The following is a 50,119-nucleotide window of genomic DNA, read 5'->3' on the forward strand; positions in this document are numbered from 1 at the left end:
GGCCACTGGATGTTCACCAGCGGCAAAGGTCTCACCGCAGAAGGGTTATATAAAACGGATATGCTCACCGCGATGGCTGAGCAAAAGATGCTGAATGTTGTCGGTAAACTCGCCGTGCTGGTTGATAGCAGCAAAATCGGCGAGCGTGCCGGCATGCTGTTCAGCCGCGCCGATGAAATCGATATGGTGATCACCGGCAAGCAGGCTGACCCGGATATTCTTAAAGCGCTGGAAGCACAAGGTGTGCAGGTTCTGCGCGTTTAGAGATGGCGCGTAAAGAAATCCACGGCGCTGGTTAAGGCTTCTGGCGTAATACGATGACGGACGCCAGCTTGCCAGACACAGGTCAGATTAGCGTCCAGTTGTTCACGCCTCAACGCCTGCTGCAGACGAAATGTTTCATCAGGCGGCACGACATCGTCAGCATCTCCGTGCCAGAGCAGCAGCGGCCTGTCTGCTACGCGGGCGAGCTGCTGGCTGACATCCCACTCGGCCAGCAGCGGCGCAAGGCCAGCACGCTGCGCTTCAGCGGGGGGGAATAGCGTCGTGGAAAGCGAACTGAAATAGCCCGACCCCATCAGACTGGCGACACATTTAAGCTCAGGATGATGCGTCATGATACCCAGCGCCGTCATTCCGCCCATTGACGCTCCTGCCACCGCCAGACGCCCCTCACTCACCAGTCGTTCACGGTATAGCGCTTCCTGCAATGCCGGAAACTCGTGAAAGTTTTGCAGCAGGATCTGCCAGAAGTGCTGTAACCGTTGGTTTTCGTCACCATTAAAGCGCGCCCCATGCTCTGCCGCACACGGCATCACCACGCGAAAACCAGCCTGCGCCAGCGCGACGGCAAAATAGCTGTAAACCATGTGTGAAGAGGTAAATCCATGATAAAACACAATACAGGGTAGCGGTTGTTCAGCGAACCCCTTCGGGAACGCATGCAGGATTTCACTCCCCGCGAGCAGACGCATTTCCAGTTCAATCATCGGTTGCCTCCTTCCGGCATACTGAATATCAGGCAAAGCAGTGGGGTTTTAGCAGATGATCCTTTGTCTGATTTTTAACATTGAGAACCAAGTTGCACTTTCGTGAGATTTTCATTCGAAAATAGCGCTTGAGATAACAAATCGGGAACATTCCCCTAATGGGAATTTCCTTATACCACTACACTGTGAATATCAGGAAACGGGATATGGTTATGCGTCGCTTTATACCTCTGTTACTGGCGTTATTGTTGAGCAGTTGCAACATTCTGGAAGGTAAGCCTGTGGCTCCTCCGGCGGCAACGGATACTCCACAAGAAATACGTCGTAATCAGACGGAAGGTTTACAGCGGATGGGCACCATCAGCGTCATGATATATGGCTCGCCAATGGATGTCGAAGCCGCGCTGAAAGCCAAAGCGACCGCGGCCAAAGCGGATTACTACGTCATCATTATGATTGATGACAGCACGGTGGTTCCGGGGCAGTGGTATTCGCAAGCCATCCTTTACCGTAAATAATGAACAACATTGTTGAATCAAATTTACGCAGGTTTGTACCTTATTCACGTTTCCCTGATGCAATATGGCGTCAACAACGATTCATTCGAAGGAGCGGATGAAAAAATGCCCTGACGTCTGCTATGGACTGCCCTACGGGGTTTTGTATATGGAGCTGACGATGAAACGATCTCTTACCTTATCTACCCTGCTCTTTTCTGGCGGTGCCAATACCAGTGCGGCGCAGTCGGCTGAATTTGCCAGCGCAGATTGTGTAACCGGGCTGAATGAAATCGGGTTGATTTCCGTAAATAATATTTCCGGTAGTCAGCAAGATGTCGAAGATGCCATTGCCCAGAAAGCGGATGAACAAGGTGCTTCCTGGTATCGCATTGTTCAGATGTACGAAGAGCAGCAACCGGACAACTGGCGAGCACAGGCGATTATCTATGCCTGAGACAATAAAACGCGTGGAAGAGTAACAGGCAGAAAGCCGCTCTTCCACGACATCATTTTTTCCTCACACGCCCCCTGTCGCCCTCAGCAGCACATCACTGATAACCTGTTCGTTAAGCAACACGCCGCCGCGAGTATCCAGCATCATTCGACACCAGGCCTGCGCCATCGGTGGTGACGCATATTTCAGCATCTGTGCGCCCGTACCCAGCAAATAGATTTGCATCGCAATTTCGCGCCCCTGCGCTTCCGACGGCTTGCGTAAACGCTGTTGTAACTGCCGCCACTGGCGATCGTAGTGGCGATCCTGGCCTTTCACCTCGCCGCACATCTCTGCCAGCAGTTCCAGCGCATCCGGCTGCCTGGTCAGCACGCGCAGCACATCCAGGCACATGATATTTCCAGAGCCTTCCCAGATACTGTTAACCGGCATTTCGCGATAAAGACGCGGAAGCTCGCTCTCTTCGCAGTACCCGGATCCACCCAGCACTTCCATTGCCTCAGCGACAAACGGCATGCCCGATTTGCAAATGGCGAACTTCGCTGTTGGCGTAAACAGCCGCGCCCATAGCCGTTCGGCTTCATGCGATTGCCGTCCCCATGCGCCAGCAAGGCGAAACAGAAACGCGGTTTGACCTTCAATCTGTAATGCCATCCGCCCCAACACCTGGCGCATTAGCGGTAAATCGACCAGATTCTTGCCGAATGCCTGTCGCTGGAACGCATGATAAAGCGCAACCGACAGCGACCGACGCATCATACTGTGGCTGCCCAGGGCGCAATCAAAACGCGTCAGGCCGCCCATGCGCAAAATCTGCCGCACGCCCTCGCCCTCTTCCCCCACCCGCCAGCCGATGGCATCCTGAAATTCAACTTCACTGCTGGCGTTAGAACGATTGCCGAGTTTGTCTTTCAGGCGTTCGATACGAATAGCGTTGCGTTGCCCATCGGGTAATAAGCGCGGCATAAAGAAGCAGGAAAGCCCGCCTTTTGCCTGCGCCAGCACCAGATGCGCATCACTTTGCGGCACCGAGAAAAACCATTTGTGCCCCACCAGCCGATAGCTGCCATCCGCCAGGCGCTCCGCGCGGGTGGTATTACTCAACACGTCTGAACCGCCCTGCTTCTCCGTCATTCCCATACCAATCAGCAAACCGCGTTTTTGATCGCCGGGCAACAAATGTGGATCGTAGCGATCGCTCAGCAGCGGCGTAAGCCACGCTTTAAACTCGCCTGGCAGCGCCTGTTGCAGCAAGGGAGTAGCAGCAAACGTCATGGTAATCGGGCACAGCGTTCCGGCTTCCACCTGCGCATGCAACATAAAACGCGCGGCGCGGGCAACGAACGAACCTGCACGCGCATCCTCTTCCCACGGCAGGTTGTGTACCCGGTTGGCGCACAACCCCTGCATCAGCAGATGCCAGGCGGGATGAAAGCGCACATCGTCAAGGCGTGTGCCGGTGGCGTCGTAACGCAGAAGTTCAGGGGGATTGGTGTTGGCGAGCCGCCCCAGCTCAAGCGATTCGGCGGTACCGAGTTGCTGGCCAATACTCGCCAGCAGGTCGCTATCCCAGCCTGCGCCTTCGCGTACCACTGCCTCGCGCAGGGCGCCATCGGATAAAAACAGATTGCTGTTATTTAACGGGCCAGGCTGATTAAAAACGGTGTGCGTTTGCCAGGACATATGTCTCCCTCCGTCAAGTGGCAGTGCCTTAAGTATGGACAGAGGTGAGCATTTGGCGCTGGATTGCGGTCACAAAAAAGCCATCCCGTGGGATGGCTTGATTTCAACGCACGACGCATTAACCGCGCTGGCGTACCGCTTCAAACAGGCAGATACCTGTCGCCACGGAGACGTTCAGCGAGGAGACGCTGCCCGCCATTGGGATGCTGATCAGTTCGTCGCAGTGTTCACGAGTCAGACGGCGCATACCTTCGCCTTCAGCCCCCATTACCAGCGCCATGCGACCGGTCATTTTGCTCTGATAAAGCGTATGATCGGCTTCGCCGGCGGTACCAACGATCCAGATGTTCTCTTCCTGCAACAGACGCATGGTGCGCGCCAGGTTGGTGACGCGGATCAGCGGCACGCTCTCTGCGGCACCGCAAGCCACTTTTTTCGCGGTCGCGTTAAGCTGCGCGGAGCGATCGCGCGGGACAATCACCGCGTGTACACCCGCCGCATCGGCGCTACGCAGGCAGGCGCCAAGGTTGTGCGGATCGGTAACGCCGTCGAGGATCAGCAGGAACGGATTTTCCAGCGAAGCGAGCAGATCCGGCAGATCGTTTTCCTGATACTGACGACCCGGTTTCACGCGCGCAATAATGCCCTGATGCACGGCACCTTCGCTTTTCTCATCCAGGTACTGGCGGTTCGCCAACTGGATAACCACGCCCTGCGCTTCCAGCGCGTGGATCAGCGGCAACAAACGTTTATCTTCGCGGCCTTTTAAAATAAAGACTTCCTGAAAACGTTCAGGAGCGCGCTCCAGCAGGGCCTGGACTGCGTGGATACCGTAAATCATTTCACTCATTGATGGACTCGTTGTTAACGTTGTTATCAGGTCACCCTCACCCCGCCCTCTCCCTAAGGGAGAGGGAGAAAACCGGTGCCGGACCAAACATCGGCTCGATCGGTTCCCTCTCCCTGCGGGGGAAGGTTAGGGTGAGGGGGCGGGTTTTACTCCGCCACTTTCTTCTTCGCCGCGCGTTTCGCTTTGGTTGCGGCAGCAATTTTCTGCGTTTTGGCAGACGGTTTTTTCGCTTTTCTCGCCTCTTTCTTTGCGGCTTTCGGCTTCTGTTTCTTCTCACCGCGGAAAGCGCTGTCTGGCTCGAAATTCACTTTCTTGCCAACCTGGCGACGACGACTACCGTTTTTATTTCCCGCGCCTTTCTTCGTTTTTTCGCGTTCAGTTTTACCGACGTTACGTGGCGCGCGTTCGCTGGAAATCAACGAGAAGTCAATTTTACGCTCGTCCATGTTGACGGCTTCCACACGAACCTCTACGCGGTCGCCCAGACGATAAGTTTGCCCGCCAGATTCACCAATTAAACGCTGACCAATCTGGTCGAAGCGGTAGTAATCGTTATCCAGCGATGAAACGTGGACTAGCCCATCGATGAACAGCTCATCAAGACGGACAAAGAAACCGAAGCCGGTCACGCTGGCAATCACGCCTTTAAAGACGTTGCCCACCTGATCCTGCATGAAGTCACACTTCAGCCAGTCAGCGACGTCACGGGTGGCTTCATCGGCGCGGCGCTCTGCCATAGAACAGTGCTGACCCAGTTGCAGCATCTCTTCCATTGAGTAGTGATAGCCGCCGGTTTCCGTGGTGTTGCCTTTATGGCCCTGCTCTTTTGCCAGCAGATACTTGATGGCGCGGTGCAACGACAGGTCAGGATAACGACGAATCGGCGAGGTAAAGTGCGCGTACGACTGCAACGCCAGGCCAAAGTGGCCCCGGTTTTCCGGGTCGTAAATCGCTTGTTTCATCGAACGCAGCAGCATGGTTTGCAGCATTTCCGCGTCAGGACGGTCGGCGACGGATTCCAGCAGCTCGGCGTAATCGCGCGGCTCCGGCTTATTGCCACCCGGCAGTTCCAGACCCAGCTCCGACAGAACGGAACGGAATGCGGTGATGGCTTCAGTCGTTGGCTTATCATGAATACGGAACAACGCCGGTTCTTTCGCTTTCTCAACGAAACGTGCCGCCGAGATGTTCGCCAGAATCATGCACTCTTCGATCAGTTTGTGCGCGTCATTACGCTGCGTCTGCTCAATACGTTCGATGCGACGTTCAGCATTGAAGATAAACTTCGCTTCTTCACTTTCAAATGAGATACCACCACGTTCAGCACGCGCCTGATCCAGCACTTTATAGAGGTTATGCAGCTCTTCAATATGCTTAACCAGCGGCGCATATTGTTCACGCAGATCCTGATCGCCCTGCAGCATGTGCCACACCTTGGTATAGGTCAGACGTGCATGTGAGCTCATCACCGCTTCATAGAATTTATAACCCGTTAAGCGGCCTTTCGATGAGACGGTCATTTCACAGACCATACACAGGCGGTCAACCTGCGGGTTCAGCGAGCACAGGCCGTTAGAGAGCACTTCCGGCAGCATAGGAACAACCTGCGAGGGGAAGTAAACGGACGTACCGCGATTACGTGCTTCTTTGTCCAGCGGAGTTGGCGGACGGACGTAATAGCTTACGTCAGCAATCGCGACCCACAGACGCCAGCCGCCACCGCGTTTTTTCTCGCAGTAAACCGCATCGTCGAAGTCACGCGCGTCTTCACCGTCGATGGTTACCAGCGGCAAATCACGCAGATCGACGCGGCCAATTTTCGCCTCTTCCGGTACCTGCTCTTTCAGCCCGGCAACCTGTGCTTCTACCGCTGGCGGCCAGACGTAAGGAATTTCATGGGTACGCAGCGCCATGTCAACGGCCATGCCTGTACCCATGTTATCGCCAAGCACCTCGACAATTTTACCGATAGCTTTAGTGCGGCGAGTCGGGCGCTGGGTCAGTTCGACCACCACCACAAAGCCCATACGCGCGCCCATCACCGCTTCTGGCGGGATGAGAATATCAAAGCTCAGACGACTGTCGTCCGGCACGACAAAACCGACGCCTGCATCGGTGAAGTAGCGTCCTACGATTTGCCCGGTTCTTGGCTCCAGCACACGCACAATGCGCGCTTCGCGGCGGCCTTTACGATCCGCGCCCAGCGGTTGTGCCAGCACCTGATCGCCGTGCATGCAGACTTTCATCTGCTCACTGGAAAGATACAGGTCGTCTTTACGGCCCTCTACACGCAGGAAGCCATAGCCATCGCGATGACCGATAACCATGCCCTTCAGCAGATCAAGACGTTCCGGCAGCGCATAGCACTGGCGACGAGTAAAGACGAGTTGCCCGTCACGCTCCATGGCGCGCAGGCGACGGCGAAGCGCTTCTATCTGCTCTTCGCCTTCAATGTTCAGTTCAACCGCCAGCTCTTCACGATTGGCAGGTTTTTCACGTTTTGTTAAATGATCGAGGATAAATTCCCGGCTCGGGATAGGATTGGCGTATTTTTCAGCTTCGCGGTCCAGGAAAGGGTCTTGTGACATATCGGTTCCTCCGTTGTCATCGTTGTCGGCGATAGTCTTTACTCCACCAACAATAATTTATAAAGCGGTTGATTCTCTTCAACCAAATCGGCCAGTGTGTAGTGATCCAGTTCCTTGAGAAAACTTTGCACGGCTTGAGAAAGCGCCTGTTTCAATCGACAGGCCGGCGTGATGTGGCAGAACTCACTGCTGCAATTCACCAGCGAGAGAGGTTCCAGTTCGCGGACAACGTCGCCTACGCGAATCGTCTCCGCCGGCTTGCCCAGCCGGATCCCGCCATTTTTCCCCCGCACTGCCGTCACGTAGCCCGCGCGGCTGAGCTGGTTGATAATTTTCACCATATGGTTACGTGACACACCATAGACCTCTGTCACTTCAGAGATACTGGTCATCTTGCCATCCGGCAACGACGCCATATAAATCAGGGCGCGTAATCCATAATCGGTAAAGCTTGTTAACTGCACATCAACCTCAGGGGAACAGGAACTCGGGAAGAATAATTTCGGATATTTATATTGATGATAAACCAGCCACCAGCCAGGTCGCTAATTTTTTCGGTGCGGGAAGGAAAAAAGCGCGGATCTTGCAAGATATTAAGCCGGATACAGCGTAATGCGCGTTATCCGGCCTACAGGCCCGGCGACTCTCGTTACCGGGCAGTTCCATCAATTATGCGTCGAACGGGTCGCGCAGAATCATGGTTTCGGTACGGTCCGGGCCGGTAGAGATAATATCAATCGGCACACCGGTTACTTCTTCGATACGCTTGATGTAGTTCAGCGCTGCCTGTGGCAGGCCGCTACGCTCTTTCACACCGAAAGTGGATTCAGACCAGCCAGGCATGGTTTCGTAAATCGGTTCGATGCCTTCCCAGTCGTCCGCTGCCAGCGGGGTGGTGGTCACTTCGCGGCCATCCGGCATACGGTAAGCCACGCAGAGTTTAACCTCTTTCAGGCCGTCCAGTACGTCCAGTTTGGTCAGGCAGAAGCCAGACAGGGAGTTGATCTGCACCGCACGGCGAACCGCGACGGTATCCAGCCAACCGGTACGACGACGACGACCGGTGGTTGCACCGTATTCGTTACCCTGTTTGCACAGGAACTCGCCGGTGTCATCAAACAGCTCAGTCGGGAACGGCCCCGCACCCACGCGAGTGGAGTAAGCTTTGATGATACCCAGTACGTAGTCAACATAACGCGGGCCCAGGCCGGAGCCGGTCGCCACGCCACCCGCAGTGGTGTTGGAAGAGGTTACGTACGGATAGGTACCATGGTCGATATCCAGCAGCGTACCCTGCGCGCCTTCGAACATGACGAAATCGCCACGTTTGCGCGCCTGATCCAGCAGGTCAGACACATCAACAACCATACCGGTCAGGATGTCGGCAACCGCCATCACATCATCCAGCACTTTCTGGTAGTCAACTGCGTCGACTTTGTAGTAATTCACCAGCTGGAAGTTGTGATATTCCATCACATCTTTCAGTTTTTCAGCGAAGGTTGCTTTGTCGAACAGATCGCCAACACGCAGACCACGACGCGCGACTTTATCTTCGTAAGCCGGGCCGATACCACGACCGGTGGTGCCGATGGCTTTCGCGCCACGCGCTTTCTCACGTGCGTTATCCAGCGCAACGTGATAATCGAGGATCAGCGGACATGCTTCGGAGAGCAGCAGACGTTCACGAACCGGGATACCACGGTCTTCCAGTTCTTTCATCTCTTTCATCAGCGCGGCAGGCGACAGCACTACGCCGTTACCGATGATGCTGGTGACGTTTTCGCGAAGAATACCTGATGGAATAAGATGGAGGACGGTTTTTTCACCGTTGATTACGAGAGTATGGCCTGCGTTGTGACCGCCCTGGTAGCGTACAACATATTTAGCCCGTTCTGTCAGGAGATCGACGATCTTCCCTTTACCTTCGTCACCCCATTGGGTGCCCAGTACGACGACGTTGTTACCCATTTTTCAAAATCACCGTTTGCTTAAAAATGGATTCTACCATCGCTTTTTCAGATATACAGCACTTTTTATATTCAAAATGATGCTGAAAAGGCCGCTTTTTGTTCAGCTAATCGTTTTCGTCAACATGTAGTAGATCACAATCCCTGCAACCACAAGACCGCCGCCAAATCGGCGCAACATCGAATCGGGTAATTGGGTCATCGTCGCGATCATTTTGCGCCAGGCCTTCGGATAAAGCATTGGGCCCAGCCCTTCCAGCACCAAAACTAACGCCAGCGCGAGCCAGATAGTCGAATTCATTTTTCGTCCTTATAAAAGAAAACCACCGGCATCCGAAGATGCGGTGGTTTTAAGCACTAACGCCTGGGGCGATTAACGCGCCGTTGCGTTCGGCGTTTTCATGTAGCGGAAGAAATCGCTGTCCGGGCTCAGAACCATCACGTCCTGATTGCTCTGGAAGCTGCTTTCATAGGCACGCAGGCTACGGATAAAGGCGTAGAAGTCCGGATCCTGACTGAATGCATCAGCAAACAGTTTAGCCGCTTCGGCATCGCCTTCACCGCGCAGGATACGCCCCTGACGCTCAGCTTCTGCCAGCGTTTTGGTGACTTCATAGTCAGCCGCTGCGCGCAGTTTTTCAGCCTCTTCCTGGCCTTGTGAACGGTGGCGACGCGCAACCGCTTCACGCTCGGCGCGCATACGGTTGTAAATCGCTTCGGACACTTCGGTCGGCAGGTTAATCTGCTTAATACGCACATCGACCACTTCGATACCCAATGCCGCCATACTGTTCGGGTTGATGACCGGCACTTTACCGTTGGTTTCAGCGGTAACGCGCTCAGCAGCTTCGGCAATCGCGTTATCCGCGGCTGGCGTTTCCACTTCGTCTTCAGTACCCGCAGAACCGGAGTTCAGCGCATCACGCACTTCCAGGGTCAGACGACCACGGGAATCAGTGACGATGTCTTTTACATCCAGACGACCAATTTCAGAACGCAGACGGTCAGAGAACTTACGTTTCAGCAGCACTTCTGCCTGAGAAACGTCACCACCGCCCGTTGCCAGGAAGTAGCGGCTGAAATCGCTGATGCGCCATTTGATATAGGAGTCAACGATCAGGTCTTTTTTCTCTTTGGTCACAAAGCGATCAGCCTGGTTGTCCATGGTCTGAATACGCGCGTCCAGCATTTTAACCGACTGAATAAACGGGACTTTAAAGTGCAGACCCGGTTCATAGATTAACGGTTTTTTGTCGCTGTCGCGCACGACGCTGCTAAACTGGAACTTGATCCCACGCTCACCTTCTTTAACGACGAAGATAGAGGTGTACAGCACTACCAGCACGATGATGATAATCGCGATAACTGACTTACGCATCGTTATTCCCCCTGACGCTGGTAGTCGTTACGCTGCGCGTTAGCGCGGCGTTGGTCCATAATGTCGCCCTGACTGGTGGACGATGTGTTGCTCGCTCCGCTGTTGCTGGAGGAAGACGCCGGCGGCAGACGCAGCAGGTTGTTGGCCCCGCTGTTATCGTTCTTTGCACCGGAGGCATTCCCGCCTTTCAGCATCTGGTCGAGCGGCAGAACCATCAGGTTGCCACCTTTATTATCGTTAACCAGCACTTTACGCGTATGGCTCAGCACTTTTTCCATGGTCTCGATGTAGAGACGCTCACGGGTGATCTGCGGAGCGGCTTTATACTCCGGCAGGATCTTGGCAAAACGAGCCACTTCACCCTGGGCTTCCAGAACGGTCTGCGTCTTATAGGCGCGGGCCTCTTCCAGAATACGTTGAGCCTGACCGTTCGCACGCGGCTGAACTTCGTTGGTGTAGGCTTCCGCTTCACGAATGTATTGCTGCTCGTTTTCACGCGCGGCAATCGCATCATCGAAGGAAGACTTCACTTCTTCCGGCGGACGAGCGGCCTGGAAGTTGACGTCCAGCAGGGTGATACCCATGTTGTACGGACGAATGGTTTCTTCCAACTCGCGCTGGGTATCGCTACGAATAACGGTACGACCTTCGGTCAGGATGCGGTCCATGGTGTATTTACCGATGACACCACGCAGGGCGCTGTCGGTCGCCTGACGCAGACTGTCGTCGGCGCTGGTGACGCTAAACAGATAGCGCTGCGGATCGGTCACGCGGTACTGCACGTTCATCTCAACGCGCACCACGTTTTCGTCAGAGGTCAGCATCACGCCGGAAGCGGCCAGTTCACGCACGGCCTCCACGTTCACCGGCGTGACTTCGTCGATAAACGTCGGTTTCCAGTTCAGGCCCGGCTCAACCAAATGGCTGAACTTACCAAAACGCGTGACCACGCCACGTTCGGCTTCTTTAATGGTATAGAATCCGCTGGCTGCCCAGATAATGACAACGGCTGCCGCTGCAATACCGACGATGCGCCCCCCCACTGGCGCACGAGGCCCCTGGGTTGTACCGCCGCCAGAACCGCTCTTACCGCCGCCGAGGCCACCGAGCTTTTTGCTCAGCTTACGGAAGATATCATCCAGATCGGGCGGCCCCTGTTCGCGACCACCTTTGTTTCCATTTCCCTCAGAGTTGCCGCCAGGTTTGCTGCTTCCCCACGGGTCGCGGTCTTGTCCGTTATTACCGGGCTGATTCCACGCCATGTATGTGCTCCATATTTGTTATGCGGTGATCCCCAATGTCTTGCGACGGCAGGGGACAGGCGAAATGACTCCATGCTCCAGGCAAACTGCCGGCTAGACCACGTAATCGGTCAACGCCGGTTCTTGTTTACAGAGGCGACGCCAGTCAACAATCGGCATGCGAACTTGCAGACTGACACTGCCGTCTTCCTCCATCCACTCTTTTTCTATCGCCTGAAGCTGATAAAACCGGCTTCTTAAACGCCCTTCCTCCGGCGGTAGACGCAGAGTATGCTGCGCTACTTCCCCGGAAAGCCGTTCGGTTAAAGCCTGGAAAAGCAGTGGTACACCCGCCCCGGTCTGCGCGGAAAGCCAGACCCGGACAGGTTTGTTTTCTTCATCACGATCGATGCGCGGTTCGAAATCGTCCAGCACGTCGATTTTATTCATGACCAACAGCGTCGGGATCTCAAGCGAGTCAATCTCCTCCAGCACTGTATTCACGGCCTCGATATTTTCCTGCACGCGAACATCGGCTGCGTCAATAACATGAAGCAGCAGCGTCGCCTGACGGGTTTCCTGCAATGTCGCTTTAAACGCCGCCACCAGATCGTGCGGCAGGTGGCGAATAAAGCCTACCGTATCCGCCAGCACCGTCTCGCCAACGTCAGCGACATCAATACGGCGCAGCGTTGGGTCCAGCGTTGCAAACAGTTGGTCTGCCGCGTAAACCTTCGCTTCGGTTATCTGGTTAAACAGCGTCGATTTCCCGGCGTTGGTGTAACCCACCAGCGATACCGTCGGGACATCAGCTTTAGTTCGGGAACGACGTCCCTGCTCACGCTGCTTTTCCACTTTTTCAAGCCGCGAGAGGATTTGCATAATACGGTTACGCAGTAAACGACGGTCGGTTTCAAGCTGGGTTTCACCCGGGCCGCGTAAACCAATCCCGCCTTTCTGCCGTTCAAGGTGGGTCCAGCCACGCACCAGGCGCGTCGCCAGATGGCGCAACTGCGCCAGCTCAACCTGCAACTTACCCTCATGAGTACGCGCACGTTGGGCGAAAATATCTAATATCAGACCGGTACGGTCGATCACCCTGCATTCACACAGCTGCTCCAGGTTACGTTCCTGGGCTGGGCTCAGTGCATGGTCAAAGAGTACGACAGAAGCCCCTGTCGCTTTTACGGCTTCCGCAATTTCGACAGCCTTACCTTCACCAACAAAATACTTTGGGTGCGGTGCTTTACGGCTACCAGTAATCACCTGCATTGCTTCGACACCGGCGGAAGAGACCAGAGATTCAAACTCCTGGAGATCTTCCATATCTTTGTCTTGCGAAAAATAGATGTGTACCAGCACCGCCTGCTCACCGGCATCATAACGGTCAAACAAGCGTAATTCCTCATAAAATACCAGCGGGGAACCGGGTAAACCAGGCTCCCCGACCGGGAAACAGCGATAACTTATTCTGTGTCGTCGCTGTCTTGCGGCGCAGTGGAAGAACCCTGCGCGTTGCTACCGTGATGGTAGTTACTGCTGGTGCCGCCGCCAGCGTTATTGCTGTGATGAGATACCGGACGGGACGGGACAACAGTAGAAATTGCGTGCTTATAAACCATCTGGCTGACCGTGTTTTTCAACAGGATCACGAACTGGTCGAAAGACTCAATTTGACCTTGCAGCTTAATACCATTCACCAAATAAATAGAAACCGGAACACGCTCCCGACGTAGTGCGTTCAGGAACGGGTCTTGTAAAGATTGCCCCTTAGCCATTCTCTCTTTTCCTTATATGCTTATTTGTACTTAGAACCCACAGGTCCTTAAAATTGCGCACGAATACGGTTCAATTGTACACATTCAGTCTACACAATCACCAAATACCTGTATTACTTCGTTGAACGCCTGTTCAGGTTGTTCGCTATCTAACCAGTGAACTCCATCCCAACCGCGCAACCAGGTCACCTGGCGCTTGGCTAACTGTCTCGTGGCGCAAACTCCTCGATAAACCATTTCATCGTACGAGATTTCGCCTTCAAGGTATGACCACATCTGGCGATATCCAACACAACGAACGGAAGGCATATCCGTATGCAAATCTCCACGGGCAAAAAGCGCCCGCACTTCTGCTTCAAAACCTGAAGCTAACATCTGATGAAAACGCTGCTCAATGCGCTGATGGAGCAGTTCACGGCTCGCCGGGGCGATGGCGAACTGATGCACCTTGTAGGGCAGAGCGTCTCCTGACGTTTGCGTCAGTTCCGTTAAAGTTTTACCCGAAATGAAAAAAACTTCCAGTGCCCGGGAAAGTCTTTGCGGATCATTTGGATGAATTCGTGCGGCGGCAACCGGGTCAATTGACTTCAGTTGCTCATGCAGCGCTGTCCACCCCAGCTCTGCGGCCTGTTGCTCAATTCGCGCTCTGACCTCGGGATCTGCCGACGGTAACGGCGACAATCCTTCCAGCAGCGCCTTGAAATACAACATCGTTCCGCCAACCAGAAGCGGAATTCGCCCTGCAGCGGTAATCTCAGCCATTTCGGCCAGCGCATCGCGGCGGAAATCCGCGGCAGAGTACGCCTGTGCCGGGTCGAGAATGTCTAACAATCGGTGCGGCGCGGCTAACAGTTCCTGCGCATCCGGCTTGGCCGTCCCGATATCCATCCCTCGATAAATGAGGGCAGAATCAACACTAATCAACTCTACAGGTAAAACTTTACGTAATTCGATAGCCAACGCCGTTTTACCGGAAGCGGTTGGCCCCATTAAAAAAATTGCCTTTGGCAGGCGAGCCTCGGTCACGTCACTCATTTCTCAGGGCGTACATCGCAGAATCTAAATCAACAGGTTGTAACAGACCACCTGGAGGTGCTTTGACCAGCTGTGGGCAGAGTCGTTCAACATCCGCCAGCATCGCGATAGCCTGAGACATGTTCCATTGAACATGCTCGCTCGCCAGGTTACGGGCCAGCCACTGGGCAATATCACCCGCCTCAACCTGACTTTGTTGCACCAGATAGCCTATCAGTTCAGGAATCAAGTTTTGTAAATTTTGTTGGCGTAAGGGTAAAGGCACGGCGCGAACGGTCACGTGCTGCCCTTCTGCCAGAATATCAATGCCTAACAAAGCAAGTTGCGCCTGTGCCGTTTGCAATGCCTTGCTCTCAACATCACTCGCTTTCAGGCGCAACGGAATCAACAGCGGCTGCGCGCAAATCGGCGTTTCATTGGGCGTGAGCTGCGCCAGACGCAGCCAGCGTTCCGCCACGGACAGCGCCAGCAGGCTGAGTTTTCCGCCACGCTCCAGCAGTGCATAGCACGGCGGCACGATGGTTAAGACACGGCCAAAGCTCTGGCTGTGTCCTGCCAGGGAATCTGACGTCGGCGGCTGTGATTTCTCCGGGGCTTTCGGCGTATCCAGCAACTGGCGATAGAGCGCGCCCTGCTGCTTTTGGTATCCCGGCTGCGCATTCGGCCAGCTTGCACCACCGCGTGTACTTACACCGGAAGACGGTGCGTTGAAGCGTGGGGGCTCAGGTTCACGCGCTGCCGCCGGTTCGGCAAATTGATTGCGCCCCGCCGCTGCACGGTTTTCAGCGATCGGACGCGGCGCGAGCTCGTCCTCATCTTCATCCAACGGTAACGGCGATTCCATTTGCTGCTGTAGTACGCTCAGCACGCCCTGATAGATAAAGTCATGTACCAGCCGCGACTGATGGAAACGTACTTCATGTTTCGCCGGATGCACGTTTACATCCACCTGATGCGGATCGATTTCCAGATAAAGCACAAACGCGGGCTGCTGATCGGCACCCAGTTTATCCTCGCAAGCCTGGCGAATCGCGTGATTAATCAGACGGTCGCGCATCATGCGGCCATTTACGTAGCAGTACTGAGTTTCGGCTAACGCCGGGGTTGTGTGGTTTGGATCCGCAACCCAGCCGTGCAGGGTTAAATCGCCATGCTGCCACTCAATTGCCAGCGCGTGCTCAAGAAACGCGGTACCGCAAATCGCGCCCAGCCGACGTTCGCGCGGTGCGCCCTGCGTCACCGCGCGATACTGACGGATCATCTTGCCGTTATGATTGAGGGTAATCGCCACATCAAAACGCGCCAGCGCGATGCGGCGAATGATTTCATCAATATGATTAAATTCGGTTTTTTCGGTGCGCATAAACTTGCGCCGTGCCGGAGTGTTGTAGAAAAGATCCAGCACTTCCAGCGTGGTGCCGACCGGATGCGCGGCGGGTTTCACCGTCACGTCCTGGTCGCGTCCTTCCGCGTAAGCCTGCCAGGCTTCCGGCTGTTCCGCCGTGCGGGAAGTAAGCGTTAAACGGGCGACGGAACTGATACTCGCCAGCGCTTCGCCGCGAAAGCCGAGGCTGATAATGGCTTCAAGATCGTCAAGCGAGGCAATTTTACTGGTGGCGTGACGAGCCAGCGCCAGCGCCAGCTCGTCCTTTTTGATGCCGCAGCCGTTATCGCGAATACGGATAAGTTTTGCACCGCCGCGTTCGATATCAATATCAATGCGGGTTGCACCCGCATCGAGACTGTTTTCCACCAGTTCTTTCACCACCGACGCAGGCCGCTCTACCACCTCGCCAGCGGCAATCTGGTTCGCAAGCTGCGGCGGCAGAACCTGAATCGGCATGAAGACTCCTTAGTTAATCAACGTTCCGGTTGAAGCATTAGCGCTGGCCGTCTGAGCCTGATCTTCTCGTGGGCCAGACTGGATCGGATGCGCCTGGAAATAGTTACGCAGCCCGTTGTAAATCGCTTCCGCCAGTTTCTGCTGGTAGTCGTCGCTGGCCAGCAGGCGTTCTTCCGATGTATTACTGATAAAGCCGGTCTCGACCAGAATCGACGGAATATCCGGCGAGCGCAGTACGCCAAGGCTGGCATGTTCCGGGCGACGTTTGTGGATATTGCCCACACGCTGTAGCTGGCTTATTACATTGGTCGCGACGTCATAGCCTACGCGTTGAGAATGGCCGAACTGTAAATCCAGCACCGCCTGGCTCAGATACGGGTCAGCCTGACTGTTTGCCAGCACATCGCCCGCGCCGCCCAGCAGCTCGGATTGTTTCTCGTGCTGCTCCAGCCAGCCGGCCATTTCGCTGTTGGCACGACGGTTAGAGAGCACCCAAACGGATGCACCGCTTGCTGAACGGCTCGGTGCGGCATCGGCGTGAATCGACACCAGGAAGTGGGCGTTTTGTTTACGCGCCACATCTGAACGGCCCATCACCGAAATAAAGTAATCGCCATCGCGAGTGAGGACACCTTTAAACATCGGGTCGTCGTTAAGCAATGCGCGCAGTTTACGGGCAATGGAAATCGTCACGTTCTTCTCACGAGTGCCACCAGGGCCGATAGCGCCGGGGTCCTGACCACCATGCCCCGCATCAATGGCAATAATCACTTTGTCGCCCGAAGCAACGCGCGTGCGGCTGGCCGGGCGTGAAATCGCCGTATCGGTATTGGTCACCGCGGTGATGCGATCGTTTTGCGTTTTAAACGGATTACGCGCTGGTTCTACCGGACGCGGCGCAGGTGCAGGCGTTACCACCGGCGCGTCAACTCGTTTAGCGATCACCGGTGCAGGAGGCGGTGGCGGCGGCGGCGGAACGTCCGCATTGATGGTGAAAACTACCGTATAGCTTGCCCCGTTCTGTTTTTTCACCGCCTGGGTTTTACCCTTTTGCGTCAGATCGACCACCAGACTTAACGACTGGTCATCTTTAGGCGTGCCGGAACGTATAGCTTTCACCAGGTTATCGCCGCTAAACCGCAGCGGCAGCCCCTGAATCACGCCCGTTTGTTTGATATCAAGCGCTACGCTGCGCGGGCCATCCTGGCTAAATGCGTATTCAGGATCGCCCATAAAACTGAAGGTAATGCGCGCCTGCTGATCGCCATTAGAAACCTGAATATCGGATAATGTTGCCGCCGATGCGCCAACGCTGAACACCATCAGCGCCGCAGCCAGCCAACCTTTTGCGCGTAAAATCATCCCGTGATCCCTAAAATTAACCGGCAAACCGCGCCAGCAGAGACTCACCCAATGAGGAGACAGCGGTTATGCGCGCCTCACGCCCTTGCGCCTGGTAATCTAAGTGTATTTCGATATCCGGTTCAGGCAGTACACCCGCACCCTGCTGCGGCCATTCCACCAGGCAGATGGAATCGTTAGAGAAATAATCGCGGATCCCCATAAATTCGAGCTCCTCGGGATCGGCAAGACGGTACAGATCGAAATGGTAAACCATCAGTTTATCGAGGGTATACGGCTCGACCAGGGTATAAGTTGGGCTTTTGACGTTGCCGCGGTGTCCCAGCGCTTGCAGGAAGCCACGGCTGAAGGTGGTTTTACCGGCGCCGAGATCGCCGTACAGATAGATAACCGTCGCGCCGTCGCAGGCTTTCGCCACGCGGTCGCCGAGGTCTAAGGTCGCCTGCTCGTCGGGTAAGGGAATCACTCGATTAATCATGGTCTACGTCAATCACATCCGGGTTAACAACACGCCGTAGCGTGGAAAAGAGATCGGTGGCCAGCATACCGCGGGTACCGAAGCGCGCCGCGAGTTCATCCGCCGCCGCACCGTGCGCGACACAGCCCGCGCAGGAAGCATCATAAAGCGAGAAGGCCTGCCCCAGCAATGCGCCAATGATACCGGAGAGCACATCGCCCATGCCGCCACTGGCCATCCCCGCATTTCCGGCGTCGATCAGCGTTATCGCCCCCGCTTCGCAGGCCACCACCGTGCCCGCGCCTTTCAGCACCACGACACCGCCATACCGTTTTACCAGACGCTGAGCAGAAAGTAAGCGATCGGCTTCAATTTCTGTAACGCGACAGTTCAGTAACCGCGCGGCTTCGCCGGGATGCGGGGTTAACACGCGATTGTGACGTTTATCGGGATTGATTGCCAGCAGGTTCAGCGCATCGGCGTCCCACAGCATCGGTTTATTGACGTTTTCTACTTTACGCAGCGCCTGTTTTCCCCACGCGCTTTGTCCGAGGCCGGGGCCAATGACCACCGCATCCGCCCATTGCAAACTTTCATCCAGAATATCGGGCGTCAGTTCATGCACCATCAGCTCCGGTCTGGCGGTAATTATCGGCGCAACGTTTTCAATGCGAGTAAGCACTCGTACTAGTCCAGCTCCCGCGCGCAGTGCGGCTTCTCCAGTCATGCGTATCGCGCCAGCGGTACCGTGATCGCCGCCGATAACCACCAGTTTGCCATGGTCACCTTTATGCGACGTCGGGCGACGCGGCGGGAACCACGCGGTGAGTTGTGACACGTCTGCACGGCTGATATTCGTCGTCTGTGCTTCCAGCCAGCGTTCCAGCCCCAGCGCATGATGATGCAAACGCCCGACCACATCTCGCGCCTTGCCGGTTAATAAGCCCGGCTTGAGGGCAATAAACGTGAGGGTATGCGCGGCGTGGATCACCGCACCGGGCGCGGTGCCGGTTTGCGCGTTCAGGCCAGAGGGAATATCGAGAGCGAAAATAGGTGCGGAATGCAGATTCGCCAGCTCAATCAGGCGGGCGATCTTCTCGCGCGGCGCGCTCTGTAAGCCCGTGCCGAGCAGCGCGTCGATGATAAGGTCAGTCTCTTCCGGCCACACGGTTTGCGGCGAGTGAATCACCCCGCCCGCATTCAGCCAGGCCTCGCGCGCAGCATGGGCCTCTTCCGGCAGCGGTTTATCGCTCTCTTGCGCCAGCAGCGTGACATTGATGCCCGCCGCCTGCGCCAGACGCGCCACCACGTAGCCATCACCGCCATTGTTGCCATGGCCGCAGAGAATCAACCAGTGTGAAGTTGTCGGGTATATTTCACGCGCCAACGTAAACGCAGCGTCACCCGCGCGCAGCATCAGTTCAAACAACGTCATACCAAGGCTGTCTGCCGCCTCTTTCTCTGCACGACGCAGGTCATCCGCAGCCCACACGGAGTGTGGTATACTTGCAGAGTTTCTCGTCAATGTATGGTCCGTCATGTCACAGCCCCTCGATCTCAATCAGTTAGCGCAACAAATCAAACAATGGGGCACTGAACTGGGCTTTCAGCAGGTAGGTATCACCGATACCGATCTCAGCGCCTCCGAGCCAAAATTACAGGCATGGCTGGACAAACAGTACCACGGCGAGATGGAGTGGATGGCCCGCCACGGCATGATGCGTGCCCGCCCTCATGAGCTTCTGCCCGGCACGTTGCGCGTGATCAGCGTACGAATGAACTATCTGCCCGCCAATGCGGCCTTTGCCAGCACCCTGAAAAATCCCGAACTCGGTTATATCAGCCGCTACGCGCTTGGACGCGATTATCATAAGCTGCTGCGTAATCGCCTCAAAAAGTTGGGCGAGTTGATTCAGGAACAGTGCGTCTCGCTGAATTTTAGACCTTTTGTCGATTCTGCGCCTATTCTGGAGCGACCGTTAGCCGAAAAAGCCGGGATTGGCTGGACAGGTAAGCACTCACTTATCCTTAGCCGTGACGCCGGATCGTTCTTTTTCCTCGGCGAGTTACTGATCGATCTGCCGCTGCCCATCGATAAACCGGTGGTCGAAGAGTGTGGGCGCTGCGTGGCCTGTATGACTATTTGTCCGACCGGCGCCATCGTGGAGCCTTACACCGTCGACGCACGTCGCTGTATCTCCTATCTCACTATCGAGCTGGAAGGCGCTATCCCGGAGGAATTTCGTCCACTGATGGGCAACCGTATCTACGGCTGCGACGATTGCCAGCTCATTTGTCCGTGGAATCGTTTTTCACAACTGACAGACGAAGCTGACTTCAGCCCGCGCAAGGCACTACATGCCCCAGAATTGATTGAACTCTTTGCCTGGGATGAAGCGAGGTTCCTGAAACTGACCGAAGGTTCGCCCATTCGTCGTATCGGCCATTTGCGCTGGCTGCGTAATATCGCCGTTGCCCTGGGCAATGCACCATGGAGTAAGGCCGTTATTGAGGCGCTTGAGACGCGCCGAGGTGAGCACCCACTTCTCGATGAACACATAGAATGGGCGATTGCGCAGCAAATTGAGAAGCGAAATGCCTGCGTGGTCGAGGTGCAGTTACCCAAGAAACAGCGGCTGGTGAGAGTGGTTGAGAAGGGATTACCGCGTGACGCGTAAAACATTCACAGGCTGTGAATAAAAATAAAAAAGCAAAGGGATTCAAAGCACACAGAGAGGTCAAGTGATCAAAATAACATTTTGAAATATTATTTTTCCCATAATGTTCAATGGGATACAAAGATACCGTTCACCGTTCGAAGAATTCTACCTTTCCGTAAAAGTGTCCTGGTCTGTGGATAACTCTGTTTACAAGAGTATTTCAGAAACGAAAAATCGCCTCAGCAAATCGACTTCACTGTGGTTTTAACGAATCAGAAAGAAAATTTGGAGCGGGAAACGAGACTCGAACTCGCGACCCCGACCTTGGCAAGGTCGTGCTCTACCAACTGAGCTATTCCCGCTTGGGTGGTGCGTGCTTAGAAAGCACTTTTCAAATTTTGGAGCGGGAAACGAGACTCGAACTCGCGACCCCGACCTTGGCAAGGTCGTGCTCTACCAACTGAGCTATTCCCGCTTGGGTGGTGCATGCTTAGAAAGCATCTTTCAAATTTTGGAGCGGGAAACGAGACTCGAACTCGCGACCCCGACCTTGGCAAGGTCGTGCTCTACCAACTGAGCTATTCCCGCAAATTTGTTGCTGTCGTAACAACGATTTCTCTGTCGTTACGGGAGGCGCATTATACGAGAAATCCTTTTTGCTGCAACCCCCTCTCAAGCGTTTTTTTTGAAATAGTGTTCAAGTGCCGAATAATTCATCATCCTGGTGCTTTTTACGCCGAATGGCAAGCGCCATCCGGCAAAGACGAGAATCAGAGCTTAATAAAGTTCTCACGGTAGTACGCCAGTTCAGCCACCGACTCACGAATATCATCCATCGCCTGGTGCGTACCCTGCTTCTTAAAACCGTCCAGAATTTCCGGCTTCCAGCGACGCGCCAACTCTTTGAGCGTGCTCACATCCAGATAACGATAATGGAAGTAGGATTCCAGTTCCGGCATATACTTAAACAGGAAACGGCGGTCCTGGCCGATGCTGTTACCGCAAATCGGCGATTTTCCTTCCGGAACCCACTGCTTGAGGAATTCAAGTGTAGCCAGCTCCGCCGCGCGGTCGTCAATGGTGCTGGCTTTCACGCGATCGACCAGCCCGCTGCCAGTATGCGTGCGCACGTTCCACTCATCCATCAGCGCCAGTTGTTCATCTGACTGATGCACCGCAATGGTCGGGCCTTCCGCCAGAATGTTCAGATTCGCGTCAGTCACCAGGGTTGCGATTTCAATGATGCGATCGCGCTCGGGATCGAGACCGGTCATCTCCAGATCGATCCAAATCAGGTTGTTTTCATCTGCACTCATGTTATTTTCCACCCTTATCGCGTGACTATATTCATCTAAAATAGCGTGTATCATAGATCTTTTGCCCATTATGGGCGACCAGGAGTCTGTACGATTGAGTAAAAATAAACTCTCCAAAGGTCAGCAGCGTCGCGTGTCGGCTAACCACCAGCGCCGTCTTAAAACGACTGCGGAGAAGCCCGACTACGATGACAATCTGTTTGGTGAAACCGCTGAAGGCACCGTAATCAGCCGTTTTGGCATGCATGCTGACGTTGAATCCGCCGACGGCGAGACGCACCGCTGCAACATTCGCCGCACCATTCGTTCGCTGGTTACCGGCGATCGCGTTGTCTGGCGTCCGGGTAAAGCGGCAGCCGAAGGCGTAAACGTCAAAGGGATCGTCGAAGCGGTACATGAGCGAACCTCAGTACTCACGCGCCCGGACTTTTACGATGGCGTCAAACCGATCGCCGCTAACATCGATCAAATCGTTATCGTCTCTGCCATTCTGCCGGAACTGTCGCTGAATATTATCGACCGTTATCTCGTCGCCTGCGAAACACTGGACGTCGAGCCGATCATCGTGCTGAATAAAATCGATCTGCTGGACGACGAAAGTATGGCTTTCGTGAATGAGCAGATGGATATCTACCGCAACATTGGCTATCGCGTGCTGATGGTTTCCAGCCATACACAGGATGGCTTGAAACCGCTGGAAGAAGCGCTGACCGACCGCATCAGTATTTTTGCCGGGCAGTCTGGCGTCGGGAAATCAAGTCTGCTGAATGCGTTGCTGGGGCTCAACGAAGAGCGGATCCTGACCAACGATGTTTCCGATAACTCCGGTTTAGGCCAGCACACCACGACCGCCGCACGTCTGTATCATTTCCCGCATGGCGGCGATGTGATTGATTCTCCGGGCGTTCGAGAATTTGGTCTGTGGCACCTTGAGCCGGAACAAATCACCAACGGCTTTGTCGAATTCCATGATTATTTGGGTTTGTGCAAATACCGCGACTGCAAGCATGACACCGATCCCGGTTGCGCCATCCGCGAAGCCGTTGAAGAAGGTAAAATTGCCGAGACGCGATTCGAAAATTATCACCGCATCCTGGAAAGTATGTCGCAGGTAAAAACGCGTAAAAACTTTTCTGATGGTGATAACTGAGAATTATGCTTTAGCGACTGACATTTATCGCGTGCGTCGTTAAAATCGCCACCTTTTCTTTTGGGGCCCGCGCATAATGCGGGTTCAGGAACGACACATCATGGCCTGGAGGCTACTTTGTTAAACGATCTTAAACTTTCACTGCAATACATTCTGCCTAAACTGTGGCTTACCCGCCTCGCAGGCTGGGGTGCGAGCAAGCGAGCAGGATGGCTGACCAAACTGGTTATCGATCTGTTTGTGAAATACTACAAGGTCGATATGCAAGAGGCGCAGAAACCAGATACCGCCAGCTATCGCACCTTCAACGATTTCTTTGTGCGTCCGTTGCGTGACGATGTGCGCCCGCTGAATACCGACCCGAACGTGCTGGTGATGCCTGCCGACGGTGTTATTAGCCAGTTAGGCCGTATCGAAGAAGACAAAATTTTGCAGGCCAAAGGTCACGACTATTCGCTGGAAGCACTGCTGGCAGGCAACTACCTGATGGCCGATCTTTTCCGCAACGGGACTTTCGCCACGACTTACCTATCGCCGCGTGACTATCACCGCGTCCATATGCCGTGCAACGGTATTCTCCGCGAGATGATCTACGTCCCGGGCGATCTCTTCTCAGTAAACCATTTAACCGCGCAGAACGTACCTAACCTGTTTGCCCGTAACGAGCGTGTTATCTGCCTGTTCGACACCGAATTTGGCCCGATGGCGCAGATTCTGGTCGGTGCGACCATCGTTGGCAGTATCGAAACCGTATGGGCTGGTACGATCACGCCGCCGCGTGAAGGCGTTATCAAACGCTGGACCTGGCCGGCGGGCGATAACGAAGGCTCCGTTGCCCTGCTGAAAGGCCAGGAGATGGGGCGCTTCAAACTGGGTTCCACCGTCATCAACCTCTTCGCGCCAGGCAAAGTCCAGCTGATTGAAGAGCTGAAAAGCCTTTCGGTGACCAAACTGGGCCAGCCGCTGGCAGTCTCAACCGAAGCCGTGGTGGTTCCAGAGCCGGAAGTCCTGCCGGAAGAAGAAGTGGCGGCTGAAATTGAAGCCAGCCCACTGGTCGACGATAAGAAAGACGAAAGCTAAATTCAAAAAAGGGTTCTGACGTGCGCCTGATTATCACTTTCCTGATGGCCTGGTGCCTCAGCCTGGGGGCGTACGCAGCGACGGCCCCCGACAGTAAACAAATAGCTCAGGAGCTGGAGCAGGCTAAATCCGCCAAACCTGCCCAGCCTGAAACCGTTGAAACCTTGCAGGGTGCGCTGAACGCGCTTGAGGAGCGCAAAGGCTCTCTTGAGCGCGCTACGCAGTATCAGCATGTGATCGACAATTTTCCTAAACTTTCCCAAACATTACGTTCCCAACTGAATAACCTGCGCGAAGAGCCGCGCGAGGTTCCAGAAGGCATGAGCGCTGATGCGTTAAGCCAGGAAATCCTTCAGGTCAGCAGCCAGTTACTGGAAAAAAGCCGCCTGGCGCAACAGGAACAGGAACGCGCGCGGGAAATCGCTGACTCTCTGAATCAGCTGCCGCAACAGCAAACCGATGCCCGTCGCCAGTTGAATGAAGTGGAACGTCGCGTCGGCGCGCAAACGGCCAACACACCACAGGCGCAGGCGCAAAACCTGGCGTTACAGGCCGATTCCGCACGCCTGAAGGCGCTGGTTGATGAACTGGAACTGGCGCAGCTTTCGGCGAATAATCGCCAGGAGCTGTCGCGTATGCGTTCAGAACTGGCGCAGAAACAGGGCGAACAGCTGGATGCGTATCTTCAGGCGCTGCGCAATCAGCTCAACAGCCAGCGCCAGCGCGAAGCCGAACGGGCGCTGGAAAGCACCGAACTGCTTGCCGAAAACAGCGCTAACCTCCCCGTCGGTATTGTTAATCAGTTCAAAGTTAACCGTGAGCTTTCTCAGGCGCTGAATCAGCAGGCGCAGCGTATGGATTTGGTCGCATCGCAGCAGCGTCAGGCCACCAGCCAAACGTTACAGGTTCGTCAGGCGCTGAACACACTGCGTGAACAGTCGCAATGGCTGGGTTCCTCTAATCTGTTGGGCGAAGCATTACGTGCACAGGTTGCTCGCCTGCCGGAAATGCCCAAACCCCAGCAGCTTGATACTGAAATGGCGCAGCTGCGCGTACATCGCCTGCGCTATGAAGATTTACTCAATAAGCAGCCGCAACTGCGCCAGATCCAGCAGGCCGATGGCAAGCCGCTAACCGCCGAGCAGAATCGCATTCTTGAAGCGCAGCTTCGTACCCAGCGTGAATTGCTGAACTCGCTGTTGCAAGGCGGCGACACGCTAATTCTGGAACTTACCAAGCTTAAAGTTTCCAATAGTCAGTTGGAAGACGCGTTAAAAGAAGTGAATGAAGCGACGCATCGCTATCTGTTCTGGACTTCTGACGTGCGGCCAATGGACTTCAGCTGGCCGCTGGAAGTGGTGCAGGATCTGCGCCGCTTAATCTCGCTGGATACCTTCAGCCAGTTAGGTAAAGCCACCGCGATGATGCTCACCAGCAAGCAGACGCTGCTACCGCTCTTTGCGGCGTTGATTCTGGTGGGCTTCAGTATCAGTTCGCGCAAACACTTTACCCGTTTTCTGGAGCGTTCCAGCGCACGTGTCGGTAAGGTCACCCAGGATCATTTCTGGCTGACCATGCGTACCGTTTTCTGGTCGATTCTGGTCGCTTCTCCCCTGCCCGTCCTGTGGGCGACGCTTGGCTATGGCCTTCAGGAGGCCTGGCCTTACCCGCTTGCCGTGGCGATTGGCGATGGCGTAACCGCCACCGTGCCGTTGCTGTGGGTGGTGATGATCTGCGCCGCCTTTGCCCGCCCGAATGGTCTGTTCATCGTGCACTTCGGCTGGCCCCGTAACCGCGTACTTCGGGCGATGCGCTACTATCTGATGAGTATCGGGCTTATTGTGCCGCTGATTATGGCGCTGATCATGTTCGATAATCTCAACGATCGCGAGTTTTCCGCCTCATTAGGCAGGCTGTGCTTCATCCTGATATGTGGCGCGCTGGCGGTGGTCACGCTCAGCCTGAAACGCGCCGGTATTCCCCTCTGGCTCGATAAAGAGGGCGACGGCGATAACATGGTTAACCGCCTGCTATGGAATCTGCTTTCCGGTGCGCCAATGGTTGCTATTTTAGCGGCAGCCGTCGGTTATCTGGCAACATCACAGGCCTTGCTGGCGCGTCTGGAAACCTCGGTCGCTATCTGGTTCCTGTTGCTGGTGATTTACCACGTTATTCGCCGCTGGATGCTGATTCAGCGTCGTCGTCTGGCGTTCGACCGTGCCAAACATCGACGCGCAGAGATGCTGGCAAACCGTGCCCGAGGCGAAGAAGAGACGCACCCGACCAGTCTTGAAGGCTCGGTGGAAGCCGAGGTGAGTGAAGTCGATCTCGACACCATCAGCGCACAGTCGCTGCGGCTGGTACGCTCAATTCTGATGCTCATCGCGCTGGTTTCGGTGATTGTGCTGTGGTCTGAAATTCACTCCGCTTTCGGCTTCCTGGAAAATATCTCGCTATGGGATGTCTCCTCGACCGTGCAGGGCGTGGAAAGTATTGAACCCATTACGCTCGGGGCGGTGTTGATTGCGATTCTGGTGTTTATCATCACTACGCAACTGGTGCGAAATCTGCCCGCACTGCTCGAGCTGGCGCTATTGCAGCACCTCAACCTGACGCCGGGCACCGGCTATGCGATCACCACCATCACCAAGTACCTGCTGATGCTGTTTGGCGGGCTGATTGGCTTCTCGATGATTGGTATTGAGTGGTCGAAATTACAGTGGCTGGTTGCCGCGCTCGGTGTCGGACTTGGTTTCGGGTTACAGGAAATTTTCGCCAACTTTATTTCCGGCCTGATCATCCTGTTTGAGAAACCCATTCGTATCGGCGATACGGTCACTATTCGTGATTTGACCGGAAGCGTCACCAAGATCAACACTCGCGCCACCACCATCAGCGACTGGGACCGCAAAGAGATTATCGTGCCGAACAAGGCCTTTATCACCGAGCAGTTCATCAACTGGTCGCTGTCGGATTCGGTTACCCGCGTGGTGTTGAGTATTCCTGCGCCGTCGGATGCCGACAGTGAAGAGGTGACGCAGATTCTGCTGACGGCGGCACAGCGCTGCTCGCTGGTAATTGATAACCCAGCCCCGGAAGCCTTCCTGGTCGACCTGCAGCAAGGGATTCAAATCTTTGAACTGCGTATTTACGCAGCGGAAATGGGTCACCGTATGCCGCTTCGCCACGAAATCCACCAGCTGATTCTGGCGGGCTTCCGCGAGCACGGCATCGATATGCCGTTCCCACCGTTCCAGATGCGTCTGGAAAGCCTGGGTGGCACGAAAACGCCGGCAGGAAGAACATTAACGTCCGCGGGGCGTGGACGTAAGGCCGGAAGTTTGTAGGTCGCTTAAGAGATCGGTAGGGCGGGCCAGCATCACGCTCCCCGCCATTGCCTGATGGCGCTTCGCTTATCAAGCCTACCGATCCTTTCGATTACTCCATCGCCAACTCAGGCGCATTCGCCGTCCGGCGACGATAGTTCTCGTAAATCCCCATCGCCATCAGCGAGAAGAAGATCGGCCCGCCAACCATCCACAGAGCGCTGCTCCAGTCATTCGCTTCAATCACCGGTTGGATAACAGTGAAGATGTTGGCAAACGACACGATCAACACCACGACTACGGTGGCGACCAGTGCAGAAGCACGCGTTTTAAAGATAACGAACGGTCTTTCCAGATCGGTTTTCGCTTTGAAGAACGGGAATGCCAGAGCAAGGAAGAGATACGGCAGGGTCATCGAGACGTTCGCCATCAGCGTCAGTTTGTTATAGAACGCGGAAGCCGTATCACCGCCAAACGATACCAGCAGGATAAACAGACAGACCAGACCACACTGCGCCCACATTGCGGTTTCCGGCATACCGCTCGCGTTCAGACGCGTGATGGAGGTCGGCCACAGGGCTTTTGGTGTGCCCTGCACGATGGCTTTCAGCGGCGAGTAGATCAGGGTGAAGAACGCACCGGTATACGCGAGAAACATCGACAGGCCAGTAATGCGCGCAAACCCTATTCCAAGTGAAGTAGTCGCCTCTGGGGTTAACCCCAGCGCATGCCCGAGCGTTTCGCCCAGGCTATGCATCAGCACATAGGTAATATTACCAAGGTTGGTGGCACGATTACTCAACACCGCCTGCCAGTTGGTGCTCACGCCCCACAGAACGATCGCCAGCGCGTAGCCGATAGAGATAACAATCGCCGCGAAGATAATGCCTTTTGCAAAGTTCTTCTCCGGGTTTTCGGTTTTATCCACCAGCCCACCGACGGCTTCGATACCGCCGTAGGCAAAGATGGCAAAGACCACAAAAGACAGCATCGCCAGACCAGACTGGTAGCCGGGGTTCGGCGAGGCGACGAAGTTAATCGGTTCGGCAAAGTTTCCGCCATTTAGCGCCAGAATGATGATACTCACGACCAACAGCACCAGGTTCAGGCACATCACTGAAATCCCACCAACGGCAGTTATTTTGGCGATTTTATTGATCCCGCGGGAGGCAACAAACGTCACCAGTAACATCCAGCATACCGCCAAAATGCCGACAGCTTGTGTAGGCGTCAGGCCAGCGAAAGCCCACACCTGAGTTTGATCCGAGCCGCACATGAAGGTGGAAAATGGCACCCACACTTTCGCCGCAGTACTGACCATCCAGACCACATAGGACGAGAACCACATAAAGGTACCGATAAAGGCGAAGCGTGGCCCTACGCTGTTATTCATCCACGAGTAAATACCGCCCTCTTCCTTGCGGTACGCCGAGCCCATTTCCGCCATCATGAGTGCAAAAGGAATAAAGAAGAAGAGTGCCGAGAGAATATAAAAAGGCGCGGCGCTGTAGCCCATTAAATAGAATGCCGACGGGCTATTGGCAAAGCCAAACACCGACGTAAAGATCATCAGAATAAGCCCGGTAAGGCTCATCTTTTTTAGAGACTGGTTCATCTTGCCGTTCCAAAAAGAGTCATAACGCAAATCACGTTATCCCACGCCGACTGGCAGGGAAGAAAGCGCGGATAGTAGCAAAAAACCAGATTATTATTGTGACAATATTGGCGGATAACGAAGGAAAGTCTGTAAAAAAGAGCAGCGTTAGTTACATTAACTAAACAGGATGAATACAACAAGCTGATTCAATAATGCGCGGCTATGTTTTACCGGGATAGCCGCGCAGAGATATCAGGCGCGATCGACCGTAAAGGCGATAACGTCGGCAATTTGCTCCGCGTCCAGCGCCAGCATCACCAGACGATCGACACCCAACGCTACGCCAGAACAATCAGGCAGACCAGCGGCTAACGCATCCAGCAGGTTCTGATCGATAGGCTGCTGCGGCAGACCGCGCGCGGCGCGCTTACGGTTATCCTGCTCGAAACGCTGCTGCTGTTCACGCGCGTCGGTCAGTTCATGGAAACCGTTCGCCAGCTCCATACCTTTGAAGTAGACCTCGAAACGTTCCGCCACACGGTGATCTTCAGCGCTGATTTGCGCCAGAGACGCCTGGCTTGCCGGGAAGTGGTAAACAAAAGTCGGACGATCTTTCCCGATGTGCGGCTCTACGCCGAAGGCAAACAGCAGCTGTAACAGGGTATCCCGGTCTTCTTCTGCATCGGCAACGTTGCTGAGATCCAATTTTGCAGCCACCTCACGCAGCAGCGTTTTATCGGCAGAAAGCGGGTCAATTTCCAGATGGCGCTGGAATGCCTGTTGATAAGAGAGGCTTTCCGCCGGCTGGCACTCCAGTACCTGTTGCAGCAAATCATCCACCTCGTTGATGAGTCGGTACATATCAAAATGCGGACGGTACCACTCCAGCATGGTGAATTCCGGGTTGTGGTGACGCCCCATTTCTTCATTACGGAAGCTTCTGCACAACTGGAAAACCGGGCCACAACCTGCCGCCAGCAGACGCTTCATGTGGTATTCCGGGCTGGTCATCAGATAGAGATTCACGCCCTGAGAATGCCCCGGGCCCACAAAGCGAGTCTCAAACGGCACCAGATGGACATCAGTTACCGTAGCCTGGCTCATACAGGGCGTTTCCACCTCAAGCACGCCGCGGTCAGCAAAGAAACGACGAATTTCCGTCATCACAGCCGCGCGTTTTAATAGGTTAGGGATGGATGCGCTCGGCTGCCAGGTTGCCGTCTCGCTCATGGTTTTTTCTCCAGATTCAAACAAGGGCACGAAGTCTACTCGTAACCTGTCAACGAGACAAATTTTGTGCGGAAATTATTAGCGTGGTCAGTCGGCGCAAGGGAGTAGTAAGGGGTAGTTTAGTAATTAAATTAATCATAATTAGTGATGATTCGGGGCTATCAGACTCAAAAATAATCGAACACATCAAATTTCCCTCAGATTTCTACGGGTATACTGCTTTACCCATAAAGGAGCAGTGGAAACGTTTCCGCCATAGCGAGTCGTAATCAGGTGAACTACCTTTTGCTTAGAGCGAGTGCGGAATAACAATAATCTGGAGGAATGTCGTGCAAACCTTTCAAGCCGATCTTGCCATTATAGGTGCTGGCGGAGCTGGTCTACGAGCAGCCATCGCCGCGGCGCAAGCTAATCCAAACGCCAAAATAGCTTTAATCTCAAAAGTTTATCCGATGCGCAGCCACACCGTTGCGGCTGAAGGCGGTTCCGCAGCCGTCGCACAGGATCACGATAGCTTTGAATACCATTTTCACGACACCGTCGCCGGCGGGGACTGGCTCTGTGAACAGGATGTCGTGGACTACTTCGTCCATCACTGCCCGACAGAGATGACCCAGCTTGAGCAATGGGGCTGTCCGTGGAGCCGTCGTCCGGACGGCAGCGTAAACGTGCGCCGCTTCGGGGGAATGAAAATTGAACGTACGTGGTTCGCCGCCGATAAGACCGGCTTCCACATGCTTCACACCCTCTTCCAGACCTCTTTGCAATTCCCGCAAATTCAACGCTTTGATGAACATTTCGTCCTCGATATTCTGGTCGATGATGGCCACGCCCGCGGCCTGGTCGCGATGAATATGATGGAAGGTACGCTGGTGCAGATTCGCGCCAACGCGGTGGTGATGGCGACCGGCGGCGCGGGCCGCGTCTATCGCTACAACACCAACGGTGGCATCGTCACCGGCGACGGCATGGGTATGGCGCTGAGCCATGGCATTCCGCTGCGTGATATGGAATTCGTTCAGTATCACCCAACCGGTCTGCCGGGTTCAGGCATCCTGATGACCGAAGGCTGCCGTGGTGAAGGCGGTATTCTGGTCAACAAAAACGGCTACCGTTATCTGCAGGATTACGGTATGGGCCCGGAAACCCCGCTGGGCGAGCCGAAAAACAAATATATGGAACTGGGTCCGCGCGACAAAGTTTCTCAGGCCTTCTGGCACGAGTGGCGTAAAGGCAACACTATCTCCACGCCGCGCGGCGATGTGGTTTATCTCGACCTGCGTCATCTGGGCGAGAAAAAACTACTGGAACGCCTGCCGTTCATCTGCGAACTGGCGAAAGCGTACGTGGGCGTCGATCCGGTGAAAGAGCCGATTCCGGTGCGTCCGACCGCGCACTACACCATGGGCGGTATCGAAACCGATCAGCAGTGTGAAACCCGCATCAAAGGGCTGTTTGCGGTGGGCGAATGCTCCTCTGTCGGCCTGCATGGCGCAAACCGTCTGGGTTCCAACTCGCTGGCTGAACTGGTGGTCTTTGGTCGCATGGCGGGCGAACAGGCAATGGAACGCGCCGCAACCGCAGGCGAAGCCAACAACGCCGCGCTGGACGCTCAGGTTGCTGACGTCGAAAGCCGCCTGAAAGCGCTGGTTAATCAGGAAGGTAGCGAAAACTGGTCGAAGATCCGCGACGAAATGGGTCTGTCGATGGAAGAAGGCTGCGGTATCTACCGTACGCCGGAATTGATGCAGAAAACCATCGATAAGCTGGCCGAGCTGCAGGAACGCTTCAAACGCGTACGTATCACCGATACCTCCAGCGTGTTCAATACCGACCTGCTCTACACCATTGAGCTGGGCCACGGTTTGAATGTCGCCGAATGTATGGCGCACTCGGCCATGGCGCGTAAAGAGTCCCGCGGCGCGCACCAGCGTCTGGACGAAGGCTGCACCGAGCGCGATGACGTCAACTTCCTCAAGCATACGCTTGCTTTCCGCGATGCCGACGGCACCACGCGTCTGGACTACAGCGATGTGAAAATCACCACGTTGCCGCCAGCCAAGCGTGTCTACGGTGGCGAAGCTGAAGCAGCCGATAAAAAGGAGAAAGCGAATGGCTGAGATGCATAACCTGAAAATCGAAGTGGTGCGCTATAACCCGGAAGTGGACTCCGCGCCGCACAGCGAATTTTATGAAGTGCCTTATGATGAAACCACTTCGCTGTTGGATGCGTTGGGCTACATCAAAGATAATCTGGCGCCCGATTTGAGCTATCGCTGGTCCTGCCGCATGGCGATTTGTGGTTCCTGCGGCATGATGGTCAATAAAGTGCCGAAGCTGGCCTGTAAGACCTTCCTGCGCGATTACACGAAAGGCATTAAGGTTGAGGCGCTGGGCAATTTCCCGATCGAGCGCGATCTGATCGTCGATATGACGCACTTTATCGAAAGTCTGGAAGCCATTAAGCCATACATCATCGGCAACTCGCGTACGCCGGATCAGGGCCCGAATAACCAGACACCGGCGCAGATGGCGAAGTATCATCAGTTCTCTGGCTGCATTAACTGTGGCCTGTGCTACGCAGCCTGCCCGCAGTTTGGTCTGAATCCTGAGTTTATCGGCCCTGCCGCCATTACGCTGGCGCACCGCTATAACGAAGACAGCCGCGATCATGGGAAGAAAGAACGTATGACGCAGTTGAATGGTCAGAATGGCGTCTGGACCTGTACCTTCGTCGGTTACTGCTCCGAAGTGTGCCCGAAACACGTCGACCCGGCAGCGGCCATTCAGCAGGGTAAAGTGGAAAGCTCGAAAGACTTTCTTATCGCTACCCTGAAACCACGCTAAGGAGTGCATCATGACGACTAAACGCAAACCCTATGTGCGGCCAATGCCGTCCACCTGGTGGAAAAATCTGCCGTTTTATCGCTTCTATATGCTGCGTGAAGGAACGGCGGTAACCGTTGTCTGGTTCAGCATTTTGCTGATTTGCGGCCTTTTTTCGCTGAAGCATGGGCCTGAGTCCTGGGCAAACTTTGTCAGTTTCCTGCAAAACCCGATTGTGGTGATTCTGAATCTGATCACCCTCGCGGGCGCGCTGCTGCATACCAAAACCTGGTTTGAACTAGCGCCGAAAGCCGCCAATATTATTGTAAAAGACGCAAAAATGGGGCCAGAGCCCATTATCAAAGGGCTCTGGGTGGTGACGGCTCTCGTCACCGTGGTCGTGCTGTTTGTGGCACTGTTCTGGTAAGGAGGCCAGGGTGATTAATCCAAATCCAAAACGTTCTGACGAACCGGTATTCTGGGGCCTGTTTGGCGCAGGTGGAATGTGGGGCGCGATCGTCGCGCCGGTGATTGTCCTGCTGGTTGGTATCATGCTTCCGCTGGGGCTGTTCCCGGGCGATGCGCTGAGCTATGAGCGTGTGCTGGCCTTTGCACAAAGCTTTATTGGCCGTGCGTTTCTGTTCCTGATGATTGTGCTGCCGCTGTGGTGCGGTTTACACCGTATTCACCACGCGATGCACGATCTGAAAATTCACGTTCCAAGCGGAAAGTGGGTTTTCTACGGCCTGGCTGCTATTCTGACGGTTGTGACGCTGATTGGTATCGTCACTATCTGATGAAATTCTAATGTTAATCCGGCCCGCCACTGGCGGGCCGTTTTGTATGGAAGCCTGGTCATGTTTAAAACGTCTCTCTGCGCGCTGCTGCTCGGTGCATCGTGCACCGCACTTGCCGCCCCCCACACTGAACAACAGATAACGGAAATCGTTAATCGCGCCATTACACCACTCATGAAAGAGCAGGCTATTCCCGGCATGGCCGTCGCGGTCATCTATCAGGGCACGCCGTATTATTTTACCTGGGGCGATGCTGACGTTGCGAAAAAGCAGCCCGTCACGCAACAGACGCTGTTCGAGCTGGGGTCAGTCAGTAAAACCTTCACCGGCGTCCTGGGCGGCGACGCGATTGCGCGTGGGGAAATTAGTCTGAATGATCCGGCAACAAAGTACTGGCCGGAATTGACCGGTAAGCAGTGGCAGGGCATTACGCTGCTGCATCTCGCGACTTACACCGCTGGTGGATTACCGTTACAGGTGCCGGAAGACGTGACTACCGATACTGAACTACGCCGCTACTACCAAAACTGGCAACCTGAATGGGCACCGGGGACGCATCGCTTATACGCTAACGCCAGCATTGGGCTTTTTGGCGCGATGGCGGTGAAACCGTCCGGTCTGAGCTTTGAGAAGGCCATGACCGAGCGCGTGTTGCAGCCGCTCAAGCTCACGCATACGTGGATAACCGTGCCGCCCGCCGAACAGAAGCACTACGCCTGGGGTTATCGCGACGGGAAAGCCGTGCATGTCTCGCCTGGTCAACTGGACGCCGAAGCTTATGGCGTAAAATCCACTATTCAGGACATGGCCCGCTGGGTGCAGTTCAATATGGACACCAGCAAAATCAGCGAGAAGACTCTGCAGCAGGGCATTACGCTTGCGCAGTCGCGCTACTGGCAGATTGGCGATATGTATCAGGGATTAGGTTGGGAAATGCTAAACTGGCCGGTAAACCCTGACACCATAATTAACGGCAGCGACAGTAAAATCGCCCTCGCCGCTCTGCCTGCAAAAGCCGTCACGCCGCCTGTACCTGCCGTAAGCGCATCATGGGTGCATAAAACCGGTGCAACCGGCGGATTTGGCAGCTACGTCGCTTTTGTTCCGCAGAAAGAACTCGGCATTGTGATGCTGGCAAACAAGAATTACCCCAACCCTGCACGTGTAGCCGCTGCGTATCAAATTCTGAATTCGCTGCAATAAGTGATTTTTGGCCTGTTTCGGCAGGCCATTCTCTCTCGATTTTCCTGCTGTCATCTACACTTAACAAAAAACCAGTAAGGAAACTCCTATGCGCATCCTGCCCGTTGTCGCCGCCGTCACCGCCGCATTTTTGGTGGTTGCCTGCAGCTCCCCGACACCGCCGAAAGGCGTTACTGTCGTAACTCCATTTGATGCAACTCGCTATCTCGGCACATGGTACGAGATTGCCCGATTTGATCACCGATTTGAACGCGGGCTGGAACAGGTCACCGCAACCTATCGTCTGCGTGATGACGGCGGCCTGAATGTGACGAATAAAGGCTATAACCCGGATCGGGCAATGTGGCAGAAAACCGAGGGGAAAGCCTATTTTACGGGCGATCCAAATCGTGCGGCCCTGAAGGTATCGTTCTTCGGCCCCTTCTATGGCGGCTATAACGTGATTGCACTCGATAAAGAGTATCGTCACGCGTTGGTTTGCGGGCCGGATCGCGACTATCTGTGGATACTCTCACGCACACCGACCATTTCTGATGAGATGAAACAGCAAATGCTGGCCGTCGCAACCCGGCAAGGTTTTGATGTCAGTAAGCTAATTTGGGTCAAACAACCCCATTAATGGGTGCTGAGTTTCAAACCGATAATGCCAGCAACAATCAGCCCCAGGCTCGCCAGACGCATGGGGCTTGCCGATTCACCCAGCAGGAGAATACCGGTAATGGCAGCCCCCACAGCGCCGATACCCGTCCAGACCGCATAAGCCGTACCGACCGGCAGGCTTTTCATCGCCCACGATAGCAACGCCATACTGACAATCATTGCCGCAATGGTGATAACGCTTGGCGTCAGGCGGCTGAAGCCATGCGTGTATTTCAGGCCAACCGCCCACACCACTTCGAGTAAACCCGCGATAAGGAGAATAATCCAGGACATAACAGGCTCCAGAGAAATGGGGCCGTCCCCGATGAAAAAGAGGCGCTTACGGGTCGTCCCGCAAGGCGATGGTGAGCGGATATTTTATCAATCGATAACGCGAGGATCAAACAGGAAGAGCGGTACGGTGAGGTCATCACCGTACCGCTCAGGAGTGCAAATTACTGCTGAGCTTTAGTGGCCGCACCGGAAATCGCATTGCCACCATCAGAAATATCTTCGCCAACGCCGCGCGTTGTATTACACGCCGTCAGTACAGATGAAAGCACTACCACGGTAAAAAACGCTGCAATTGTTTTCTTAATCATCATGTCGTCCTTTAATGGTCAATGTTTTATGCATGTAGCCTGTTAAGCATAGACAAATTCCCGCGCTTCGACGGAAAAGGAGAACGATTTAAGAATTATGAAGGTTAGCTGGCGGCGTGAGAGATGATGCTGCCGAGATCTTTGATATCTTCACCAACGCCACGCGCGGTGTTGCATCCGCTAAGCAGGGTGCCAGCGACAATCAACAGTAGAAGTGTTTTAACGGTACGTGTCATCATCCTTGCCTGAAATCATCAGGCGCAGCGCGGTGCTGCGCCCTCATTCATCCATTTATAACATGGATTACTTCACGCGGGATACATATTCGCCAGAGCGGGTATCCACTTTGATCACTTCGCCAATCTGAACGAACAGCGGAACTTTAACCACTGCGCCAGTGGACAGGGTCGCCGGCTTGCCGCCAGTGCCTGCGGTGTCGCCTTTCAGACCTGGATCGGTTTCAATGATTTCCAGTTCAACGAAGTTCGGCGGGGTCACGGAGATAGGCTGGCCGTTCCACAGGGTCACGATGCATTCAGCCTGGTCCAGCAGCCATTTTGCGTTGTCGCCAATCGCTTTTGCATCAGCAGACAGCTGTTCGAAGGTTTCGTTGTTCATGAAGTGCCAGAACTCACCGTCGTTGTACAGGTAAGTCAGGTTCATATCGACAACGTCAGCACCTTCAGCGGAGTCAGTAGACTTGAAGGTTTTCTCTACACGGGTGCCGGTCAGCAGGCGGCGCAGTTTAACGCGAGCAAACGCCTGGCCTTTACCTGGTTTAACGAATTCACTGGATTCAACCGCGTACGGTTCGCCATCCAACATGATTTTAAGACCAGCACGAAAATCGTTGCTATAGTAAGTCGCCATAAGGCCCTCTGAAATTGTGAAATGGTAGCTAAGCCACAAAATGGCGCATATTGTAACCCTAAATACCCCATCCAGAGAAGATTGGTTATCGCAACTTGCCGATGTTGTGACCGATCCGGATGAACTATTACGTCTTTTAAATGTAGACGCTGATGAAAAATTGCTCGCAGGAAGAGAAGCGAAACGTCTTTTCCCGCTTCGCGTTCCCCGCGCGTTTATCGCCCGGATGGAAAAAGGTAACCCAAATGACCCGTTATTGCGTCAGGTTTTAACCGCGCAGGACGAGTTTGTCACCGCGCCCGGTTTCTCGACCGATCCGCTGGAAGAGCAGCACAGCGTGGTACCAGGGCTCCTGCATAAATACCACAATCGTGCGTTGTTACTGGTCAAGGGCGGCTGTGCGGTGAACTGCCGTTACTGCTTCCGTCGTCACTTCCCGTATGCGGAAAACCAGGGCAACAAGCGTAACTGGCAGGCCGCGCTCGACTACATTGCGCAGCATCCTGAGCTGGACGAAATTATTTTCTCCGGCGGCGACCCGCTAATGGCGAAAGACCATGAACTGGCGTGGCTGATAACGCACCTGGAAGCTCTCCCGCATGTAAAACGTCTGCGCATTCATAGTCGCTTGCCGATTGTTATTCCGGCACGCATCACCGATGCGCTGGTTACGCGTTTTGCGCAAAGTCGGCTGCAAATCCTGCTGGTGAATCACATCAACCATGCCAGAGAGATAGACGATGCGTTTCGTGCCGCAATGGGGCGTTTACGTCAGGCAGGCGTGACGCTATTAAACCAGAGCGTGCTGCTACGCGGCGTGAACAATCATGCTCAAACGCTTGCTGACCTCAGTAACGCGCTTTTTGATGCGGGCGTGATGCCTTACTACCTTCACGTTCTCGATAAAGTGCAGGGCGCAGCCCACTTCCTGGTGAGCGATGACGAAGCACGTCATATTATGCGCGAACTTCTGACACTGATTTCCGGTTATATGGTGCCAAAACTGGCGCGTGAAATCGGCGGCGAGCCTAGCAAAACGCCATTGGATCTTCAGCTTCGTCAGCAATAATTTATCTGCCCTCTATTATGAGGGCAATATTATTCACTATCGATATAGTTAATTAATAATAGTTGCCCGACTGAGATTATCTGGACATCAGTAACAGCTGTGATATTTTACCTCCCCATCTGATATAGCCTCAATTAATAATATATATCTATATTTTCTGGCAAATTATTTACAAGATATATGGTTATGGAGAACCAATATGGCATTAAATATTAAGGGTGTTAATACTGGTGTTATTCGTCAGGGAAATGCATTCGTCGCATTGGCCTTAAAAATCAAAGAGCCAAAAAACAAGGAATCCCTCTTCTTTTTCCCTGCGCTGGTACTCAGAGACCTCTTCATCGCCCTGGAAAGCCGTCTCGCGGCGCTACATCAGCTGCAAGGCGATGATCGGCAGAAGTATGAGAAAGCGCGTGATAAAACCGCCAAAAAGATGCTGGAAAGCGTACCGGCGCTTCAGGAAGACGAACTTCGTCATGCCGATGTGAATTACCGCATCGATGGTCTGGAATTAACGCACAATGGCAAAGATGATTTAACGATCGCCTTGAAGTTACACAGTGGTGATATCGTCGAATTAACCATTAATGCATTGCAAATTGATCTTCTGGTTAAAGCAATTATTCATGCTATTAATAATGCGGGAATGAAAGAGCTGGCACTGCGTATTTCATCCCTGCTCGATTTTCTGCCACTCTATGATGCCGATTGTCAGGAAAAAGGCAGTCTGGAATATGATTTCTACGATCAGGCGCAATGGAAACACGATTTGTTCAGCCATTATCTGGCGGTACTTTATCGCTTTACCGATAAAGCGGGTAAAGAGTGCTTCAGCGGTAGCATTGTCAAAACGCGTACCCCGTCGGGCAGCAAAGAAGCGCAGGCCATTTCTCGCCGCTTACTCGATTTCAGCCCACGACTGAAAAAGCTGGCCGGCACGCCGTGTCAGGTGTATGTCAGAACGTTGAACGCGAATAACGGGCAGCAGCTGACGCAGGAACAGTGCTTACGCGCGCTGTATCATTTACGCGTTCAGTCGGTAAAAACGCCAGCCTGATGGCACAGGATGGCGGCGATATGTCGCCATCCGGCACTTAGCGCCCCTGAATAATCAGTTTGGGCACTTATAAACCTGACCGTTCATTTCGGTGTCGGTAGGCACAAAGCTTGAAAGCATGCCTTGAGTGGGGCTGCTGACACCGTAAATCACGTTGCCGCCCATCTCTGCCGCGTGGTTACGTAACGCATTCGCCGCACCGCGCATTGAGCCGCCCTCTTCACCCATCTGCCCAGAAAGCCAGTTTCCTTGCTTACCTGTTGCAGTACCTAACAGTTGGCATTCTGCGCCCGGCTTATCTTCAACGAAGCGAACATTCTGCCCACCCGCACTTAATTCGTTGCTGGAACTACAGCCAGCTAACAGCAGCGTGGCGCCAACGATCCCTGCTAAATATTTTACCTGCATGTTATTCCCCACAATCAATGAGCTGGACGCATGTCGTCCGTGTGTAAACCTTATACTAAAAAGATGACCAAAAGAAAAACCCCCGGTCATTTCTGACCAGGGGTTTCTTTGTTGCTATGGGGTATAGCGCACGATTACATCATGCCGCCCATACCACCCATGCCGCCCATACCGCCAGCAGCACCTAAATCAGGCGCGTCGCCTTTCGGCAGGTCGGTTACCATGCACTCGGTGGTGATCATCAGGCCCGCAACGGATGCCGCGTACTGCAGAGCAGAACGAGTTACTTTGGTTGGGTCCAGGATACCGAAGTCGATCATGTTACCGTATTCTTCAGTTGCGGCGTTGTAACCGTAGTTACCTTCACCCGCTTTAACCGCGTTAGCAACAACAGACGGTTCTTCACCGGCGTTGGTCACGATTTGACGCAGCGGAGCTTCCATTGCGCGCAGCGCAACTTTGATACCCACGTTCTGGTCTTCGTTCTGAGCAGTCAGGCCAGCCAGTTTCGCTGCAACGCGAACCAGCGCCACACCACCACCAGCAACCACGCCTTCTTCTACCGCCGCACGGGTCGCGTGCAGGGCATCGTCAACGCGTGCTTTCTTCTCTTTCATTTCAACTTCAGTAGCAGCGCCCACTTTGATCACTGCAACGCCACCTGCCAGTTTAGCAACGCGTTCCTGCAGTTTTTCACGATCGTAGTCAGAGGTTGCTTCTTCGATCTGTTTGCGGATCTGAGCAACACGGCCCTGGATCGCAGACTCTTCACCCACGCCATCGATGATGGTGGTGGTATCTTTGTTGATAACAACGCGTTTCGCCTGACCCAGATCTTCCAGGGTCGTTTTTTCCAGCTCCATACCGATCTCTTCAGAGATAACGGTACCGCCAGTCAGGGTTGCGATGTCCTGCAGCATAGCTTTACGACGGTCGCCGAAGCCCGGTGCTTTCACCGCAGCCACTTTCACGATGCCGCGCATGGTGTTAACCACAAGCGTAGCCAGCGCTTCGCCTTCAACATCTTCAGCGATGATAACCAGCGGTTTGCCTGCTTTCGCAACGGCTTCCAGAACTGGCAGCATTTCGCGGATGTTGGAGATTTTTTTGTCAGCCAGCAGGATGAATGGGCTTTCCAGTTCAACAGCACCGGTGTCCGGTTTGTTGATGAAGTACGGAGACAGGTAGCCACGGTCAAACTGCATACCTTCAACGACGTCCAGCTCATCTTCCAGACCAGTACCGTCTTCAACGGTGATCACGCCTTCTTTACCGACTTTATCCATCGCTTCAGCGATCAGTTTACCTACGGTTTCGTCGGAGTTAGCGGAGATGGTACCTACCTGAGCGATAGCTTTGGAGTCAGAGCACGGTACGGAGAGCGCTTTCAGCTCTTCAACAGCAGCCTGAACCGCTTTGTCGATACCACGTTTCAGATCCATCGGGTTCATACCCGCAGCAACAGCTTTCAGGCCTTCAGTGATGATGGACTGAGCCAGTACGGTCGCGGTGGTGGTACCGTCGCCTGCAGCGTCGTTCGCTTTAGAGGCAACTTCTTTCACCATCTGCGCGCCCATGTTTTCGAATTTGTCTTCCAGCTCGATTTCACGCGCGACGGAAACACCATCTTTAGTGATGGTCGGCGCACCGAAAGATTTGTCCAGAACCACGTTACGGCCTTTCGGGCCCAGGGTTACTTTAACTGCGTCTGCCAGTACGTTTACGCCGCGCAGCATTTTCACACGAGCGTCGTTACCGAATTTTACGTCTTTAGCTGCCATTATCTTTATTCCTTAAATTCGTATGTTCAGTGTCGTTCGCGGATTACGCTTCAACAATTGCCAGAATGTCGCTTTCGGACATGATCAACACTTCTTCATTGTCGATCTTCTCAGATTTCACACCGTAGCCATCGTTGAAAATAACGATGTCACCAACTTTAACGTCCAGCGGCTGCACAGTCCCGTTTTCCAGGATGCGACCCTTACCGACAGCGATGATTTCGCCACGAGTTGATTTTGCTGCTGCAGAACCGGTCAGAACGATGCCGCCAGCAGATTTCGTTTCAACTTCTTTACGTTTGACGATCACACGATCATGTAACGGACGAATACTCATTGATAGCTCTCCTTTGAGAAAGTCTTTATCAGTTATGGGTGACGCCGGGCCGCAATCGGTTTTCCGGCTAGTGACCAGAGAGATGGGGATGGGCCATCCCCCCTTCAAGGGGGAGGTCGAAAAAAATTTCAGAAAAAATTGCGATCGCAGCGAAACGGTGTACCCCGACGAAAAACAGGGTAAATCGCTTGCGTTTCAGCCAATAAGGGTTGTGTTACTATTCATTTCTTTACCAATGCCGGGACGCGGTCATGAGTGGTCTGAAACAAGAGCTGGGGTTGGCTCAGGGTGTGGGTTTACTTTCAACTTCATTGCTGGGTACCGGTGTCTTTGCGGTACCTGCGTTGGCGGCGCTCGTTGCCGGGGGCGATAGCCTGTGGGCCTGGCCCGTTCTGATAATCCTTGTCTTTCCCGTCGCCATTGTTTTCGCCATTCTGGGCCGTCACTTTCCCAGCGCGGGCGGGGTGGCTCACTTTGTTGACATGGCGTTCGGCCCTCGCCTGGCACGCGTGACCGGCTGGCTATTTCTTTCGGTGATCCCCGTCGGTCTCCCGGCGGCATTACACATCGCCACCGGATTCGGCCAGGCGCTGTTTGGCTGGCACGACAGCCAGTTGTTGCTGGCGGAGATTGGCACGCTGGCAATTGTCTGGTGGCTGGGCTCGCGCGGGGCAAGCTCCAGCGCCAACCTGCAAACGCTGGTTGCAGTACTCATTGTGGCACTCATTGCCGCCATCTGGTGGTTTGGCGATATTCGCCTGAGCGAAATCCCCTTCCCACCCGTAACGCAAATTGCACCCAACCATTTGTTTTCGGCGCTCTCGGTGATGTTCTGGTGCTTCGTCGGCCTGGAGGCATTCGCCCATCTGGCCTCTGAATTCAAAAATCCGGAGCGCGATTTCCCCCGTGCGCTGATGATTGGCCTGCTGCTCGCCGGTACTGTTTACTGGGCCTGTACGGTCGTGGTGTTACACTTCAATGCCTATAACAGCGAGCTGGCCGCTGCCGCCTCGCTACCCACCATCGTAGTGCAACTCTTTGGCGTTCAGGCATTGTGGGTTGCCTGCGTTATCGGCTACCTCGCCTGCTTTGCCAGTCTCAACATTTATATTCAAAGCTTCGCGCGTCTGGTGTGGACGCAGGCGCAAAGTAAACCGCAGAGCCCCCTTTCCCGCCTGTCGAAAAAACAGCTCCCCGTAAATGCGCTGAATGCTGTATTAGGCTGCTGCGTGATCAGCACGCTGGCGATTTTCTGGCTCGATATCAACCTTGATGCGCTTATCGTCTACGCCAACGGTATCTTCATTGTTATCTATTTACTGTGCATGCTTGCCGGGTGCCGATTGCTGAAGGGGCGCTATAAGGCGCTGGCGGCGATAGGGACACTGCTTTGCGTCGTTTTGCTGGCAATGGTGGGATGGAAGTGCTTGTATGCGGTGGTGATGCTGGCGGTATTCTGGCTATTCCTGCCAAAAAGTAATGGCGCGTAAACCGCGCCATTCCACTCACATTTAGCGATCGTCTTTATGATCCAGACGGTCGCGTTCTTCATCTTTACGCTGATATTCACCATCAAACGTCTGCCCGCCATCGTTGCTGGCGCTGAACCCGCCGCCCGGCATGCGCGAAAAGTGCAGATGCGGTAACAGTTTCATGGTCAGATGTTTCTGCACCGGCGGCAGCAGAAGCAACAGGCCGAGGAAGTCGGTGAAGAAACCCGGCAGTAAAAGCAGTAAACCCGCCAGAATCAGCGAAACGCTTTTCACCATCTCCGCCGCCGGACTTTCTCCCGCTTCCATTTTCTGCTGCATCAGCACGAAATTCTTGAAGCCCTGGTTACGCACCAGCGACATACCAATCACGGAAGTAAAGATGACTAAAACTAATGTGAGCAGGACGCCAAAGACATGGGCGACCTGAATAAAAATCGATATCTCTATGTAAACATAAAGAAAAATAGCAATAAGCGGTATCCAGCGCACTGGCTTCTCCTGTTAATCGTGAATGCTTTCGCCTTCACGTATAAATTTTGCTGCTGTCACCCAGTGTAAATGGTGGCGGCCTGTCATTTTTCAATCAGACAGCCGAGAAATTTTTGTCAACAATGGTCAAGCGGTGACCCATTTCACAAATCAATAAATCTTATGAGAATCGCCTCGTAATAAGTGATCAAGATTACTGTAATTCGCTATCATCAGCATATGATCACGGGCACCGGGTCGATTAAGGACATAATCGTCGGCCAGAAAATACGCATAACCTCGTAAATTCTGCGTATTTGGTGAATTCATTGGCAGATTGCAAAAGAAGGTTCACATGCTAAACAACATTCGTATCGAAGAAGACCTGTTAGGTACAAGGGAAGTCCCTGCGGACGCGTACTATGGCGTTCACACTCTGAGAGCGATTGAAAACTTCTATATCAGCAACAGTAAAATCAGTGATATCCCAGAGTTTGTTCGCGGTATGGTGATGGTGAAGAAAGCCGCTGCGCTGGCAAACAAAGAACTCCAGACCATTCCAAAAGGCGTTGCTAACGCGATTATTGCGGCGTGTGATGAAGTCCTGAACAACGGCAAATGCATGGATCAATTCCCGATTGACGTCTACCAGGGCGGCGCGGGCACATCCGTTAACATGAACACCAACGAAGTGTTGGCGAACATTGGCCTTGAACTGATGGGACATCAGAAAGGCGAATATCAGTATCTGAATCCGAACGATCATGTTAACAAATGTCAGTCCACTAACGATGCTTACCCGACCGGTTTCCGCATCGCGGTGTACACCTCAATTGTAAAACTGGTGGATGCGATTCATCAGTTGGGCGAAGGCTTCCAGCGTAAAGCGGTTGAGTTCCAGGACATCCTGAAAATGGGTCGTACCCAGCTGCAGGATGCGGTGCCGATGACCCTCGGCCAGGAATTCCACGCGTTCAACGTGCTTCTTAATGAAGAAACCAAAAACCTGCTGCGCACTGCAGAATTACTGCTGGAAGTTAACCTCGGCGCAACGGCTATTGGTACGCGCCTGAACACCCCGGATGGCTATCAGCAGCTGGCAGTGCAGAAACTGGCGGAAGTCAGCAACCTGGCGGTGGTTCCGGCGGAAGACCTGATTGAAGCGACGTCTGACTGCGGCGCTTATGTGATGGTTCACAGCTCACTGAAGCGTCTGGCTGTGAAGATGTCCAAAATCTGTAACGACTTGCGCTTGCTCTCTTCTGGCCCGCGTGCTGGCCTGAATGAAATCAATCTGCCGGAACTGCAGGCTGGCTCGTCTATCATGCCAGCGAAAGTTAACCCGGTTGTGCCAGAAGTGGTTAATCAGGTGTGCTTCAAAGTCATTGGTAACGACACCACAGTAACCATGGCTTCCGAAGCGGGTCAGTTACAGCTGAACGTGATGGAACCAGTGATTGGTCAGGCAATGTTTGAGTCTATCCACATTCTGACCAACGCTTGCTACAACCTGCTGGAAAAATGCGTTGATGGTATCACCGCTAACAAAGCGGTTTGCGAAGGTTACGTCTACAACTCTATCGGGATTGTGACCTACCTGAACCCGTTCATCGGCCACCATAACGGCGACATCGTCGGTAAGATTTGCGCTGAAACCGGTAAGAGCGTACGTGAAGTCGTTCTGGAGCGCGGCTTGCTCACAGAAGCTGAGCTGGACGATATCTTCTCGGCACAGAACCTGATGCACCCGGCCTACAAAGCGAAACGCTATACAGATGAAAGCGAACAGTAACAGTAGCGGTTAAGATACAAAGGGCATGTCAGCAATGACATGCCCTTTTTGCTTTTTATGATTTACCAACCTACAACATTCTAATATCAACTTGTAAACACAAGGAAGGCTAATATGTTTGGTGCAGAGCTCGTTATTGTCCTGCTTGCGATTTATCTCGGAGCAAGGCTCGGCGGTATCGGCATTGGTTTTGCCGGTGGCTTCGGCGTTCTTATCCTCACCCTTTTATTTCAAATTAACCCAGGAGCAATTCCGTTCGATGTCATTGAAATCATCATGGCGGTTATCGCGGCTATCGCCGCCATGCAGGTTGCCGGGGGGATGGATTACCTCGTCAGTCTGGCGGAGCGTATGCTGCGCCGTCATCCGAAGTACATCACCTTTCTGGCTCCGCTGGTCACCTGGTTTATGACCATTCTGGCCGGGACCGGGCACACCGCGTTCTCCACGCTGCCGGTTATCACCGAGGTAGCGAAAGAGCAGGGTATTCGCCCGTCTCGTCCGCTCTCTATCGCCGTTGTCGCCTCACAGATTGCGATCACCGCATCACCGATTTCCGCGGCGGTGGTTTTCTTCGCCGGTATCCTGGAACCGATGGGCGTAAGCTATCTGACGCTGCTGGCTATCTGTATTCCCGTCACGCTGATTGCCGTTATGCTCACCGCCTGCGTGTGTAACTTCCTGGGCTGCGAACTGAAAGACGATCCGGTTTATCAGGAGCGTCTGGCTAAAGGTGAAGTGAAACTGCGCGGAAGCCAGGTCTTCAAACTGAAACCGCACGCGAAACGTTCTGTGCTGCTGTTCCTGATCGGTATCGTCGCGGTAATGTTCTACGCTACCGCCATCAGCGACACGGTTGGCCTGATTCAGAACCCGGTACTGCCGCGTAACGAAGCGATTGTGGTCTTCATGCTGACTATCGCGACGCTGATTTGCTTTACCTGCAAAATTGATACGGGCGAGATCCTCAACGCCAGCACCTTTAAATCCGGTATGAGCGCCTGTGTCTGCGTATTGGGCGTGGCCTGGCTGGGTGATACTTTCGTGAAAGCGCATATCACGGATATTCAGGCAGTAGCGGGTGATCTGCTGCACAACTACCCATGGCTGCTGGCTGTCGTGCTGTTCTTTGCCGCTACCCTGCTCTACTCCCAGGCGGCAACCACCAAAGCCCTGATGCCTGCCGCGTTGATGCTGGGTGTTACCCCGCTGACAGCGATTGCCTCTTTTGCTGCGGTTTCTGCACTGTTCGTTCTGCCAACCTACCCAACTCTACTCGCGGCGGTTGAAATGGATGATACTGGTTCAACGCGTATCGGCAAATACGTCTTTAACCACGCCTTCCTGGTGCCTGGCGTTATTGCCATCGCCCTGTGCGTCATCTTAGGTTTCATCTTCGGCGGGATCATGCTGTAAGTAAAAAACCTTAAACCCGGGCCGCTATGCGGCCCGTTTCGCGCCTCCCCCACACCACACCGTGCTATAGTTGCCTCTTTCACCGATACGAGGTTGATGATGAGCACTACCGACGCTGTTGTTGTTCTCTGTACTGCCCCGGATGAAGCGACTGCCCAGGATCTCGCCGCCAAAGTGCTGGCGGAAAAACTGGCCGCCTGCGCGACAATCATTCCCGGCGCGACGTCGCTCTATTACTGGGAAGGAAAGCTGGAGCAGGAGTACGAAGTGCAGATGGTACTGAAAACTGACCTCACACATCAGCAGGCGCTGCTCGATTGCCTGAAGTCTCATCACCCGTATCAGACCCCGGAATTATTAGTTTTACCCGTTACTCACGGAGACAGCGATTATCTCTCATGGCTCAACGCATCCTTACGCTGATCCTGCTGCTGTGCAGCACATCCGCCTTTGCCGGTCTGTTCGACGCGCCCGGCCGCTCTAACTTTGTTCCGGCGGACCAGGCGTTCGCTTTCGATTTTCAGCAGAACCAACAGGATCTCAATCTTACCTGGCAGGTTAAAGAGGGATACTACCTTTACCGCCAGCAAATTAAGGTCGTACCTAATCAGGCGCAAACATCGCCGCTGGTGCTGCCCGCCGGACAGTGGCATGAAGATGAATTCTACGGCAAAAGTGAGATTTATCGTCAGCAGCTAACCGTACCGTTGACGATTAACCAGGCGTCTCAGGGCGCGACCCTGACGGTAACGTATCAGGGCTGTGCTGACGCGGGATTCTGCTATCCGCCCGAAACCCGAACCGTTCCCCTGAGTGCGGTTGTGGCAACCACCGCGCCGATCGAAACCTCTGTGCCCGCCAGCGTGGATTTACCCTTCTCCGCGCTCTGGGCGCTGCTCATCGGCATAGGCATAGCCTTCACGCCCTGTGTGCTGCCGATGTATCCGCTTATTTCGGGGATCGTGCTGGGCGGTAAACAGCGGCTCTCCACAGCGCGTGCGCTGCTGCTGGCGTTTATCTACGTCCAGGGGATGGCGCTCACCTATACCGCGCTCGGATTGGTTGTCGCCGCCGCCGGCATGCAGTTCCAGGCTGCTCTGCAGCATCCGTACGTGCTCATTGGACTCTCTGCGGTGTTTATCCTGCTGGCGCTATCGATGTTTGGCGCGTTCTCGCTGCAACTACCGTCGTCCCTACAAACGCGATTAACGTTGATGAGCAATCGCCAGCAGGGCGGGTCTCTGGGCGGCGTTTTCGCGATGGGCGCGATTGCCGGGCTGATCTGCTCTCCATGTACTACCGCACCGTTGAGTGCCATCCTGCTCTACATTGCGCAAAGTGGTAATTTGCTGTTAGGTGGCGGCACACTTTATCTGTACGCACTGGGGATGGGTCTGCCACTGATTCTGGTTACTGTCTTTGGCAATCGCCTGTTGCCGAAAAGCGGGCCGTGGATGGCGCATGTCAAAACGGCGTTTGGCTTTGTGATCCTTGCATTGCCGGTTTTCCTGCTGGAACGGGTTATTGGCGAGACGTGGGGCCTCCGGTTATGGTCACTCCTCGGCGTCGCATTCTTTGGCTGGGCGTTTATCACCAGCCTTGGTGCGCAAAAGCCGTGGATGCGGCTTGGGCAGATTGTCCTGCTCGCTGCCGCGTTAATCAGCGTGCGTCCGTTACAGGACTGGGCCTTCGGCAACACGGAAGCCACGCAGGATCGCCCTCATCTGAACTTTACTCAGATAAGCAGCGTCGATGAACTCACCCAGGCGCTGGCGAGAGCCAAAGGTCAGCCAGTCATGCTAGATCTTTACGCCGAGTGGTGCGTAGCCTGCAAAGAGTTTGAGAAGTACACTTTTAGCGATTCACAGGTTCAACAGGCGTTAAGCAATACCGTACTGTTGCAGGCGGATGTGACGGCTAACAACGCGCAGAACGCCGCGCTACTGAAGCATTTAAACGTACTGGGCCTGCCTACTATTCTCTTTTTCAATAAAGAGGGGCAGGAACAGCCGACACAACGGGTAACCGGATTTATGGATGCTGCGGCATTCAACGCGCATTTGCGCGATCGCCAACCGTAGACAACACTTTAGACGGGAAAAACCGTTGGGAACGAAGGAGAACACCGTGCAACGTGAAGATGTCCTGGGAGAAGCCCTCCACTTACTAGAGATCAGAGGGATAGCCAGCACTACGCTTGAGATGGTTGCCGAACGTGTCGATCGTCCACTGGATGAGCTAAGGCGTTATTGGCCGGATAGTGAAGCTCTGCTTTATGACGCGCTACGTTATCTTAGCCAGCAAGTGGATATCTGGCGTCGTCAGCTGATGCTCAATGATGAATTGACTGCTGAGCAAAAGCTGCTGGCGCGCTATAATGCGCTGACGGACTGCGTCAGCAATCAGCGTTATCCTGGCTGCCTGTTTATCGCTGCCTGTACCTTTTATCCAGACCCGGACCATCCAATCCATCAACTGGCGGATCAACAGAAACAAGCGGCCTACACGTTTAGCCACGACCTGCTCACTCAACTGGAAGTCGATGACCCGGCAATGGTGGCAAAACAGATGGAACTGGTACTGGAAGGCTGCCTGAGCCGAATGCTGGTTAATCGTAGCCAGGTAGATGTCGATACGGCGCATCGTCTGGCTGAAGACATTCTGCGCTTTGCGCAGTGTCGTCAGGGCGGTGCATTGACCTGAGTGTACTCTTTTCGGGCGCTTTGCACGAAAAGCATGCAGTTAACGCGTTTTTGTCACTTATTTTGCTGAAACCCGTTGACGCCAACGGCCCTTTACGGTTTAATGCGCCCCGTTGCCCGGATAGCTCAGTCGGTAGAGCAGGGGATTGAAAATCCCCGTGTCCTTGGTTCGATT

At 54.2% G+C, this 50,119-nt stretch carries 48 protein-coding genes and 3 tRNA genes (1 of these 51 cut by a window edge); 21 read left to right on the plus strand and 30 right to left on the minus strand.

The annotated features are described in order from the left end of the window. A protein-coding gene (gene ulaR / locus DBY68_RS11490; protein ID WP_108476134.1) for an HTH-type transcriptional regulator UlaR crosses the window boundary here: on the plus strand, positions 1-264 show its final stretch. Its footprint begins 492 nt before the window's first position; only the last 264 of its 756 coding nucleotides appear in the window; its start codon lies beyond the left edge, outside the window; the stop codon is at positions 262-264. Here ulaR and yjfP read toward each other — a convergent pair. Beyond that, complete coding sequence (gene yjfP, locus DBY68_RS11495; protein ID WP_108476133.1) at positions 261-989, minus strand: esterase; 729 nt, start codon at positions 987-989, stop codon at positions 261-263. The genes ulaR and yjfP overlap by 4 nt on opposite strands. Positions 990-1,195: 206 nt before the next feature. On the opposite strand from yjfP, the gene bsmA reads away from it, so the two are divergent. Further along, positions 1,196-1,507: a biofilm peroxide resistance protein BsmA gene (gene bsmA / locus DBY68_RS11500; RefSeq protein WP_108476132.1), complete on the plus strand. Its 312-nt coding sequence runs from the start codon at positions 1,196-1,198 to the stop codon at positions 1,505-1,507. 160 nt (positions 1,508-1,667) lie between these two features. Next, positions 1,668-1,943 (plus strand): DUF1471 family protease activator YjfN, encoded by a 276-nt coding sequence (gene yjfN, locus DBY68_RS11505; RefSeq protein WP_015966203.1) that lies wholly within the window; start codon positions 1,668-1,670, stop codon positions 1,941-1,943. Positions 1,944-2,006: 63 nt separating this feature from the next. Here yjfN and DBY68_RS11510 read toward each other — a convergent pair whose 3' ends face one another. From DBY68_RS11510 to nnr, 15 genes are all read right to left on the minus strand, one after another. Continuing rightward, positions 2,007-3,626: an isovaleryl-CoA dehydrogenase gene (locus DBY68_RS11510; protein WP_108476131.1), complete on the minus strand. Its 1,620-nt coding sequence runs from the start codon at positions 3,624-3,626 to the stop codon at positions 2,007-2,009. Between the two features lie 118 nt (positions 3,627-3,744). After that, positions 3,745-4,476 (minus strand): 23S rRNA (guanosine(2251)-2'-O)-methyltransferase RlmB, encoded by a 732-nt coding sequence (rlmB, locus tag DBY68_RS11515; RefSeq protein WP_108476130.1) that lies wholly within the window; start codon positions 4,474-4,476, stop codon positions 3,745-3,747. Between the two features lie 146 nt (positions 4,477-4,622). Beyond that, positions 4,623-7,064, minus strand: a complete 2,442-nt coding sequence (gene rnr / locus DBY68_RS11520) for a ribonuclease R (protein WP_108476129.1) — start codon at positions 7,062-7,064, stop codon at positions 4,623-4,625. A 38-nt stretch (positions 7,065-7,102) separates the two neighbouring features. Continuing rightward, positions 7,103-7,528 carry a nitric oxide-sensing transcriptional repressor NsrR gene (gene nsrR, locus DBY68_RS11525; RefSeq protein ID WP_108476128.1) on the minus strand — a complete coding sequence of 142 codons (426 nt, stop codon included), beginning with the start codon at positions 7,526-7,528 and terminating at the stop codon, positions 7,103-7,105. Between the two features lie 205 nt (positions 7,529-7,733). Further along, the gene (purA, locus tag DBY68_RS11530) at positions 7,734-9,032 is read right to left on the minus strand and encodes an adenylosuccinate synthase (protein WP_108476127.1); all 1,299 of its coding nucleotides are present in this window, start codon (positions 9,030-9,032) and stop codon (positions 7,734-7,736) included. 102 nt (positions 9,033-9,134) lie between these two features. Next, on the minus strand, positions 9,135-9,332 hold the full coding sequence (locus DBY68_RS11535; protein WP_108476126.1) for a DUF2065 domain-containing protein: 198 nt from the start codon (positions 9,330-9,332) through the stop codon (positions 9,135-9,137). A gap of 72 nt (positions 9,333-9,404) precedes the next feature. Further along, positions 9,405-10,409 carry a protease modulator HflC gene (gene hflC / locus DBY68_RS11540; RefSeq protein WP_015966210.1) on the minus strand — a complete coding sequence of 335 codons (1,005 nt, stop codon included), beginning with the start codon at positions 10,407-10,409 and terminating at the stop codon, positions 9,405-9,407. Between the two features lie 2 nt (positions 10,410-10,411). Continuing rightward, complete coding sequence (hflK, locus tag DBY68_RS11545; protein WP_108476125.1) at positions 10,412-11,671, minus strand: FtsH protease activity modulator HflK; 1,260 nt, start codon at positions 11,669-11,671, stop codon at positions 10,412-10,414. Between the two features lie 93 nt (positions 11,672-11,764). Then, on the minus strand, positions 11,765-13,045 hold the full coding sequence (gene hflX / locus DBY68_RS11550; protein ID WP_108476124.1) for a ribosome rescue GTPase HflX: 1,281 nt from the start codon (positions 13,043-13,045) through the stop codon (positions 11,765-11,767). 71 nt (positions 13,046-13,116) lie between these two features. Beyond that, entirely contained in the window at positions 13,117-13,428 is a 312-nt protein-coding gene (hfq, locus tag DBY68_RS11555; RefSeq protein WP_108476123.1) for an RNA chaperone Hfq, read from the minus strand. 84 nt (positions 13,429-13,512) lie between these two features. Then, entirely contained in the window at positions 13,513-14,463 is a 951-nt protein-coding gene (miaA, locus tag DBY68_RS11560; protein WP_108476122.1) for a tRNA (adenosine(37)-N6)-dimethylallyltransferase MiaA, read from the minus strand. Continuing rightward, positions 14,456-16,306 carry a DNA mismatch repair endonuclease MutL gene (gene mutL, locus DBY68_RS11565; protein WP_108476121.1) on the minus strand — a complete coding sequence of 617 codons (1,851 nt, stop codon included), beginning with the start codon at positions 16,304-16,306 and terminating at the stop codon, positions 14,456-14,458. The genes miaA and mutL overlap by 8 nt, the downstream gene beginning before the upstream one ends. A 9-nt stretch (positions 16,307-16,315) precedes the next feature. Further along, entirely contained in the window at positions 16,316-17,668 is a 1,353-nt protein-coding gene (gene amiB, locus DBY68_RS11570; protein WP_108476120.1) for an N-acetylmuramoyl-L-alanine amidase AmiB, read from the minus strand. Positions 17,669-17,684: 16 nt separating this feature from the next. After that, the gene (gene tsaE, locus DBY68_RS11575) at positions 17,685-18,146 is read right to left on the minus strand and encodes a tRNA (adenosine(37)-N6)-threonylcarbamoyltransferase complex ATPase subunit type 1 TsaE (protein WP_015966217.1); all 462 of its coding nucleotides are present in this window, start codon (positions 18,144-18,146) and stop codon (positions 17,685-17,687) included. Further along, positions 18,139-19,665 carry a bifunctional ADP-dependent NAD(P)H-hydrate dehydratase/NAD(P)H-hydrate epimerase gene (nnr, locus tag DBY68_RS11580; protein WP_108476119.1) on the minus strand — a complete coding sequence of 509 codons (1,527 nt, stop codon included), beginning with the start codon at positions 19,663-19,665 and terminating at the stop codon, positions 18,139-18,141. The genes tsaE and nnr overlap by 8 nt, the downstream gene beginning before the upstream one ends. On the opposite strand from nnr, the gene queG reads away from it, so the two are divergent. Then, positions 19,664-20,803 (plus strand): tRNA epoxyqueuosine(34) reductase QueG, encoded by a 1,140-nt coding sequence (queG, locus tag DBY68_RS11585; protein WP_108476118.1) that lies wholly within the window; start codon positions 19,664-19,666, stop codon positions 20,801-20,803. The genes nnr and queG overlap by 2 nt on opposite strands. Positions 20,804-21,071: 268 nt before the next feature. Here queG and DBY68_RS11590 read toward each other — a convergent pair. From DBY68_RS11590 to orn, 4 genes are all read right to left on the minus strand, one after another. Beyond that, positions 21,072-21,147 (minus strand) — tRNA-Gly (locus DBY68_RS11590). Between the two features lie 37 nt (positions 21,148-21,184). After that, positions 21,185-21,260, minus strand: a tRNA-Gly gene (locus DBY68_RS11595). Between the two features lie 37 nt (positions 21,261-21,297). Then, positions 21,298-21,373 (minus strand) — tRNA-Gly (locus tag DBY68_RS11600). Between the two features lie 182 nt (positions 21,374-21,555). Continuing rightward, a complete protein-coding gene (gene orn, locus DBY68_RS11605) occupies positions 21,556-22,101 on the minus strand; it encodes an oligoribonuclease (RefSeq protein ID WP_108476117.1) in 546 nt (181 codons plus the stop codon). A 94-nt stretch (positions 22,102-22,195) separates the two neighbouring features. Here orn and rsgA point away from each other — a divergent pair, with 94 nt between their 5' ends. The 3 genes from rsgA (at position 22,196) to mscM (ending at position 27,678) form a co-directional block, all read left to right on the plus strand. After that, positions 22,196-23,251 carry a small ribosomal subunit biogenesis GTPase RsgA gene (gene rsgA, locus DBY68_RS11610; protein WP_189623802.1) on the plus strand — a complete coding sequence of 352 codons (1,056 nt, stop codon included), beginning with the start codon at positions 22,196-22,198 and terminating at the stop codon, positions 23,249-23,251. A 117-nt stretch (positions 23,252-23,368) separates the two neighbouring features. After that, on the plus strand, positions 23,369-24,331 hold the full coding sequence (asd, locus tag DBY68_RS11615) for an archaetidylserine decarboxylase (protein ID WP_108476115.1): 963 nt from the start codon (positions 23,369-23,371) through the stop codon (positions 24,329-24,331). Between the two features lie 20 nt (positions 24,332-24,351). Continuing rightward, on the plus strand, positions 24,352-27,678 hold the full coding sequence (gene mscM / locus DBY68_RS11620) for a miniconductance mechanosensitive channel MscM (RefSeq protein WP_108476114.1): 3,327 nt from the start codon (positions 24,352-24,354) through the stop codon (positions 27,676-27,678). A 91-nt stretch (positions 27,679-27,769) separates the two neighbouring features. On the opposite strand, the gene yjeM is transcribed toward mscM, so the two are convergent. Together yjeM and epmA are read right to left on the minus strand one after the other, a co-directional pair. After that, complete coding sequence (gene yjeM, locus DBY68_RS11625) at positions 27,770-29,272, minus strand: glutamate/gamma-aminobutyrate family transporter YjeM (protein ID WP_108476113.1); 1,503 nt, start codon at positions 29,270-29,272, stop codon at positions 27,770-27,772. Between the two features lie 234 nt (positions 29,273-29,506). Continuing rightward, positions 29,507-30,484, minus strand: a complete 978-nt coding sequence (gene epmA / locus DBY68_RS11630) for an elongation factor P--(R)-beta-lysine ligase (RefSeq protein ID WP_108476112.1) — start codon at positions 30,482-30,484, stop codon at positions 29,507-29,509. Positions 30,485-30,813: 329 nt separating this feature from the next. On the opposite strand from epmA, the gene frdA reads away from it, so the two are divergent. The 6 genes from frdA to DBY68_RS11660 all read left to right on the plus strand — a co-directional run bounded on the left by frdA (position 30,814) and on the right by DBY68_RS11660 (position 35,929). After that, the gene (gene frdA / locus DBY68_RS11635) at positions 30,814-32,604 is read left to right on the plus strand and encodes a fumarate reductase (quinol) flavoprotein subunit (RefSeq protein WP_108476111.1); all 1,791 of its coding nucleotides are present in this window, start codon (positions 30,814-30,816) and stop codon (positions 32,602-32,604) included. After that, positions 32,597-33,331, plus strand: a complete 735-nt coding sequence (locus DBY68_RS11640) for a succinate dehydrogenase/fumarate reductase iron-sulfur subunit (protein WP_015966227.1) — start codon at positions 32,597-32,599, stop codon at positions 33,329-33,331. Before frdA ends, DBY68_RS11640 begins: the two co-directional genes overlap by 8 nt. 10 nt (positions 33,332-33,341) lie before the next feature. Next, the gene (gene frdC, locus DBY68_RS11645) at positions 33,342-33,737 is read left to right on the plus strand and encodes a fumarate reductase subunit FrdC (RefSeq protein ID WP_108476110.1); all 396 of its coding nucleotides are present in this window, start codon (positions 33,342-33,344) and stop codon (positions 33,735-33,737) included. A 10-nt stretch (positions 33,738-33,747) separates the two neighbouring features. Next, positions 33,748-34,107 (plus strand): fumarate reductase subunit FrdD, encoded by a 360-nt coding sequence (gene frdD / locus DBY68_RS11650; protein ID WP_108476109.1) that lies wholly within the window; start codon positions 33,748-33,750, stop codon positions 34,105-34,107. A 60-nt stretch (positions 34,108-34,167) separates the two neighbouring features. Then, positions 34,168-35,310, plus strand: a complete 1,143-nt coding sequence (gene ampC / locus DBY68_RS11655) for a CMY2/MIR/ACT/EC family class C beta-lactamase (protein ID WP_108476108.1) — start codon at positions 34,168-34,170, stop codon at positions 35,308-35,310. An 88-nt stretch (positions 35,311-35,398) separates the two neighbouring features. Further along, positions 35,399-35,929, plus strand: a complete 531-nt coding sequence (locus tag DBY68_RS11660) for a lipocalin family protein (RefSeq protein WP_015966231.1) — start codon at positions 35,399-35,401, stop codon at positions 35,927-35,929. On the opposite strand, the gene sugE is transcribed toward DBY68_RS11660, so the two are convergent. The 4 genes from sugE to efp all read right to left on the minus strand — a co-directional run bounded on the left by sugE (position 35,926) and on the right by efp (position 37,421). Next, positions 35,926-36,243, minus strand: coding sequence for a quaternary ammonium compound efflux SMR transporter SugE (sugE, locus tag DBY68_RS11665; RefSeq protein ID WP_015966232.1), 318 nt, complete (start codon positions 36,241-36,243; stop codon positions 35,926-35,928). The two genes, DBY68_RS11660 and sugE, sit on opposite strands and share 4 nt — an antisense overlap. A gap of 161 nt (positions 36,244-36,404) precedes the next feature. Further along, positions 36,405-36,551, minus strand: coding sequence for a lipoprotein toxin entericidin B (gene ecnB, locus DBY68_RS11670; RefSeq protein ID WP_015966233.1), 147 nt, complete (start codon positions 36,549-36,551; stop codon positions 36,405-36,407). A gap of 104 nt (positions 36,552-36,655) precedes the next feature. Beyond that, entirely contained in the window at positions 36,656-36,787 is a 132-nt protein-coding gene (locus DBY68_RS11675; RefSeq protein ID WP_108476107.1) for an entericidin A/B family lipoprotein, read from the minus strand. Positions 36,788-36,854: 67 nt separating this feature from the next. Beyond that, complete coding sequence (gene efp / locus DBY68_RS11680) at positions 36,855-37,421, minus strand: elongation factor P (protein WP_108476106.1); 567 nt, start codon at positions 37,419-37,421, stop codon at positions 36,855-36,857. Between the two features lie 40 nt (positions 37,422-37,461). Here efp and epmB point away from each other — a divergent pair, with 40 nt between their 5' ends. After that, a complete protein-coding gene (gene epmB / locus DBY68_RS11685) occupies positions 37,462-38,490 on the plus strand; it encodes an EF-P beta-lysylation protein EpmB (protein ID WP_108476105.1) in 1,029 nt (342 codons plus the stop codon). A 199-nt stretch (positions 38,491-38,689) separates the two neighbouring features. Further along, positions 38,690-39,547, plus strand: coding sequence for a YjeJ family protein (gene yjeJ, locus DBY68_RS11690; protein WP_108476104.1), 858 nt, complete (start codon positions 38,690-38,692; stop codon positions 39,545-39,547). 54 nt (positions 39,548-39,601) lie between these two features. Here yjeJ and DBY68_RS11695 read toward each other — a convergent pair whose 3' ends face one another. The 3 genes from DBY68_RS11695 to DBY68_RS11705 form a co-directional block, all read right to left on the minus strand. Then, a complete protein-coding gene (locus DBY68_RS11695) occupies positions 39,602-39,955 on the minus strand; it encodes a DUF4156 domain-containing protein (RefSeq protein ID WP_108476103.1) in 354 nt (117 codons plus the stop codon). 134 nt (positions 39,956-40,089) lie between these two features. Continuing rightward, positions 40,090-41,736 (minus strand): chaperonin GroEL, encoded by a 1,647-nt coding sequence (groL, locus tag DBY68_RS11700; protein WP_015966238.1) that lies wholly within the window; start codon positions 41,734-41,736, stop codon positions 40,090-40,092. Between the two features lie 43 nt (positions 41,737-41,779). Next, on the minus strand, positions 41,780-42,073 hold the full coding sequence (locus tag DBY68_RS11705; RefSeq protein WP_003855929.1) for a co-chaperone GroES: 294 nt from the start codon (positions 42,071-42,073) through the stop codon (positions 41,780-41,782). A gap of 251 nt (positions 42,074-42,324) precedes the next feature. Between DBY68_RS11705 and yjeH the strand changes: the two genes are divergently transcribed. Continuing rightward, positions 42,325-43,563 (plus strand): L-methionine/branched-chain amino acid transporter, encoded by a 1,239-nt coding sequence (gene yjeH / locus DBY68_RS11710; protein ID WP_108476102.1) that lies wholly within the window; start codon positions 42,325-42,327, stop codon positions 43,561-43,563. A 21-nt stretch (positions 43,564-43,584) separates the two neighbouring features. Here the strand turns inward: yjeH and DBY68_RS11715 are convergent, their stop codons facing one another. Next, the gene (locus DBY68_RS11715; protein WP_108476101.1) at positions 43,585-44,055 is read right to left on the minus strand and encodes an FxsA family protein; all 471 of its coding nucleotides are present in this window, start codon (positions 44,053-44,055) and stop codon (positions 43,585-43,587) included. Positions 44,056-44,389: 334 nt separating this feature from the next. On the opposite strand from DBY68_RS11715, the gene aspA reads away from it, so the two are divergent. The 5 genes from aspA to DBY68_RS11745 all read left to right on the plus strand — a co-directional run bounded on the left by aspA (position 44,390) and on the right by DBY68_RS11745 (position 49,945). Further along, positions 44,390-45,826, plus strand: a complete 1,437-nt coding sequence (gene aspA, locus DBY68_RS11725) for an aspartate ammonia-lyase (protein ID WP_015966241.1) — start codon at positions 44,390-44,392, stop codon at positions 45,824-45,826. Between the two features lie 114 nt (positions 45,827-45,940). Then, entirely contained in the window at positions 45,941-47,242 is a 1,302-nt protein-coding gene (locus tag DBY68_RS11730) for an anaerobic C4-dicarboxylate transporter (RefSeq protein ID WP_108476100.1), read from the plus strand. Positions 47,243-47,341: 99 nt separating this feature from the next. Continuing rightward, entirely contained in the window at positions 47,342-47,665 is a 324-nt protein-coding gene (gene cutA, locus DBY68_RS11735; RefSeq protein ID WP_108476099.1) for a divalent cation tolerance protein CutA, read from the plus strand. Continuing rightward, entirely contained in the window at positions 47,641-49,323 is a 1,683-nt protein-coding gene (locus tag DBY68_RS11740; protein WP_108476098.1) for a protein-disulfide reductase DsbD, read from the plus strand. Before cutA ends, DBY68_RS11740 begins: the two co-directional genes overlap by 25 nt. 46 nt (positions 49,324-49,369) lie before the next feature. Next, a complete protein-coding gene (locus tag DBY68_RS11745; protein ID WP_108476097.1) occupies positions 49,370-49,945 on the plus strand; it encodes a transcriptional regulator in 576 nt (191 codons plus the stop codon). Positions 49,946-50,119: the final 174 nt, after the last annotated feature.

Origin of the sequence: Pseudocitrobacter sp. RIT415 (assembly GCF_003057695.2) — a bacterium.
GTDB classification, from domain to species: Bacteria; Pseudomonadota; Gammaproteobacteria; order Enterobacterales; family Enterobacteriaceae; genus Pseudocitrobacter; species Pseudocitrobacter faecalis.

What these genes read in the sequence shown, in the direction of transcription:
- yjfP (WP_108476133.1), bottom strand. Translation starts at nt 989, where the DNA reads ATGATTGAACTGGAAATGCGTCTGCTCGCGGGGAGTGAAATCCTGCAT.
- aspA (WP_015966241.1), top strand. Translation starts at nt 44,390, where the DNA reads ATGCTAAACAACATTCGTATCGAAGAAGACCTGTTAGGTACAAGGGAA.
- orn (WP_108476117.1), bottom strand. Translation starts at nt 22,101, where the DNA reads ATGAGTGCAGATGAAAACAACCTGATTTGGATCGATCTGGAGATGACC.
- DBY68_RS11640 (WP_015966227.1), top strand. Translation starts at nt 32,597, where the DNA reads ATGGCTGAGATGCATAACCTGAAAATCGAAGTGGTGCGCTATAACCCG.
- bsmA (WP_108476132.1), top strand. Translation starts at nt 1,196, where the DNA reads ATGGTTATGCGTCGCTTTATACCTCTGTTACTGGCGTTATTGTTGAGC.
- yjfN (WP_015966203.1), top strand. Translation starts at nt 1,668, where the DNA reads ATGAAACGATCTCTTACCTTATCTACCCTGCTCTTTTCTGGCGGTGCC.
- DBY68_RS11730 (WP_108476100.1), top strand. Translation starts at nt 45,941, where the DNA reads ATGTTTGGTGCAGAGCTCGTTATTGTCCTGCTTGCGATTTATCTCGGA.
- rnr (WP_108476129.1), bottom strand. Translation starts at nt 7,064, where the DNA reads ATGTCACAAGACCCTTTCCTGGACCGCGAAGCTGAAAAATACGCCAAT.
- DBY68_RS11740 (WP_108476098.1), top strand. Translation starts at nt 47,641, where the DNA reads ATGGCTCAACGCATCCTTACGCTGATCCTGCTGCTGTGCAGCACATCC.
- ampC (WP_108476108.1), top strand. Translation starts at nt 34,168, where the DNA reads ATGTTTAAAACGTCTCTCTGCGCGCTGCTGCTCGGTGCATCGTGCACC.
- DBY68_RS11705 (WP_003855929.1), bottom strand. Translation starts at nt 42,073, where the DNA reads ATGAGTATTCGTCCGTTACATGATCGTGTGATCGTCAAACGTAAAGAA.
- queG (WP_108476118.1), top strand. Translation starts at nt 19,664, where the DNA reads ATGTCACAGCCCCTCGATCTCAATCAGTTAGCGCAACAAATCAAACAA.
- frdC (WP_108476110.1), top strand. Translation starts at nt 33,342, where the DNA reads ATGACGACTAAACGCAAACCCTATGTGCGGCCAATGCCGTCCACCTGG.
- hflK (WP_108476125.1), bottom strand. Translation starts at nt 11,671, where the DNA reads ATGGCGTGGAATCAGCCCGGTAATAACGGACAAGACCGCGACCCGTGG.
- hfq (WP_108476123.1), bottom strand. Translation starts at nt 13,428, where the DNA reads ATGGCTAAGGGGCAATCTTTACAAGACCCGTTCCTGAACGCACTACGT.
- rlmB (WP_108476130.1), bottom strand. Translation starts at nt 4,476, where the DNA reads ATGAGTGAAATGATTTACGGTATCCACGCAGTCCAGGCCCTGCTGGAG.
- cutA (WP_108476099.1), top strand. Translation starts at nt 47,342, where the DNA reads ATGAGCACTACCGACGCTGTTGTTGTTCTCTGTACTGCCCCGGATGAA.
- DBY68_RS11675 (WP_108476107.1), bottom strand. Translation starts at nt 36,787, where the DNA reads ATGACACGTACCGTTAAAACACTTCTACTGTTGATTGTCGCTGGCACC.
- DBY68_RS11535 (WP_108476126.1), bottom strand. Translation starts at nt 9,332, where the DNA reads ATGAATTCGACTATCTGGCTCGCGCTGGCGTTAGTTTTGGTGCTGGAA.
- purA (WP_108476127.1), bottom strand. Translation starts at nt 9,032, where the DNA reads ATGGGTAACAACGTCGTCGTACTGGGCACCCAATGGGGTGACGAAGGT.
- ecnB (WP_015966233.1), bottom strand. Translation starts at nt 36,551, where the DNA reads ATGATTAAGAAAACAATTGCAGCGTTTTTTACCGTGGTAGTGCTTTCA.
- DBY68_RS11510 (WP_108476131.1), bottom strand. Translation starts at nt 3,626, where the DNA reads ATGTCCTGGCAAACGCACACCGTTTTTAATCAGCCTGGCCCGTTAAAT.
- groL (WP_015966238.1), bottom strand. Translation starts at nt 41,736, where the DNA reads ATGGCAGCTAAAGACGTAAAATTCGGTAACGACGCTCGTGTGAAAATG.
- sugE (WP_015966232.1), bottom strand. Translation starts at nt 36,243, where the DNA reads ATGTCCTGGATTATTCTCCTTATCGCGGGTTTACTCGAAGTGGTGTGG.
- miaA (WP_108476122.1), bottom strand. Translation starts at nt 14,463, where the DNA reads ATGAGTGACGTGACCGAGGCTCGCCTGCCAAAGGCAATTTTTTTAATG.
- DBY68_RS11660 (WP_015966231.1), top strand. Translation starts at nt 35,399, where the DNA reads ATGCGCATCCTGCCCGTTGTCGCCGCCGTCACCGCCGCATTTTTGGTG.
- hflC (WP_015966210.1), bottom strand. Translation starts at nt 10,409, where the DNA reads ATGCGTAAGTCAGTTATCGCGATTATCATCATCGTGCTGGTAGTGCTG.
- mutL (WP_108476121.1), bottom strand. Translation starts at nt 16,306, where the DNA reads ATGCCGATTCAGGTTCTGCCGCCGCAGCTTGCGAACCAGATTGCCGCT.
- yjeJ (WP_108476104.1), top strand. Translation starts at nt 38,690, where the DNA reads ATGGCATTAAATATTAAGGGTGTTAATACTGGTGTTATTCGTCAGGGA.
- DBY68_RS11695 (WP_108476103.1), bottom strand. Translation starts at nt 39,955, where the DNA reads ATGCAGGTAAAATATTTAGCAGGGATCGTTGGCGCCACGCTGCTGTTA.
- yjeM (WP_108476113.1), bottom strand. Translation starts at nt 29,272, where the DNA reads ATGAACCAGTCTCTAAAAAAGATGAGCCTTACCGGGCTTATTCTGATG.
- tsaE (WP_015966217.1), bottom strand. Translation starts at nt 18,146, where the DNA reads ATGATTAATCGAGTGATTCCCTTACCCGACGAGCAGGCGACCTTAGAC.
- nnr (WP_108476119.1), bottom strand. Translation starts at nt 19,665, where the DNA reads ATGACGGACCATACATTGACGAGAAACTCTGCAAGTATACCACACTCC.
- epmB (WP_108476105.1), top strand. Translation starts at nt 37,462, where the DNA reads ATGGCGCATATTGTAACCCTAAATACCCCATCCAGAGAAGATTGGTTA.
- efp (WP_108476106.1), bottom strand. Translation starts at nt 37,421, where the DNA reads ATGGCGACTTACTATAGCAACGATTTTCGTGCTGGTCTTAAAATCATG.
- yjeH (WP_108476102.1), top strand. Translation starts at nt 42,325, where the DNA reads ATGAGTGGTCTGAAACAAGAGCTGGGGTTGGCTCAGGGTGTGGGTTTA.
- amiB (WP_108476120.1), bottom strand. Translation starts at nt 17,668, where the DNA reads ATGATTTTACGCGCAAAAGGTTGGCTGGCTGCGGCGCTGATGGTGTTC.
- epmA (WP_108476112.1), bottom strand. Translation starts at nt 30,484, where the DNA reads ATGAGCGAGACGGCAACCTGGCAGCCGAGCGCATCCATCCCTAACCTA.